Annotated in this window: 42 protein-coding genes, 2 tRNA genes and 1 pseudogene (1 of these 45 only partly in view); 13 read left to right on the top strand and 32 right to left on the bottom strand. The window is 71.3% G+C overall.

Annotated features, from left to right (window positions below):
* A protein-coding gene (locus tag EV562_RS30180; RefSeq protein ID WP_133890018.1) for a hypothetical protein crosses the window boundary here: on the bottom strand, positions 1-2,551 show its 5' portion. The gene continues 1,652 nt to the left of window position 1, outside the view; the window shows 2,551 of its 4,203 coding nt (coding positions 1-2,551); the start codon lies at positions 2,549-2,551; its stop codon lies off the left edge, out of view.
* 520 nt (positions 2,552-3,071) lie between these two features.
* On the opposite strand from EV562_RS30180, the gene EV562_RS30185 reads away from it, so the two are divergent.
* Entirely contained in the window at positions 3,072-3,284 is a 213-nt protein-coding gene (locus tag EV562_RS30185; RefSeq protein WP_133890019.1) for a ferredoxin, read from the top strand.
* A gap of 282 nt (positions 3,285-3,566) precedes the next feature.
* Here the strand turns inward: EV562_RS30185 and EV562_RS30190 are convergent, their stop codons facing one another.
* Complete coding sequence (locus tag EV562_RS30190) at positions 3,567-3,950, bottom strand: DUF6344 domain-containing protein (protein WP_133890020.1); 384 nt, start codon at positions 3,948-3,950, stop codon at positions 3,567-3,569.
* Positions 3,951-4,288: 338 nt separating this feature from the next.
* Here EV562_RS30190 and EV562_RS35780 point away from each other — a divergent pair, with 338 nt between their 5' ends.
* Together EV562_RS35780 and EV562_RS30200 are read left to right on the top strand one after the other, a co-directional pair.
* The gene (locus tag EV562_RS35780; protein ID WP_003999697.1) at positions 4,289-4,417 is read left to right on the top strand and encodes a DLW-39 family protein; all 129 of its coding nucleotides are present in this window, start codon (positions 4,289-4,291) and stop codon (positions 4,415-4,417) included.
* A gap of 217 nt (positions 4,418-4,634) precedes the next feature.
* The gene (locus EV562_RS30200; protein WP_243860260.1) at positions 4,635-5,984 is read left to right on the top strand and encodes a hypothetical protein; all 1,350 of its coding nucleotides are present in this window, start codon (positions 4,635-4,637) and stop codon (positions 5,982-5,984) included.
* 13 nt (positions 5,985-5,997) lie between these two features.
* Here EV562_RS30200 and EV562_RS30205 read toward each other — a convergent pair whose 3' ends face one another.
* Together EV562_RS30205 and EV562_RS30210 are read right to left on the bottom strand one after the other, a co-directional pair.
* Positions 5,998-7,581 carry a serine/threonine-protein kinase gene (locus tag EV562_RS30205; protein ID WP_133890023.1) on the bottom strand — a complete coding sequence of 528 codons (1,584 nt, stop codon included), beginning with the start codon at positions 7,579-7,581 and terminating at the stop codon, positions 5,998-6,000.
* 87 nt (positions 7,582-7,668) lie between these two features.
* Positions 7,669-8,217 carry a DNA-binding protein gene (locus EV562_RS30210; protein ID WP_133890024.1) on the bottom strand — a complete coding sequence of 183 codons (549 nt, stop codon included), beginning with the start codon at positions 8,215-8,217 and terminating at the stop codon, positions 7,669-7,671.
* A gap of 179 nt (positions 8,218-8,396) precedes the next feature.
* Here EV562_RS30210 and EV562_RS30215 point away from each other — a divergent pair.
* Together EV562_RS30215 and EV562_RS30220 are read left to right on the top strand one after the other, a co-directional pair.
* Positions 8,397-8,469: transfer RNA gene (locus EV562_RS30215), tRNA-Ala, on the top strand.
* A 405-nt stretch (positions 8,470-8,874) separates the two neighbouring features.
* The gene (locus EV562_RS30220; protein WP_133890025.1) at positions 8,875-9,651 is read left to right on the top strand and encodes an isoprenyl transferase; all 777 of its coding nucleotides are present in this window, start codon (positions 8,875-8,877) and stop codon (positions 9,649-9,651) included.
* Positions 9,652-9,753: 102 nt separating this feature from the next.
* Here the strand turns inward: EV562_RS30220 and EV562_RS30225 are convergent, their stop codons facing one another.
* Positions 9,754-10,455 carry a DUF5324 family protein gene (locus EV562_RS30225; RefSeq protein ID WP_133890026.1) on the bottom strand — a complete coding sequence of 234 codons (702 nt, stop codon included), beginning with the start codon at positions 10,453-10,455 and terminating at the stop codon, positions 9,754-9,756.
* A gap of 319 nt (positions 10,456-10,774) precedes the next feature.
* Between EV562_RS30225 and EV562_RS30230 the strand changes: the two genes are divergently transcribed.
* Both EV562_RS30230 and EV562_RS30235 read left to right on the top strand, forming a co-directional pair.
* On the top strand, positions 10,775-11,308 hold the full coding sequence (locus EV562_RS30230) for a peptidylprolyl isomerase (protein WP_133890027.1): 534 nt from the start codon (positions 10,775-10,777) through the stop codon (positions 11,306-11,308).
* Between the two features lie 103 nt (positions 11,309-11,411).
* Positions 11,412-12,299 (top strand): rhomboid family intramembrane serine protease, encoded by an 888-nt coding sequence (locus EV562_RS30235; RefSeq protein WP_133890028.1) that lies wholly within the window; start codon positions 11,412-11,414, stop codon positions 12,297-12,299.
* Positions 12,300-12,561: 262 nt separating this feature from the next.
* Here the strand turns inward: EV562_RS30235 and crgA are convergent, their stop codons facing one another.
* The gene (crgA, locus tag EV562_RS30240) at positions 12,562-12,816 is read right to left on the bottom strand and encodes a cell division protein CrgA (protein WP_133890029.1); all 255 of its coding nucleotides are present in this window, start codon (positions 12,814-12,816) and stop codon (positions 12,562-12,564) included.
* A gap of 154 nt (positions 12,817-12,970) precedes the next feature.
* Here crgA and EV562_RS30245 point away from each other — a divergent pair, with 154 nt between their 5' ends.
* The 5 genes from EV562_RS30245 (at position 12,971) to EV562_RS30265 (ending at position 16,491) form a co-directional block, all read left to right on the top strand.
* Complete coding sequence (locus tag EV562_RS30245) at positions 12,971-13,750, top strand: DUF881 domain-containing protein (RefSeq protein ID WP_166662068.1); 780 nt, start codon at positions 12,971-12,973, stop codon at positions 13,748-13,750.
* Between the two features lie 96 nt (positions 13,751-13,846).
* The gene (locus EV562_RS30250) at positions 13,847-14,008 is read left to right on the top strand and encodes a hypothetical protein (RefSeq protein WP_016326682.1); all 162 of its coding nucleotides are present in this window, start codon (positions 13,847-13,849) and stop codon (positions 14,006-14,008) included.
* Complete coding sequence (locus EV562_RS30255) at positions 14,005-14,643, top strand: aminodeoxychorismate/anthranilate synthase component II (protein ID WP_133890030.1); 639 nt, start codon at positions 14,005-14,007, stop codon at positions 14,641-14,643. The genes EV562_RS30250 and EV562_RS30255 overlap by 4 nt, the downstream gene beginning before the upstream one ends.
* Positions 14,640-15,707, top strand: a complete 1,068-nt coding sequence (locus EV562_RS30260) for a class E sortase (protein ID WP_133890031.1) — start codon at positions 14,640-14,642, stop codon at positions 15,705-15,707. Before EV562_RS30255 ends, EV562_RS30260 begins: the two co-directional genes overlap by 4 nt.
* Positions 15,708-15,720: 13 nt before the next feature.
* Complete coding sequence (locus EV562_RS30265) at positions 15,721-16,491, top strand: class E sortase (protein ID WP_133890032.1); 771 nt, start codon at positions 15,721-15,723, stop codon at positions 16,489-16,491.
* Between the two features lie 96 nt (positions 16,492-16,587).
* On the opposite strand, the gene EV562_RS30270 is transcribed toward EV562_RS30265, so the two are convergent.
* From EV562_RS30270 to fhaA, 9 genes and pseudogenes are all read right to left on the bottom strand, one after another.
* Positions 16,588-17,805, bottom strand: a complete 1,218-nt coding sequence (locus EV562_RS30270) for a restriction endonuclease (protein ID WP_347877081.1) — start codon at positions 17,803-17,805, stop codon at positions 16,588-16,590.
* 421 nt (positions 17,806-18,226) lie between these two features.
* Positions 18,227-18,870: pseudogene (locus EV562_RS30275) on the bottom strand (IS5/IS1182 family transposase); the annotation flags it as partial.
* Positions 18,871-19,399: 529 nt separating this feature from the next.
* Positions 19,400-19,855, bottom strand: a complete 456-nt coding sequence (locus tag EV562_RS30280) for a spore-associated protein A (RefSeq protein WP_243860261.1) — start codon at positions 19,853-19,855, stop codon at positions 19,400-19,402.
* A gap of 493 nt (positions 19,856-20,348) precedes the next feature.
* Complete coding sequence (gene pknB, locus EV562_RS30285; RefSeq protein WP_133890033.1) at positions 20,349-22,373, bottom strand: Stk1 family PASTA domain-containing Ser/Thr kinase; 2,025 nt, start codon at positions 22,371-22,373, stop codon at positions 20,349-20,351.
* 189 nt (positions 22,374-22,562) lie between these two features.
* On the bottom strand, positions 22,563-24,035 hold the full coding sequence (locus EV562_RS30295; protein WP_133890034.1) for a penicillin-binding protein 2: 1,473 nt from the start codon (positions 24,033-24,035) through the stop codon (positions 22,563-22,565).
* Positions 24,032-25,471: an FtsW/RodA/SpoVE family cell cycle protein gene (locus EV562_RS30300; protein ID WP_133890035.1), complete on the bottom strand. Its 1,440-nt coding sequence runs from the start codon at positions 25,469-25,471 to the stop codon at positions 24,032-24,034. Before EV562_RS30300 ends, EV562_RS30295 begins: the two co-directional genes overlap by 4 nt.
* A gap of 27 nt (positions 25,472-25,498) precedes the next feature.
* On the bottom strand, positions 25,499-27,034 hold the full coding sequence (locus EV562_RS30305) for a Stp1/IreP family PP2C-type Ser/Thr phosphatase (RefSeq protein ID WP_133890036.1): 1,536 nt from the start codon (positions 27,032-27,034) through the stop codon (positions 25,499-25,501).
* A 141-nt stretch (positions 27,035-27,175) separates the two neighbouring features.
* Positions 27,176-27,694 carry an antibiotic biosynthesis regulator FhaB gene (fhaB, locus tag EV562_RS30310; protein ID WP_003975090.1) on the bottom strand — a complete coding sequence of 173 codons (519 nt, stop codon included), beginning with the start codon at positions 27,692-27,694 and terminating at the stop codon, positions 27,176-27,178.
* Between the two features lie 10 nt (positions 27,695-27,704).
* Entirely contained in the window at positions 27,705-28,574 is an 870-nt protein-coding gene (fhaA, locus tag EV562_RS30315; RefSeq protein ID WP_133890037.1) for an antibiotic biosynthesis regulator FhaA, read from the bottom strand.
* Between the two features lie 530 nt (positions 28,575-29,104).
* Here fhaA and EV562_RS30320 point away from each other — a divergent pair.
* Positions 29,105-29,191 (top strand) — tRNA-Leu (locus EV562_RS30320).
* 146 nt (positions 29,192-29,337) lie between these two features.
* Here EV562_RS30320 and EV562_RS30325 read toward each other — a convergent pair.
* The 17 genes from EV562_RS30325 to EV562_RS30405 all read right to left on the bottom strand — a co-directional run.
* Positions 29,338-29,664, bottom strand: a complete 327-nt coding sequence (locus EV562_RS30325) for an acyl carrier protein (protein WP_133890038.1) — start codon at positions 29,662-29,664, stop codon at positions 29,338-29,340.
* Positions 29,665-29,694: 30 nt separating this feature from the next.
* Positions 29,695-30,267 (bottom strand): nuclear transport factor 2 family protein, encoded by a 573-nt coding sequence (locus tag EV562_RS30330; protein WP_133890039.1) that lies wholly within the window; start codon positions 30,265-30,267, stop codon positions 29,695-29,697.
* A complete protein-coding gene (locus tag EV562_RS30335) occupies positions 30,264-30,542 on the bottom strand; it encodes an acyl-CoA carboxylase epsilon subunit (RefSeq protein ID WP_166662069.1) in 279 nt (92 codons plus the stop codon). Before EV562_RS30335 ends, EV562_RS30330 begins: the two co-directional genes overlap by 4 nt.
* On the bottom strand, positions 30,539-32,218 hold the full coding sequence (locus EV562_RS30340) for an acyl-CoA carboxylase subunit beta (RefSeq protein ID WP_208298455.1): 1,680 nt from the start codon (positions 32,216-32,218) through the stop codon (positions 30,539-30,541). Before EV562_RS30340 ends, EV562_RS30335 begins: the two co-directional genes overlap by 4 nt.
* A gap of 7 nt (positions 32,219-32,225) precedes the next feature.
* Positions 32,226-33,035, bottom strand: a complete 810-nt coding sequence (locus EV562_RS30345; RefSeq protein WP_133890041.1) for a 4'-phosphopantetheinyl transferase superfamily protein — start codon at positions 33,033-33,035, stop codon at positions 32,226-32,228.
* The gene (locus EV562_RS30350) at positions 33,032-33,484 is read right to left on the bottom strand and encodes an acyl carrier protein (RefSeq protein WP_133890042.1); all 453 of its coding nucleotides are present in this window, start codon (positions 33,482-33,484) and stop codon (positions 33,032-33,034) included. Before EV562_RS30350 ends, EV562_RS30345 begins: the two co-directional genes overlap by 4 nt.
* 36 nt (positions 33,485-33,520) lie before the next feature.
* Positions 33,521-34,981: an MFS transporter gene (locus EV562_RS30355; protein WP_133890043.1), complete on the bottom strand. Its 1,461-nt coding sequence runs from the start codon at positions 34,979-34,981 to the stop codon at positions 33,521-33,523.
* Between the two features lie 4 nt (positions 34,982-34,985).
* Positions 34,986-37,358, bottom strand: a complete 2,373-nt coding sequence (locus EV562_RS30360) for an SDR family oxidoreductase (protein WP_279588518.1) — start codon at positions 37,356-37,358, stop codon at positions 34,986-34,988.
* Positions 37,359-37,361: 3 nt separating this feature from the next.
* Complete coding sequence (locus EV562_RS30365) at positions 37,362-38,306, bottom strand: aromatase/cyclase (protein WP_133890044.1); 945 nt, start codon at positions 38,304-38,306, stop codon at positions 37,362-37,364.
* Between the two features lie 39 nt (positions 38,307-38,345).
* A complete protein-coding gene (gene fabG / locus EV562_RS30370; RefSeq protein ID WP_133890045.1) occupies positions 38,346-39,131 on the bottom strand; it encodes a 3-oxoacyl-ACP reductase FabG in 786 nt (261 codons plus the stop codon).
* A gap of 113 nt (positions 39,132-39,244) precedes the next feature.
* Positions 39,245-39,517 carry an acyl carrier protein gene (locus EV562_RS30375; protein WP_133890046.1) on the bottom strand — a complete coding sequence of 91 codons (273 nt, stop codon included), beginning with the start codon at positions 39,515-39,517 and terminating at the stop codon, positions 39,245-39,247.
* Between the two features lie 300 nt (positions 39,518-39,817).
* A complete protein-coding gene (locus tag EV562_RS30380; RefSeq protein ID WP_133890047.1) occupies positions 39,818-41,035 on the bottom strand; it encodes a ketosynthase chain-length factor in 1,218 nt (405 codons plus the stop codon).
* Positions 41,032-42,303 (bottom strand): beta-ketoacyl-[acyl-carrier-protein] synthase family protein, encoded by a 1,272-nt coding sequence (locus EV562_RS30385; RefSeq protein WP_133890048.1) that lies wholly within the window; start codon positions 42,301-42,303, stop codon positions 41,032-41,034. The genes EV562_RS30380 and EV562_RS30385 overlap by 4 nt, the downstream gene beginning before the upstream one ends.
* Positions 42,300-42,629, bottom strand: a complete 330-nt coding sequence (locus tag EV562_RS30390) for a TcmI family type II polyketide cyclase (RefSeq protein WP_133890049.1) — start codon at positions 42,627-42,629, stop codon at positions 42,300-42,302. Before EV562_RS30390 ends, EV562_RS30385 begins: the two co-directional genes overlap by 4 nt.
* A gap of 42 nt (positions 42,630-42,671) precedes the next feature.
* Positions 42,672-44,138 (bottom strand): FAD-dependent monooxygenase, encoded by a 1,467-nt coding sequence (locus EV562_RS30395; RefSeq protein ID WP_133890050.1) that lies wholly within the window; start codon positions 44,136-44,138, stop codon positions 42,672-42,674.
* A gap of 57 nt (positions 44,139-44,195) precedes the next feature.
* A complete protein-coding gene (locus EV562_RS30400; RefSeq protein ID WP_133890051.1) occupies positions 44,196-45,278 on the bottom strand; it encodes a questin oxidase family protein in 1,083 nt (360 codons plus the stop codon).
* A 5-nt stretch (positions 45,279-45,283) separates the two neighbouring features.
* Positions 45,284-45,934 (bottom strand): biotin/lipoyl-containing protein (locus tag EV562_RS30405; protein ID WP_133890052.1); only part of this gene is annotated, 651 nt, incomplete at its 5' end.

Below are 45,934 nucleotides of genomic sequence, written 5' to 3' on the forward strand. Positions count from 1 at the left end.
GGCCGTCCGGGCTGAAGGCGAGCAGGTAGACGGTGCCGTCGTGGCCGGCCAGGGGAGCGCCGAGCGGGCGCGGACGGCTGGGGTCGCGTACGTCCCACAGCCGGATCGTGCCGTCGTCCGAGGCGCTGGCCAGGGTGCGGCCGTCCGGACTGAAGACCGCGGTGCTCACCCAGCTGGTGTGTCCGGTGAGCGGTTTGCCGAGCGGCTGGGGGCGGCCGGGCTCCGAGACGTCCCACAGCCGGACGGTCCGGTCGTAGCTGGCAGTCGCCAGGATGCGTCCGTCCGGGCTGAAGGAGGTGAGGTAGACGGCGCCGGTGTGCCCGAGCAGCGGGGTGGCCAGGGGCGCGTTCACGATCGAGATCAGGCGGTTCCTGACGTTCTCGTCGTCCGGGCGCAGGCGGTGGGCCGCCAGGTCCAGCTGGGCGGAGAGCGACGGGTCCGTGTCCTGGACCCGGTCCGCCTCGGCGACCACCTGCTCGAACACGGCGTCGTTGCGCTGCTGCCAGGCGAGCACCGCCGAGCCGACGGCCACGAGGGAGAGGACGACCAGCGCCGCCACCGCGGCCCGCCTGATCATGACGGTGCGCCTGCGCAGCCTGACCGCGGCGGCCAGGAACTCCACCGCACCGCGGGTCAGGAAGGTGTCGTCGGCCGACTTCGCCCAGCCGCTCGCCTGCTCCAGCCGGGAGCCCCGGTAGAGCAGCGCGGAGTCGCGGTCCGACTCCTCCCAGGCCAGGCCGTCCTCCTCCAGCCGCTGACGGAGCAGGTTCCCGGCGCGGTCCTCGTCGATCCAGTCGCGCAACCGGGGCCAGGCGTGCAGCAGGGCCTCGTGGGTGATCTCCACGGTGTCCGCGTCTAGGGTCACCAGCCGGGCCCGCACCAGCGCTTCGAGGGACTCCTCCGTCTTGCCGGGGTCGCCGGACTCCTCGGCCAGTCGGCGCCGGGTGCTGCGTCTGCGGGTGGCCTGGGTGTCCTCGCTCAGCCGGACCAGCCTGAGCAGCAGCAGTCTCGCGGCCGTGCGGGCCGCCGGGTCCAGCCGGGACCAGGCACGCTCGGCGGTCGCGGCCACCGCGCCCTGGATGCCGCCGGCCGCGCGGTACCCGGCCAGGGTCAGCCGGCCCGCCTTGCGTCGCTGCCAGGTGGCGAGCAGGGCGTGGGAGAGGAGGGGCAGTACGCCCGCGTCGTGGGCGCCCTGCGGGCCGTCGCTGCTCACCTCGCGGATGATCAGCTCGGCGAGTCCCGGTTCGAGTTCCATGCCGACGGCCCTGGCGGGGGCGATCACCGCCTCGCGCAGTTCGGCGGTGGTGAGGGGGCCGAGCACCATGTGCCGGTGCTGGAGCGCGTCGGCCAGCTCGGGATAGCGCAGGCAGCGGTCGTAGAAGTCGGCGCGGACGCCCAGGGCGACGAGCACCGGTGCCGGCTTCCCGGCGGCTCCGGGCACGCAGGCGGCCTGCAGCAGCCGGATGAACACCCGCCGGTCCGCGTCGTCGGGGCAGAGCGTGAAGAGCTCCTCGAACTGGTCCACGATGACGACGGGGCGGGCGGGGGGCGCGGTCGGCGGAGTCCCGTCCCGGCGGTGCCCGTCCTGCGCGTCCGGCCTGTCCGGCCTGTCCGGCCTGTCAGGCCTGTCCTGTGCGTCCGGCCTGTCCGGCGCGTCCGGCGCATCCCGCGAAGGCGTGTCCTGCCCCCCGGTGCCGTCGGCGGACGCCGCCCACGCCGCGAAGGCCGCCCTGACGGCGTCCTCGGCGCGCGGGACGTCCGTGGCCGGGGACCCGGGGGCGCCCGGCTCCGGGGCCGCCGTCTTCCGTGCCGCCGTGCGCCTCATGGCGTCGACGACGGGCGCGAGCGCCGGTATCAGCCGGGTCAGTTCCCCGAGCGGGTCGGCACCGGGGACGAGTTGCAGCACCCGCCTGAGCGATCCGTCCCCGGGGTCCGGCGCCTCGGCGCGCAGGGCGGGCACCAGGCCGGCGTTCAGCAGTGAGGACTTCCCCGCTCCCGAGGCGCCCACGAGCATGACCAGGCCGCCCGTGTCCCGGGCCGCGTGGAGCTGGGCGACGAGAGCGCGGGTGCTCCGCTCCCGCCCGAAGAACCAGCCGGCGTCCTGCCGGCGGTAGGCGGCCAGTCCCCGGTAGGGGCAGACCCCGCCGGGGGCGCCCGGGGTCTCGGCGGCCGGCTGTTCCTCGACCGCGGGCGGCGCGGGGCGTTCACCGGTCGGGTCCGCCAGCGCCCGCTCCCACAGGCGCTGCCACTGGGTCAGGTCGTACAGGCCGGCGGAGACGGGGACGGGCCGCGCGCGTCGCGCCTGCGGTATGAGGACGTGCAGGACGGCCGCGAGGGCGGGGAACTGGGCGGGCACGTTCTTGGCCCGGCGCCAGTCGCTGATCCGCTGGGCGGAGACGCGTACCGGCCGCCCTCGTTCGTCGACCCGCTGGAGCCGGACGACAGCCTCGGACACGCGCTTGAGGGGAGGATTTCCCGCCTCCGTGTACAGCAGTGCGAGGCGTTCTGCGAAGGCCGTGCGTGCCCCTGAGTCGAAACTCAAGGTGTCCACTCCTTACTTCCCCCACACCTGGACGTCCGGACCGGAAAACTCACTCTATACGTCTGACCTGCGGCTACATCGGTTCCGTAGGTCCGGAACCTCCCCTGCGCCGACCACGGATGGCAGGATCGCGTCGCAGTGGCGAAGCGTCCCCGCGGTACCCGGACAGGTCAGCGGCTCAGTACTCGGACAGCTACCCCGTGAGGCCCCGTGAGGCCGCATGTTCTCGGCCAGCTTTCCGCAGCCCGTCCCCTGCCGGTCCGCCGGAGCCCCGCCACCGCACGCGAGAACGGCGCCGGCATGGTGTGGCACCGGTCCCCACGAGGGGAGGGACCGGAGCCAAACCATGCCGACGCGTACGTGTGACGGGCCGCCCGTCGCGGTACGGGACGGCCTCGGTACGGGACGGCCCGGGCATCGGGCCGCGGGAGTCCGCGCCAACAGGTCTCCCGGCAGGGCGGGTTCAGCGTGCCGTTCGCTGGGAAGGCAGGTCGGGAAGGCCTCGCCACCGACCGCCGCTGGAGTAGGCATGAGGATCGTCCTCGACCCCGAGCAGTGCTACGGCTCCGGTGACTGCGTCCACCGGGCCCCGGCCGTCTTCACCAAGGTGGACGGCCTCGGCGCCGTCATACCCGGCCGGGAACACGACGTCGACGCCCCGAGGGTGCGCGAGGCCGCCGAGGGATGCCCGTCCGCCGCGATCACCCTCACCCGCACGGACCCGGAAGGGACACGGGGCTGAGCGGACGGGGACCGGGCCGAGGACCTGCCGGGGGTGAGGCGCGACGCCGGGGCGCCGGTTCACGGCGGCACTCACCGTCTTTCCGGACGGGTACGGCCGCAGGTCACAACTCCCCGCGTGGCCACAGGGGTCCGTACGTGGGGGCCGGCCGGGGGCGTCGCCGTGTCCCTCCGGGCACACACGGCGGCGGCCCGGCTGCTCTGTCGAGCGGCCGGGCCGTTTCTCGCGTGTGGTGCGTACGCAGATCGCCGTTGCGTCAGGGTCGGGGGTGGTGCGGGCCGCTCAGCGCTGGAGCGGGATGGTGTGCTGGGTCCGAGGTCCGGCTGCGGTGTCGTCGCACGGGAGGCCGGTGGTGGTGGCGGTGGCGGCTGCCGCCGCCGCGGAGGCGTCGGCGAGCGGGTGGTGGCGGCAACTGGGTGCCGCGCCGTGGGCCTCGGCGCGGATGCGCTGTTTCATCGTGGGGGGCAGGGAGCCGGTTCGGGTCCGGGCCCTGGGGGCCGCGGCCGCGGGTGCCGCCTGGGGGGAGGCGCTCTCGGTGTTGCTGTGCGTTCCGGTCTGCGGTACGGCGGCGGCGGCCGTCGTCGTGATGAATCCGAGCGCCGTGCACAGCGCGAGGAAGGCGGTGACGACGCTGGTCCACAGCGTCAGGACCTTGTTCCGGGCCATGGCCCCTCACTTTCGGGTTGGGCGATTTGCGTACTTTCCTCATGATGTGTATGCGGATCGCGAAGTGGTGGACCTGGGCCCGTGGCGCGTCGATGTTCAGATGAACACCACCCGAATAGCCGCAAGGGGGTGGAAAGGCTGCCCAGACGGGAGAGAGGCGGGCAAAAGTCACCGCACGTGAGGGTGTGATCACCCTCCGATCAGAATGGTCTCGTCCGCTTCTAGAGGGTTCCGGCGACGGGCAGTTGACCACCGACGCAGGTCACCGATCGGTATCGGCCGGTGTGTATAGTCGGGCGCCAGAGGTCCCCTACGTCAAGGAAAGACGAGGTCGCGCGGTGAAGAAGCTTCTCCTGGTCGCACTGGCCGCCATCGGCGGGCTCCTCGTGTACCGCCAGATCCAGGCGGATCGCGCCGAGCAGGATCTGTGGACGGAGGCGACTGACTCCGTGCCCACGGGTTCGTGAGTACGACCGACATCCGGTCCTGAGCAGACCCCGGCCGTCAAACGGTCGGGGTTTTGTGTTGCCCAGAGAGGGCAGGTCCGCTCGGGGCGGGTGGCGACGGACGAGGCGACTGAGCGACTGAGCCGGTGGACGCGAGGGGTGGCGGGTCATGGGACGGTGGTGTACGGCTCGACGGCGCGCCGGAACGAGGCGGGCGCGGCCGCGGGTGCTCGCCCGGATGACCCTGCTGGGCGCCGTACTGGTCACGACCGCCGCGCTCCCGGCCGCGCTGCTGCCCGGCCCCACGGCGATCGCCGCCGGTGCGGCCGGCCCGGCGCAGGCGGCCGGTGCGGTCGGCGCCGCCGGTGCCGCCGGTGCGGTGGGAGCGGCCGGCGCGGCCGACGGGTACGCCTTCGCCGACGACGCCGTGCGCATCGCCGGCGCGAGTGCCACCGCGGGTGCCGAAACGCTGACGGCGGGGTCCACGTACCGCAGCTCGCTGCCGAGGAACGGCACCCGTTACTACCGCCTCGAACTCGATGCCGCCTCCGACGCCTACGTCTCCGTGACCGCCGTGCCCCGGACCGACGGTGACGTCACCGCCGTGGACGGCGTCCGGGTCTCCGTGCGGGACGCCGAGGGCGGCTCCTGCTCCGTGCGCAGCGCCACCTTCGGCGCCGCGCACAGCCCCCGCCCGGTCACCGCCTGGGGCACCCGCGAGATCGACCCCGCCTCCCGCCGGTGCCAGGAGTCCGGCACCTATTACGTCGGGGTCGAGCGGACCAGGCCCCAGGACTCCCCGCCGGACGACTGGGACCTGGAACTCGGTGTCGCGAGCGAACCCCGCCCGCGCCGGACCGGCGTGACCGAACCACCCGGGTCCTGGGACTCCGCCTCGCCGCAACCCCCGGCCGGTGAGCCGGAGCGCCGGCCGGGCGGCAACGGGTTCGCCCACGCCGCCCTCGTCGGGCAGGGGGCCTGGCGCGACGACATACGGCCCGGGGAGACCCTCTATTACAAGGTGCCGGTCGACTGGGGCCGCCAGGTGTACGCCACCGCCGAACTCGCCGGTTCCGCGGGAGCCTCCGGCTACGCCACCGCCGCCCTGCGGCTGGCCCTGCACAACCCCGTGCGCGCCGAGGTCGACGACGCCGCCAAGAGCTACACCGGCCGCGCGACCACCGTCGGCCTCGCCCCCCTGCCGCCCGTGGCGTACGCCAACCGGTACGCGAGTGAGGCGCAGACCGGCGCGCTGCGGTTCGCCGGTGACTACTACGTGGTCGTCCACCTCGCCGCACAGGTGGCCGACGCCTTCGGCCGGGGCCCGTTCGGACTGACGCTGCGCCTGCGGGTCGGGGGAACGGCGGAGACCGGTCCCGACTACGCGGGGGAGTCCCGGCCGAAGGGGCTCTTCGATGTCTCCGCACAGGACCGGATCGCCGCACCCGGCGGTGGAGCCACGGGAGCCGACGCCGCCTCGGAGGACGACGTCGCCATGAAGGCGGTGGCCGTCGGCGGCATCGGAACCGGCAGCCTGCTCCTCCTCGGGCTGGCGGTGTGGACGGCGGCGGCCCGGCGCAGAACCTAGACCGCCTCCCGCGTCAGATACGGCTCAGCGCCCAGAAACCGACGGCGTAGCAGGCCAGCGCGAGCATCAGCAGCGGCAACACCACCTTCGCCGGGGGGCCGGGCCGACGCCGCCGTCGAGCCCCGCGGTGCTGAGCGTGCGGCGCCGACCGCGGGTTCCGTGCGGTGTACGGGGCGGTGGCGACGTCGGCGTACTGCGGCGCGTGCGGGGTCCGCCCCGGCGCCCGGAGCTCCGGTCCGGCTGTGAACGCGGGGAAAGGCGCGGACGGTTGGGCCGCCGCATCGCCCACCGAAGGCGAGGGCGAGCGCGTGGCCGGGGACGGTGTGACGGTCGGCTGCGGTGGCGGCAGGCGGAAACTCCCGGTGTCCGACGACGAGACGGGGGCGGAAGGCGTCCAGTCCCGGGCGGGAGGCATGCCGGTCGGCGTCGGCGGCGGCAGGGGGGACGGGGTGCCGTCCGGGGGCGCAGACGGCCCCGACGGGATCGGAGACGTGCCGGACGGGATCGGAGACGTGCCGGACGGGATCGGAGACGTGCCGGACGGGATCGGAGACGTGCCGGACGGGATCGGAGACGTGCCGGACGGAGACGTGGACGGCCGGGGAGGCGCGGGCGGTGCGGTGTGCGGGGACGGCCGGGGAGGCGTGTGCGGGGACGGGCCCGGGGCCGTCGGCTGCCGTGGGTCGGTGGCTGCGTCGTCCAGGCCGGACGCCCTCCTGAGCGGCCCCTCGGCGTCGAAACCCGCGGGCAGCGGGCCCACTTGGTCGAAGATCTCGATCAGCTCGTCGTCGGGTCCGGGCTCCGGCAGCAGTTCCACCGCCGCGGCCAGCGCCTTGCGCGCCCCCGTCGCGGTACGGAACCTCGCCACCGGATCCGGCTGCACCAGCGTCGCCACGACCTGCCACAACGGCTCGGGAATCCCCCGCGGTGCGGGCGGCGTGCCGTACTCGGCGAAATGCTGCACGAGCGCCTTGGCGTCCGGCTTCGCCCCCTCCAGCAGATACAGGGCGACCAGACCCACCGCGAACAGGTCCGCCGGGAAGTCCGGCTCCGCGCCCATCATCTGCTCCGGCGCGAGGTAACCCGGTGTCCCCACGACCAGGTTGGTCTCCGTCAGCCGGGGCTCACCCAACCGCATCGCGATGCCGAAGTCGGACAGCCTGAGACGCGGACGGCCCGTCCCCGTCGCTTCGAGGAGCAGGTTGGCGGGCTTGATGTCACGGTGCACCACACCCTCCCCGTGCACCGCGGCCAGGCCCGCGAGGAGCTGGTCGAGCAGCGTGCACACGAAGTCGGGCGGCAGGGGCCCGTAGTCCCCGACCAGATGGACCAGGGAACCGCCCGTGACCAGGTCCATGGTGAACAGGACCTGGTCGTCGTCGGCGGCCCAGCTCGCGGGCGCGAGCACATGGGGATGATCGATGCGCAGCGCCTGCTCGCGGACGAACCGCAGCAGCGAGTGCGCGTCCCGCTGCTGCAGCACCTTCGCGGCCACATAACGCCTGCGCCGGTGGTCCCAGGCGCGCCAGACGGCACCCACCCCGCCCCGGCCGATCGGATCGACCAGCTCGTACCGGCCCGCGAAGACCTCACCCATGGCTGTGCGCCGCTCCTCCCCTGGGACCTGTCGCGCCCTTCCCGCGGGTCCGGCCGCCGACCCCCTCGGCGACCGGACCTGCGGGAATCAGTTCTGGTGGGACTGGTAGTGCGCGACCGCGTCCGAGGTGCGGCCCGCGCCGTACACCCGCAGGAACTCCGCCAGCTCCGGATGCGAGGAGGAGAGGGCGTCCGCCGCGTCGATGATGTCCCCGGCGGCCGCCACCGAGCGCAGCAGCGACTGGATCTCACGGACCACCCGCTTGACCGTGGGCGCGCCCGAACTGGTCGTGGACGTCGTGGTGTTGTTGAGCACCGAGCCCCCCTGCGACTTGCGGATCTCGTCCATGCGCTCCGTCGCCTCGGCCGCGCTCGCACTGCCGTCGGCGACCTGCCCCGCCAGGTCCTGCAGCAGCTGCACCCGCTGCACCACCGCGGGGTTGCCGATCTTCGCCCGCTGGCCGCTCATCAGCTGCGACAGCATCGGCGCGGACAGCCCGAGGACCCCCGCCAGACGAGCCTGGTTGAGACCGAGATCGTCGATAAGCCTGCGGAAGAGCGCCCCCAGCGGCTCCCCGTACCAGTTCCGCTGCAGTTCCCGCGCTCTTGCGGTGGCTTCCTGCTGTGCGGCGTCCATTGCGTCTCCCCATCGCTTCCCCGAAACCGCAGTTCGCTCCAGCGAACCACGCCGAGCATCTTACGGAGCGTGGTCGTTCCCCGGGAGCCCCAATCATTTGTGAGATACGGGGGGCGACCCGGTACTCTTGTCTGCGGCGACCGACGGTCCGCGGGTTCAGGACCGGCGACGCCTCCCGAGGGGCCTTAGCTCAGTTGGTAGAGCGCTGTCTTTGCATGGCAGATGTCAGGGGTTCGACTCCCCTAGGCTCCACCGTGAAGAGCGCCTTCGACCCGCGGAAACGTGCGTCGGAGGCGCTCTGTGCGCTTCAAGGCCGACCAGGCGGACCGCACGGCCCCGCCATCCGGTCCCGGTGGGCGGAGACGTTCCTCACCGTCGTCGCCCTCACCCCGCTCCCGGCGCGGCGCGTTTCGGCCGGGCGATCATCAACAACCGGACGGAAAAGGCCAGTTGACCACGGGAAACGAGGTTTCGGCGGTCGCGGCGTCGCCGGGGCGGGTCCGTGGAAGAGCCCCTCTCGGCGCCCGGGCGGAGCTGTCTGCTCTTGATATCGTCACCCCACAGGGCATCAGCGCCACAGCCCCGCGGGGCGGTGCCACGTGGCTCATCGCCGTCGGAGCCGTCCGTTCGCTGCCGACGAGGTGGAAGGGGTAGACCATGCGGGCGAAGGTACGGGCCGCTCTCGACGCGCTCTATATGAAGCGACTGGTCAGAGAGCTGGAAGGACGCCCACGCCCCCAGCACATCGGCATCATGCTCGACGGCAACCGCCGGTGGGCCAAGATGTCGGGCATAGACGACCCCCGCGAGGGCTACCGGGCCGGCGGCGCCAAGGTGCTGGACTTCCTGCGCTGGTGCGATTCGGCACAGATCGAGCACGTCACCCTGTTCATGCTCTCCGACGACAACCTCCACCGGCCCGAGGAGCAGCTGAACCCCCTCATCGACATCATCGCCGAGGTCGTCGAGCAGTTGGCCGCACCGGGCAATCCCTGGCCCGTCGAGGCTGTCGGCGCCCTGGACCTGCTGCCCGCGGAATCCGCGAGCCGCCTCAAGACCGCCACCGCCTCCACCCAGGACCGCAAGGGCGGCACCAAGGTCGACGTCGCCGTGGGCTACGGCGGCAGGCGCGAGATCGTCGACGCCGTCCGGTCCGCCCTGACCGAGCACAGCTCACAGGGCGGGGACATCGACGAGTTCATCGAGACCTTCACCATGGAGCACATCTCCAAGCACCTGTACTCCAAGACGCGGTCCGAGTCCGACCTCATCATCCGCACCTCCGGCGAGCAGCGGCTCTCCGGATTCCTGCTCTGGCAGTCCGCCTACGCCGAGGTCCACTTCTGTGAGACCTACTGGCCGGACTTCCGTGAGATCGACTTCCTCCGCGCCCTGCGCTCCTACTCGCTGCGCGAACGCCGCTACGGCCGCTGAGCGCCGTTTCACGTGAAACGTCGCTGTGGGGCGGGAGACTCCAGGTCTCCCGCCCCACAGCGATCATCAGGCAGACAGTCGACGCCGTACGGGCGCTGAGGATCAGCGGGGCTCGTCGCCCTCCGCCGCCTCCTCCTGTGCCTGCTTCGCCTGCACCTCAGGATCGAGGACGGCCTCGCCGGTGCCGTCCACCGACGTCAGCGGGCTCGGCTCGGGGACCTCGGTCGCCTCCGGCGGCTCCACCAGCCACTCCGGGTTGGCCTGCTTGTCCCACCACTTCCATGCGGCGAAGGCGCCGCCGGCGAGGACACCCGCCACCGCGAGCACCTTGGCGACACGGCCGGCCCTGGCCCGTCGCTGGTGCTTGCGCGTCAGCTTCTGGATCTCCTTGGCCGTGACCTGACCGCGCAGCGCCGCCAGCGCGGCGAGACCCCGCGCGGTGGCCTCGTCCCGCACGGGGCCGGCCGCGGCCACCGCCTGCTCGATCTTCGGACGTGAGTAGTCGGCCGCCTGCCGAGCGGCCAGACGCGTACGGACGGCGGCCTCCTGGGCGGCCGCGTCCATCTTCGGCGGCACATGCGTACGGGCCTGCTCCAGCCGCGGCGCCACATGCGCGCCGTACTGGAGACGGGCCTGATCTGCGGCCTGCGACACCTTGGGCGCCAGCCGTACGCGCGCCTCCTGTGCATAGTGGGCGGCCCTGTCCTTGGCCGTGTCGGCGTAGGGCGCCACCACTTCCGCGGCGTGCAGCACGCTGTCCTTCGCCGAACCGGTCGCGGCGCGCACGCTGTCGATGCGGGTCACGGGTTCCTCCTCCTCGGTGGCGTACGGTAATTCGACTTTCCACCCTTTTACGGATCATGCCTGGGGACGCACCGCCAGGCATGTGAGAGAGGGCATCCGGGTCACGGGTGGTGCCGCCGAGCCCTCCGGGACAACTGGTGATGAAGTTGCGAACAAGAGCCGATCAACGTCAATAGGGGATGAATACCGGGCAACACGAGCCTGCCCACGACCATGCCACGGATCCGCGTCCCATGCTCGTGACCCAGCGGGATGAACGCCGAACGTGCCCCGACCGTGGGAGGATCGGTCCGCATCGCAGGACGAGGGAAGGCGCACCGTGGCCGAGCAGCTCTACGCCACTCTGAAGACCAGCCGAGGCGACATCGAGATCCGGCTGCTGCCGAACCACGCGCCCGCGACGGTCAGGAACTTCGTCGAGCTGGCCCGCGGTGAACGGGAGTGGACCCACCCGGTCACCGGTGAGAAGACCACGGCCAGGCTCTACGACGGCACCGTCTTCCACCGGGTGCTCAGCGGCTTCATGATCCAGGGCGGCGACCCGCTGGGGAACGGCACCGGAGACCCCGGCTACCAGTTCCCGGACGAGTTCCACCCCGACCTCGCCTTCGACCGGCCCTACCTGCTGGCCATGGCCAACGCCGGTCCCGGTACCAACGGCTCGCAGTTCTTCATCACCGTCTCCCCGACGACCTGGCTGAACCGCAAGCACACGATCTTCGGCGAAGTGACCGACACGGCCAGTCAGAAGGTCGTCGACACCATCGCCGCCACCAGGACCAACCCCCGCACCGAGCGCCCCGTCGACGACATCGTCGTCGAGACGGTCGTCGTCGAGACCCGCGGCGCCTGACGTCCCGCACACCGGGCAGGAACCAAACGTCCCGCCCATCCGTAGAGCAGGGCGGGACGGTGCATCCGCACACACCGCCCGCAGGGACGACCGAGGGGATGCCATGGACCACGCGGCCGGCCGACCGGATGCCCAGAGCCCGCCCGGTTGCTACCGCCATCCCGGCCGCGAGACCGGCATCCGCTGCACCCGCTGCGAGCGCCCCATCTGCACGGACTGCATGGTCAACGCGTCCGTCGGCTTCCACTGCCCCGACTGCGCCGCGGGCCGCACCGGCGGCAGCGGCCCGCCCCCGGCCGCCTCCAGGCCCCGCACCCTCGCGGGCGGCACGGTCGCCGCCGACCCCCACCTGCTCACCAAGGTCCTGATCGGGATCAACGTGGCGGTGTTCATCGCCGTCCAGGCGCTGGGGGACTCCTTCCTCGCCGACATGGTGCTCATCGGCCGCTGGCCCCCGGCCCCCTTCGTCCCTACGGAGGGCGTCGCGGAGGGCGAGTGGTACCGCCTGGTGACCTCGATGTTCACGCACGAGGAGATCTGGCACATCGGCTTCAACATGATCACCCTCTGGTTCCTCGGTGCCCCCTTGGAAGAAGCCCTCGGCAGAGCCCGCTACCTCACGCTCTACCTCGTCTCGGGTCTGGCCGGCAGCGTCTTCGCCTATCTGCTCGCCTCACCCACCACGGCCACCCTCGGAGCCTCCGGCGCGATCTTCGGTCTCTTCGGCGCCACCGCCGCCCTCGCGCGCCGGCGCAACGCCGACATGCGGCCGGTCGTCGTCCTGCTGGCGATCAGTCTGATCTTCACCTTCACCCAGGGGAACGTCTCCTGGCAGGCGCACCTCGGCGGCCTCGCCGCGGGCGTCGTGACCGGCTTCGCCATGCTCCACGCCCCGCGTGAGCGGCGCACGCTCGTGCAGTACGGCACCAGCGCGCTGGTCGTGCTGGTCGTCGTCGGGCTGGCCCTGTTGAGGACCGCGCAGCTCACCTGAGCAGCGGTTGTCCACAGTAGGTGGCCGATCTTGTGCACAGCGTGCGGGAACACATGTGCCCCCTGTCACTGACCAGTGTTTATGCAGGTCAGGCAGGGGGCGAACGTGTTTTCGGACCCGGGGGTCCAGCCGGTACTTCCGTCACACCGGCGTCAATGCCCGGTGGGTTATCCACAGATCGTCTTTCTTTTCCCCATGTGGATAACGCCTGTGGATAACTCCGTGGACAGCCCTGGGCAGAGCTGTGGGAACTACCGCCGGGCTACTTCCACTGGGTCGAGACGCCGAACCCAGCGGCGATGAAACCGAAGCCCACCACGATGTTCCAGTTGCCCAGGGAGTCGATGGGCAGTGAACCGTCGGTGACGTAGAAGACGACGATCCAGGCCAGGCCGATGACGAACATGGCCAGCATGACCGGTGCGACCCAGCCGCGGCTGGTCAGTTTGATATTCGTCGCCTGCTTCGAGGGCGGCGGCGTGTAATCGGCCTTCTTGCGGATACGTGACTTCGGCACGAGGGTCTCTCCTGTCGATGCGCTGCGTGGCCGCGCAGGGAACGGGGGTCGGTCTCGGTGGGGCGGCGTCCATGGGGGACAAGGGGACTCTGAGCGCTCCCCCGGGCGTCCGTTAGCGTAGTCCTTCCGTGGCGCCGAAGGAGATAAGGGTACGTTGAGCAATTCTGCCGACTCCCCCGGAACGGGACCCAGCCCTGCCCGCCGACGCCGTTTCCGGCCCGCGCGGATCCTCACGGCGGCCGTCTTCGCGCTCGCGGGACTTATTTTCTTCACCAGCTTCAATACCGCGAAGGGCACCAATATCCGTACGGACGCCTCTTTGCTCAAGTTGTCCGATCTCATCCACGAACGCAGCCGGGAGAACGGCGATCTGGAGGAGGCCAACGGGACCCTGCGCGAAGAGGTCGAATCGTTCGCCGAGCGCGACGACGGCCGGACGAAGTCGGAGGACGACAAGCTCGCGGCACTGGAGGAGAAGGCCGGTACGCAGAAGCTGAAGGGCAAGGCGATCACCGTCACCCTCGACGACGCCCCGCCGGACGCCACCGCGAAGCTCCCCGGGTACCCGGAGCCGCAGCCCGACTACCTGGTGATCCACCAGCAGGACCTGCAGGCGGTGGTGAACGCGCTGTGGCAGGGGGGCGCCGAGGGCATCAAGGTGATGGACCAGCGGCTGATCTCCACCAGCGCCGTACGCTGCGTCGGCAACACCCTGATCCTGCAGGGCCGCGTCTACTCGCCCCCGTACAAGATCCAGGCGGTCGGTGACCCGGAGCGGCTGAAGAACGCGCTGGCGAAGTCGCCGACGATCCAGAACTACATGGTGTACGTCAACGTGTACGGCCTCGGCTGGAAGGTCGAGGACGACGGGCGGGTGACGCTGCCGGGCTACTCCGGCACGGCGGACCTGCACTACGCCCAGCCTGTGGGCTAGCGCCGTTCCCGTTCCCGCGGCCCGATGCACCGGGCAGGCTCTAGTCTGGTGCGGTACGGCGTGAGTGTGGCGCCGTGGTGCGACGGAAGGGACGGCATGTACGGCTGGATCTGGCGGCATCTGCCGGGGAACGCGTGGGTGAAGGCGCTGCTCTCGCTCATGCTGGCGATGATCGTGGTCTACGTCCTCTTCCAGTACGTCTTCCCCTGGGCCGAACCGCTGCTGCCCTTCAACGATGTGACGGTGGACAACCAGTGAGCGCGCGCATCCTCGTCGTCGACAACTACGACAGCTTCGTCTTCAACCTGGTCCAGTACCTCTACCAACTCGGCGCCGAGTGCGAGGTGCTGCGCAACGACGAGGTGTCGACGGCCCACGCCCAGGACGGCTTCGACGGCGTGCTGCTCTCGCCGGGGCCGGGCACGCCGGAGCAGGCCGGGGTGTGCGTCGAGATGGTGCGGCACTGCGCGGCGACCGGGGTGCCGGTCTTCGGCGTCTGCCTGGGCATGCAGTCGATGCAGGTGGCGTACGGCGGCGTGGTGGACCGGGCTCCGGAGCTGCTGCACGGCAAGACCTCGCCCGTCGAGCACGCGAACCGGGGCGTCTTCGCGGGCCTGCCCTCGCCGTTCACGGCGACCCGGTACCACTCGCTGGCGGCGCAGCCGGCCACGGTGCCGGCGGAGCTGGAGGTGACGGCCCGTACGCCCGACGGGATCGTGATGGGCCTGCGCCACCGGGAACTGCCGGTGGAGGGCGTGCAGTTCCATCCGGAGTCGGTGCTGACCGAGCACGGGCACCGGATGCTGGCCAACTGGCTCGCGGAGTGCGGCGACCGGGACGCGGTGGCGAGGTCGGCGGGGCTCGCCCCGGTGGTGGGCAGGGCCACGGCGTGACCGCGCTGCGCCCCGAGCGCGACTCCGGCACGGCCGGTGACCAGGGATCCTCGTACGGGCGGCCGTACGGGGATTCCGGTGCGTTCGGGGACGGCCGGTACGAGGAGTCCGCGTCCGGGCGGGCCGGGGAGGAGTACCGGCCGCCGGTCGCCGACGACGAGACGGTGGCCCTGCGGATCCCGGAGCCGCCGGAGCGGCGGACGGCCGCCGGGGCGGGGTCGGCGGGGGACGGTCCCGTGGCCGGCGGTCGCGCGGCCCGCAGGAAGGCCGCCAAACGGCGTCACGGGCGTCGTGGGGCTCCCAGGGGGCAGTCGGCGGAGGCGGAGGCCGGGGAGCCCGAGAAGGCGCCCCTGTCGCGCGTGGAGGCGCGTCGGCAGGCGCGTGCGCGCAAGCCGGGCGCCGCGGTGATCGCCAGCCGGGCGATCGGTGAGATCTTCATCACGACCGGTGTGCTGATGCTGCTGTTCGTCACCTACCAGCTGTGGTGGACGAACGTACGGGCGCACGCCCAGGCCGACCGGGCCGCGAGCAACCTCCAGGACGACTGGGCGAACGGAAAGCGCAACCCGGGGACCTTCGAACCGGGCCAGGGCTTCGCACTGCTGCACATCCCCAAGCTCGACGTGGTGGTGCCGATCGCGGAGGGCATCAGCAGCAAGAAGGTGCTGGACCGGGGCATGGTCGGGCACTACGCGGAGGACGGCCTGAAGACGGCCATGCCGGACGCGAAGACCGGCAACTTCGGGCTGGCCGGGCACCGCAACACGCACGGCGAGCCGTTCCGGTACATCAACAAGCTGGAGCCGGGCGACCCGATCGTGGTGGAGACCCAGGACAAGTACTTCGTGTACAAGATGGCGTCGATCCTGCCGGTGACGTCGCCGGGCAACGTCACCGTGCTGGACCCGGTGCCGCGGCAGTCGGGCTTCAAGGGGCCCGGCCGCTACATCACCCTCACCACGTGCACGCCGGAGTTCACCAGCAAGTACCGCATGATCGTCTGGGGCAAAATGGTCGAGGAACGGCCGCGCAGCAAGGGCAAGCCGGATGCGCTCGTCAGTTAAGGGCGGATGACCAGTGGCAGCGACCACCGACACGGAGCAGCAGGAGCAGGCCGGCGAGGACGGCCCGTCGGAGCCCGGGACGGCACGCCGCCGGGGTCCCCGACGGGTGGCCGCGCAGGCGGTGAGCGTCTTCGGTGAACTGCTCATCACCGCGGGCCTGGTGATGGGCCTGTTCGTCGTCTACTCGCTGTGGTGGACGAACGTCGTAGCCGACCGCGCGGCGGACCGGCAGGCGGACAAGGTCCGGGACGACTGGGCCCAGGACCGGGTGGGCCCGGACGGCCCGGGGGCGCTGGACACCAAGGCGGGCATCGGCTTCCTGCACGTCCCGGCGATGGGCGAGGGCGACGTCCTGGTGGAGAAGGGCACGTCGATGAAGGTCCTCAACGACGGCGTGGCCGGCTACTACACCGACCCGGTGAAGGCGACGCTGCCCACCTCGGACAAGAAGGGAAACTTCGCGCTCGCCGCCCACCGCGACGGGCACGGCGCGAGGTTCCACGACATCGACAAGATCGAGAAGGGTGATCCGATCGTCTTCGAGACGAAGGACACCTGGTACGTGTACAAGACCTACGCCGTCCTCCCCGAGACGTCGAAGTTCAACGTCGACGTCCTCGACGGCATCCCCGAGGAGTCCGGCAAGAAGAAGGCCGGCCACTACATCACCCTGACGACCTGCACCCCGGTCTACACGAGCCGCTACCGGTACGTGGTCTGGGGCGAGCTGGTCCGCACGGAGAAGGTGGACGGGGACCGCACCCCGCCGGAGGAACTGCAGTGAGGGGACTGAGTTGCTCGATCGAGGCAACTCAGTCCCTGACATGACGGAGGCCCGAAGCCGCAACTTCCCTTTGCGGCTTCGGGCCTCTTCGCTCGCCTACTGCAAGTCGTTCAGTGGTGCACCGGCACTCCACGCTTCCAGGAGTCCGCGATGCACGGCGGTGATGCCACTCTCGACGGCGATGTTCTGGGCGTCACGTGTGAAGGGGCAGGTAGCCACGAACAGGGCGACTTCGGAGCTGTGCAGGACTTTGGCCGCCCCGATGAACTTCTGAATCTCGGGACTGGTGATGGTCAGGTGAGGTGCGAATCTCTTGCACTGGACGACGATCGTTCGTCCGTCAGCGGTGAGCGCAGTGATGTCGATGCCCCGGTCCCTGCTGCCACCGCGTACGAGGACGTGGGTGCACCCGTCGCGTCGGAGCAGCGTGGCGACATGCTCCTCGAACTCGCGGCCGTTCATGGCGTCCATGGAGGCCATGACACCGGCGAGCGGGCGGTCCTCCCGATGGCCTTCCAGCCGTTGCAGTCGAGCATTGTGCTGGCGGAGCCGCTTTTCGATGCGTTGGACGCCTGTCCGGAGAGCGATGAGCTCTCGTTGGTGATCACTTGATGTTTCGATCAGGGCGTTGAACATCGGCACGACTGTCTTGCCGAGGATGTGGGTGATGCGTTGGTCGATGCGGGCGTCGAGCGCGGAGGCGTCTGTCGGGGCCGGGTTCTCCACAGGCCGTGTGCGGGCCAGGTACTCCATGTTCAGAAGGTAGGTGCGTACCTGGCGGGCGACGTCGCTGTCGCGCAGGAGCATGGCGATGTTGAGTACGGCTCGCCTGGAATAGATGGTGAGGCTTCGGCGGGCCTGTGGATAACTGCCCAGCGAGAGTGACATGTTGTCACTCTCGAATTGCTGCAGGTCAGCGCCTCGGATCACGCACATCCCGCTGGCTTCCAGTTCCTCACGGTGGCGTTTGACCAGCTGCCGAACGGCTTCGGCGGTGACGTGGAAGTACGTCGCCGCCATCGCCGTCGTCACGTGCATGCCGTCCGGCAGCAGGGCCAGTGCCTTCACGCGGTCGAGTACGTCCGTGCGTTCGAGGACGCCGCTGCGGAGAGTCCGCGATTCCAGTAGAGCCGTCTCGTTGATCATCGCCCGGCCTTTCGTCCCTCTTGAGATGATGTGGTCAACCAGACTTAACGAGTTATGACATTTGAAGACACGTTCGATGCTGTTGCTCGCCCGGCTCGAGCGGCTCGCCTGTCTGGGCGGGCTGGCCGCGACGCTTACGCGCTGCTGTTCCTGCTCGGCGCTGTCCATACCGTCATGGCCGTCGTATTGGCGGTTCTGGGCGTGGGGGTGATCGACGGGGGGCGAGGCACGTTGGGGTTCGGGCCCTCCGTGCGGGCGCCATGGGCGCAGCCCCGTACCCGGCTGTCACTGGGCGTCGCCGCTCTGTCGATCGTGCCGTAGGCTTTGCGGCCGTCTAGCTGACCGGGATCCTCTCCGGAGGATTCGACGTCGAGGAGGCATGCGTCCACGGTCACGGTGTCCGCTACAACGACGCCTACCGGGACACGCACGCGGTCGAGTCAGCGATGGTTCCCGATGCGCAGCAAGTGCAACGCGAACTTCGACCAGGTCCCCTCCTGGGGCAACCCGACCACTGTGTTGTTCGCCCTGCTGGCAGCGGTCGGCGTCTTGTACCTCGCCGCGGCGTTGGTGATCGCATCGCACAGGTTGTGCGGTCGTCATAGAGCTCGAGCAGGACGAGGGCTACGGCGGCGATCTTCGCGATGCGGCTGGATTCGAGGCTGGTCCGGCGCAGGGTTTGAAGGTCGTCTTGATCTGGAAGTGGGCGCGTTCATAGGCGCCGGGGATGCCGCGGATGACCGTGTCGCACGTCTTCGGCGCTCCTCCGGCGGGCTTCTTGGAGGGGTGGCCGAAGCCGACGTCGACGTTCTGGTAACCGAGGTCGACCTGGATCGGCACGTCCAGGTCGGTCCTACTGGCGAGACCCAGATCGGCCAGCCGCTCGGGGGCGCGAACCTGTACGTTCCCACCATGGTCCTTGTGTGTTCCGGACTACCAGAAGTCGGTGCCTTTGTGGCCCGGCGCGGCGACAGTACTGTCGAGGTTCAGATGAGTCAGCCCGTCCGCCTTGGCACGCCCCAGGCGGTGGTCAGGTCCGGTGGGTGCACCAGTGGCCAGGGCTGCCACCTTCGCGGAGGTAGCGGTACGCGGTGGAGGCCTGACACGACGTGGTCGCGGACGAGTTGGGCCAGTCGGGTACGTCGGGGAAAGCGGCCCAACGCACGCCGTCCCTTTGCGGGCCCTGGCCACAATCCGGTGGTCGCGCAGGAGGCCAGTTAGGTGCTCGGCGATGGACCGCTATGTTCTACCTCGGCCGGATTTTCCGCCGGAAGGTTGTTCCTGCCAAGGGCCTCGCGCCTGCCCGCATTCGGCATCACGCAGCGTCAGTATCGCGACCACAAAGCGACGGGCGCTTATTGGGAAAGGCGCACTGGATACCGCTGACCTCCTTGGTTGAGGTCAGTTCTGTACCCCAGCAAGCTGCTGTAACCGGTGACGGTCCGTTCATCCCGCGGTGGTCGAACAATAGAGAGTAGATGACCTTGGGGCTTACCTCGAAATATGCCGCTATAATCGCGGTCGTCACGTGCAAACCGGCCCGGCACCAGTGGCGGCACCTTTACGCGCTCGAGCACTTCTATTTCGGCAAGGATGCTGAGATAGAGCAGTCTCGTTAATCATGGCTGACCCTATATTTGGGGCCATGTGGCCACTCAGGGAGTAATAGGGACATGGCAAATCTGCCAAATCAACGTACTGCGGCGCAGCCCCGGCCCTCGGTGGAGGGTCGGGGCTGCGGTGGCTTGTGGCTGGCTAGCGATCAACCGCAGTTCGACCTACCGTTCCAGCGTCCGGAGTAGTCAATGTTACCGCCCCACGCGACGCATTTACCAGCGGCGTTGACGTAGACGGGTCCAGCGTAGCTAGTGTAAAAGCCAACGTCTTGAACATTTGAGTTCGGGTAGGTGTCGGCAACGGCCACCTCCGCCGTCATGTAGAGGGCGGCACCCGATGAGTTTCTGACTGTGACCACGCAGTTCTTTCCGGTCGCTGAATTATAGGTGAGATAGACGGTTCCTTTCGTAAGTGCCATTGAGTTAACGACTCCATATCCAGACCCGCAGGCGCCGTTGTAAGTAGCCGCTGCAACGTTTGAGGCAGCGGTAGCACTCGGAGCGAGTGTGAAAGCTGTTGCCGAAATCAGGATAGCAGAGATGATTGAAATGCTCGCCCTTTTATTCATACTTGTGACCATTTCTTTTTGGGTTTCCTTCATGGTGCATTTAATCGTGCCATGCGCCAGGTGGTGAGGCAATAGGGAAATGGATGTTTGCGTCCCTGAATGACAAGTTGACTGTACATTCTGCTCATTCTTGCAAATTATTGATGTGTCCTCTCAAAGGCTGAAATATCGTGGGTATCTGCGCGAGTCGAGAGTTGGCGACGTTCAGTCCCCGACCGTCCTTGCCCACGTCGTGTTGTGGCCGCAGTCGTTGCCCGGCCTTCGACGTCGCTCCAGGCAGGGCTCCGGCACCCACTTGGTCAGCGGCTTGAGCAGCCCACCCAACCCGCTCAGATGCAGGCCCCCGCCGACGGACCCGGTCCACGAGCATCGTGACCACTTGCTCGTGTCGCCGGCACGGCTACGGCCAGTGGTGTGGCAGCTGGAGCGTTCAAATGATCATCGGATCCGAGATGGACGCCATGGGCGGAGCCCCGGTCCCCCAGTCGAGCTGGGGGACCGGGGCTCCGGTCGTGCGACGGGCGGTTCAGTCGCGGCCGGGGAGGCCTCCGATGATGCCGCCGTTGTTGCCGCCGTTGTTGTTGCCGCCGTTGCCGCCGTTGCCGCCCACCGTGGTGAGGGTGATCTGCGTGCCCGCGGGGTCGTCGACCTCGCTGCCTGGTTGCGGGTCCAGGGCCATGACCACCGCGTTATCGTCACCCGGGGCGCCCGGTGCGACCTGCACGTTGGTGAAGCCGCTCTGTTGCAGGATCTGACGGGCCTCCGCGAGCGTCTTGGTGCGGACCTCCGGCACCTTCTTCTTCTCCACGGCCTTGCCGACCACGATCGTGACCTTCGAGCCCGGGTCGACCTGCTGGTTCGCCGAGGGCGTGGAGGAGATGACCTTGTCCACCTGGTTCGGGTCGTTGGTGGGCTGGTCCGTGCAGGTGGCCTTGAGACCGTTGCTCTCCATCTGGGCCTTGGCCTCGTCACAGCTGCGCCCGACGACGTCCGGCACCGTGGCCTTCTCCTCGGCCTTGGCGACCTCCAGGGTCACCGTGGAGCCCTTCTCCAGCTCCTTGCCCGGGTCGGGGTTCTGGCTGAGGACCGTGCCCTCGTCCTGGGAGGACTCGGTCTGCTTGGTCTCGACCTGGAAGCCCTTGTCCTCGAGCTGCTTGGTGGCGTCGTCGACGTTCTTGCCGATCACGTTGTCGACGGCGACCTTCGGGGCGCCCGTCGACACCACCAGGTTGACGGTGGAGTCCTTGTCGACCGAGGTGCCCTGCGCGGGGTCCTGGTCGCAGACGCTGCCCTTCTTCTGATCCTCGCAGGGCTTGCGCTCGACCGTGCCCAGCACGAGGTCGGAGTTGGTGAGCTGCTTCTGGGCGTCGGCCTGGGTCTGACCCACCAGGTTCGGCACGTCGACCTTGCCGTTGCCCGGTCCCCCGTCCCCGCTGAAGGCGTACTTGCCGATCAGGATGGCACCCACCAGGACGAGGATGCCGGCCAGGACCAGGAGGATCGTGGCGGTGTTCTTCTTGCGGGGCTGCTGGCGGCGCCGGTCGGGGCGGTCGTCGTAGCCGTAGCCGCCGTCGTCCGGGTTCATGGGCGGCAGCATGGTCGTGGCGCCGCCGCCCGCGTCGGAGCGCAGGGCGGTGGTCTGCTGGTCGTCCGGGTAGGCGCCGTAACCGCCGGCGGCCATGGCACCCATCGCGGCGGTGGCGCCGACGGGCTGGCCGTCGAGGCAGGCCTCGATGTCGGCGCGCATCTCGTCGGCCGACTGGTAGCGGTAGTCCGGGTCCTTGACCAGGGCCTTCAGCACGATCGCGTCCATCTCGGGCGTGATCTCGGGGTCGAAGACGCTCGGCGCCTGCGGTTCCTCACGCACGTGCTGGTAGGCGACGGCCACCGGGGAGTCGCCGACGAACGGCGGACGCACCGTGAGCAGCTCGTAGAGCAGGCAGCCCGTGGAGTACAGGTCGGACCGGGCGTCGACCTGCTCACCCTTGGCCTGCTCAGGGGAGAGGTACTGGGCGGTGCCGATCACCGCTGCGGTCTGGGTCATCGTCATGCCGGAGTCGCCCATGGCGCGGGCGATGCCGAAGTCCATGACCTTGACCTGGCCGTTGCGGGTGAGCATGACGTTGGCCGGCTTGATGTCGCGGTGGACGATGCCGGCCCGGTGCGAGTACTCCAGGGCCTGGAGGATGCCGATCGTCATCTCCAGCGTCCGCTCCGGCAGCAGCTTGCGGCCGGAGTGAAGAAGCTCACGGAGTGTGGAGCCGTCGACGTACTCCATGACGATGTACGGGATCGACACGTTGTCGATGTAGTCCTCGCCCGTGTCGTAGACCGCCACGATCGCGGGGTGGTTGAGCGAGGCGGCCGACTGGGCCTCCCGGCGGAAGCGGGCCTGGAAGGACGGGTCGCGCGCGAGGTCCGCGCGCAGCGTCTTCACCGCCACCTGGCGTCCGAGCCGGGTGTCATGAGCGTGATAGACCTCCGCCATGCCACCACGGCCGAGCACCGGGCCCAGCTCGTACCGGCCGCCGAGGCGACGCGGCTCTTCCATGGTTACTACCAGCCCTCTCCGTCGGTCCCGACCGGCATGCTTGTACGGTCGGAGGCTGCCGTCCGGCCTACCGTACCCGGCTTGCTCCGGGCCCCTTGGCCGAGCCGGACAGCCGATACAGGACCGGTATCGCAACGTGCGCCGATGTGAAGGGGACGTGACCGGAGTCACGTCCCGTTCAGGACGCGGTCACTTCTTGCTGTCGATGACGGCCTCCATGACGTTCTTCGCGATCGGTGCCGCGAGGCCGCCGCCGGAGATGTCGTCGCGCACGGCGTTGTCGTCCTCGATCACCACGGCCACGGCGACCGGCGAGCTGCCGTCCTCGCCCTTGGCGTACGAGATGAACCAGGCGTAGGGGTTCTTGCTGTTGTTCTCGCCGTGCTGTGCGGTACCCGTCTTGCCGCCCACCGTGACGCCGTCGATCTGGGCGTTGGTTCCCGTGCCGTCCTCGACGACGGTCTCCATCATGGACTGGAGGATCTGGGCGTTGTCCGCGGACAGCGGCTTGCTCATCTCCTCGGGGTCCGTCTTCTCGATGGTGTCGAGGTTGGGCGCCTGCAGCTCGTCGACCATGTACGGCTTCATCAGCGTGCCGTTGTTGGCGATGGCGGAGGTGACCATGGCCATCTGCAGCGGAGTCGCCGCGGTGTTGAACTGGCCGATGGAGGAGAGCGCGACCTGCGAGTCGTTCATGTCGTCGGAGAAGACCGAGGCGCTGGAGCGCACCGGGACGAACTGCTCCTCGGTGAAGCCGAACTTCTTCGCGGTGTCCAGCATGTCGTCGTTGCCGAGGTCGTAGCCGACCTTGCCGAAGACCGTGTTGCAGGAGACGCGCAGGGCCTCGCGGAGGGTGGCGTTCTCGCAGGGGATGTCGCCCTCGTTCTTCAGCTCGGTGCTGGTGCCGGGCATGGTCCAGGGCAGCGGGGAGTCGGTCTTCTCGTCGGCTGACTTGTACAGGCCGTGCTCCAGGGCCGCCGCCGCGGTGAGCACCTTGAAGGTGGAGCCGGGCGGGTAGACCTCGCGCAGGGCGCGGTTGAGCATCGGGTCGGCCGGGTTGTTCTTCTTCTGGAGCTTGTTCCAGGCCTCGCCGGCCGCCTCGTTGCTGCCCGCGATGGAGGTGGGGTCGTACGACGGGTACGAGGCCATCGAGAGGATCTTGCCGGTGGACGGCTCCAGCGCGACGACGGCGCCCTTGGCGCCCTGCTTCTTCAGACCGTCGTAGGCGGCCTTCTGGGCGGCGGCGTTCAGCGTGGTGACGACGTTCCCGCCCTCGCGCTTCTTGCCCGTGAGCATGTCCAGGGTGTTGCGGAAGAAGAGCCGGTCGTCGTTGCCGGTGAGGATGCCGTCGTCGATGGACTCGAGCTGGGTGGCGCCGAAGGCCTGGGAGACGTAACCGGTGACGGGCGCCCACATGGCGCCGTCCTTGTAGGTGCGCTTGTACTTGAAGTCGCCCTCGGTGGTGGCGTGTCCGGTGATGGCCTTGCCGTCGACGATGATGTCGCCGCGGGGGCTGGCGTACCGCTCGATGGCGACGCGGCGGTTGTGCTCGTCCTCCTTCAGCTCGTCGGCCTGGACGTACTGGAGCCAGTTGTCCCGGACGAGCAGGGTGAGGACCAGCAGACCGCAGAAGATCGCGATCCGGCGCAGTGGCTTGTTCACGGTCGGACCACCTGGGTCATCTCGGCGTCGGGGCTGGCGGGCGCGGCGGGTGCCGGTCTGCGCGCGGTGTCGCTGATGCGCAGCAGGATGCCGATCAACGCCCAGTTGGCGATGACGGAGGAGCCGCCGTAGGCCAGGAAGGGCATGGTCATACCGGTGAGCGGGATGAGGCCCATGACACCGCCGGCGACGACGAAGACCTGGAGGGCGAAGGCGCCGGAGAGGCCGATGGCGAGGAGCTTGCCGAAGGGGTCGCGGGCGGCGAGGGCGGTGCGCACACCGCGTTCCACGATCAGTGCGTAGAGCAGGAGTAGCGCCATCAGACCGGCGAGGCCCAGTTCCTCGCCGAAGGTGGCGAGGATGAAGTCGGAGTTGGCGGCGAAGCCGATGAGATCGGAGTTGCCCTGGCCCCAGCCGCTGCCCATGGTGCCACCGGAGCCGAATGCCCACAGGGCCTGCATGGACTGCTCGGTGTGGCCGAAGATGCCCTGCCGGCTGAGCTCGTACTCGTGCATCGGGTCGAGCCAGGCCTGGACGCGCTGCTGTACGTGGGATTCGAAGGAGGCGACGCCGACGGCGCCGGCCGCCGACATCAGCAGACCGAAGACGATCCAGCTGGTCCGCTCGGTGGCGACGTACAGCATGATCACGAACATGCCGAAGAAGAGCAGCGAGGTGCCGAGGTCGGTCTCGAAGACGAGGATCAGGATCGAGATGATCCAGACGACGATGATCGGACCGAGGTCACGTCCGCGGGGCAGGTAGAGGCCCATGACGCGGCGGCTGGCGAGGGCCAGGGCGTCGCGTTTGACCATGAGGTAGCCCGCGAAGAACACCGCAAGGACGATCTTGGCGAACTCGCCGGGCTGGAGCGTTCCGAGACCGGGGATCTTGATCCAGATCTTGGCGCCGAAGGTGTCGTGTCCGAGGCCCGGAACCAGTGGCAGCAGCAACAGGACCAGCGCGCCGGCCATGGAGATGTAGGTGTAGCGCTGCAGAACGCGGTGGTCCCTGAGGAAGACGAGCACGGCGACGAACAGGGCGACACCGAGTGCGGAGTACATGAGCTGGCGCGGCGCCGCCTCGACGAACAACTTGCTCGCCTGCAGGCGCTTCGACTGGTCCAGGCGCCAGATGGCGACGAGTCCCAGGCCGTTGAGCAGCGTGGCCAGCGGCAGCAGCAGCGGGTCCGCGTAGGGCGCGAACTTGCGTACGACGAGGTGGCCGACGCCGGCCAGCAGGCCGAGGCCGAGGCCGTAGCTCAGCAGGCCGGCGGGGACCTCGTCGTTGATCGCCAGACCCACGTTGGCGTAGGCGAAGACCGGGATGAGCACGGCGAACACGAGCAGAGCCAGCTCGGTGTTGCGCCGGCTCGGGGCGCCGATGGCGCCGATCGTGGACGTGTGCTGCGTCGACGGGTTGGTAGTACTGCTCATCGTGTGACGGGGCCTCTCACGGCTTGCCTACTGCTGCTTACCGCACAGCGAGACGACCTTCTGCTCTTCCTCCGAGAGGGTCGGGCCTGAGCCTGGAGTGGGTGCGGTCGGGGACTCGGACGATTCGGGGGTCTTGGGCGATCCCGAGGGGGTCGGGCTCGGCGAGGCCTTGGACGTGAAGGAGGCGCGGCTGGTTCCCGTGGTGCCTCCGGCCTCGCCCTCGCCCGTCTTCGCGTTCTTCTCGGTCGCCGCGGAACGCTTCTCGGCCTGCTTCTTGCAGGCGGAGGCCTGGACCGCCAGTTCCTCGATCTTGGCCCGGGCGTCGTTGAGGTCGCCCTCGGGGATGGTGGCCTCGACCAGCTCCTGCTGGTAGGGCGGCAGGTACTTGAGTTCGATCTCGGGGTGGTCCTTCTGGACCTTCGAGAGCGAGACCCAGGCGAGGTCCTGGCTGATACCCCGGTAGAGCGCGAGATGGTCGTCGTTGGTGCCGACGTAGTACTGGGTCTGCGTCCAGCGCCAGCCGCCGTAGGTGCCGCCGCCGATGACGGCGAGGGCGAGGGCGGTGTACAGGGACCGCTTGAGCCACTTGCGGCTCTTGCGGGGTTTGACGAAGTCGTCCGGGCCGTAGTCGTCGAAGCCGCCGGTCGGGATGAAGCCGGTGACGTCGCCGCTGCCGGGCGGGCCGAACTCGCCGCCCCCGCCGCGTGGCCGCCCGAGGCCGGCGGCGCGGCCGGCCGGGGTCTGCATGATGCCGTTGTCGCCCGTCTGCGCCTGGTTCTCGGCGACGGCGCCGACGACCACGGGGGTGTCGGAGAGCTGGGCGGCGAGGGTGTCGCCGGTGTCCAGGTCGAGGACGTCGGCGACGATGACGGTGATGTTGTCCGGGCCGCCGCCGCGCAGGGCGAGCTGGATCAGCTCCTGGACGGTCTCCTGCGGGCCCTGGTAGCTGGCGAGGGTGTCCTCCATCGTCTGGTGGGAGACGACGCCGGAGAGCCCGTCGGAGCAGATCAGGTAGCGGTCGCCGGCCCGCACCTCGCGGATGGACAGGTCGGGTTCGACGTGGTCGCCGCTGCCGAGGGCGCGCATCAGCAGGGAGCGCTGCGGGTGGGTGCCCGCCTCCTCCTCGGTGATGCGGCCCTCGTCGACGAGGCGCTGCACCCAGGTGTGGTCCTGTGTGATCTGGGTGAGGACGCCGTCGCGCAGGAGGTAGGCGCGGGAGTCGCCGACGTGGACCATGCCCAGGCGCTGGCCGGTCCACAGCAGGGCGGTGAGCGTGGTGCCCATGCCCTCCAGGGCGGGGTCCTCCTCGACCATCTGCCGCAGCTGGTCGTTGGCGCGCTGCACGGCGGCGCCGAGCGAGGTGAGGACGTCGGAGCCGGGCACGTCGTCGTCGAGGGCGACGATGGTGGAGATCACCTCGGAGGAGGCGACCTCGCCCGCGGCCTGGCCGCCCATGCCGTCGGCGATGGCGAGCAGGCGGGGGCCGGCGTAACCGGAGTCCTCGTTGCCCTCCCGGATCATCCCCTTGTGGGAACCGGCGGCGAAGCGCAGTGACAGACTCATGCGCACCTCGCCCGTCGGCTCCGACTGCAGCCGGTCGTGTCGAGCCACACTGCCCACCCTCCGGTCGGGAGCGCGCCGGGGCCCGGGGTGCCGGCCGCCGCTGCGTGCTCGCTCCGCTCGCGCTCATTCATTGGTGTAGCACTACTTCCGCAGCTCGATGACGGTCTTGCCGATGCGGATCGGCGCCCCCGGGCCGATGGGGGTGGGGGTCGTCAGCCGGGCCCGGTCCAGGTAGGTGCCGTTGGTGGAGCCCAGGTCCTCGACGATCCACTGCCCGTTCTGGTCCGGATAGATCCTGGCATGGCGGCTGGAGGCGTAGTCGTCGTCCAGCACGATCGTCGAGTCGTGTGCCCGGCCGAGCGTGATGGTCTGGCCCTGGAGGGCGACGGTGGTGCCGGTGAGGGTGCCCTCCGTCACGACCAGTTTGGTGGGCGCGCCCCGGCGGCCGCGGCCGCCGCCGGACTGCTGGCGCTGAGGTGGAGGCGCCTGGCCCTGGCGCGTGGCGGTCTGCTGCGGTCGGGCGGCGTCGCGCCGCGCGCCGCGCTGGGTGACCCGCGTACCGAAGAGGTCGCTGCGGATGACCTGCACGGCCACGATCACGAACAGCCACAGTACGGCGAGAAAACCCAGCCGCATGACCGTGAGGGTCAGCTCTGACATTGCCCCCGGATCACCCTTCGGCTTGCCTGTAGATAACGGTGGTGCTGCCCACGACGATCCGCGAGCCGTCGCGGAGCGTAGCGCGGGTGGTGTGCTGCCCGTCCACCACGATGCCGTTGGTGGAGCCGAGATCCTGGATCGTCGAGGGCGTTCCGGTCCGGATCTCGCAGTGCCGGCGGGAGACGCCGGGGTCGTCGATCCGCACGTCGGCCTCGGTACTGCGGCCCAGCACGAGCGTCGCGCGGGAGATCTGGTGGCGGGTGCCGTTGATCTCGATCCAGTGGCGGGTGCGTCCGCCGGGAGCGGGCGCGGCCGGGGGCTGCTGGCCGCCGGCCGGCTGCGGGTAGCCGTAGCCGCCGGGACGGCCGCCGGGCGGCGGCGCGGCGGGCATGGGCGGGGCGCCCGGGGCCGCGGCCGGCGGGTAGCCGTAGCCGCCGCCGGGGCCGGCGGGTCGTGCGGGGGGTGCCGGGGGCGCGGCGGGGGCCGGGCCGCCCTGGTGGCTGCTGGAGGAGGCGAGGGTGCGGCTGCGCACCCGGTACAGACCGGTGTCGAGGTCGTCGGCCTTCTCCAGGTGGACCTTGATCGGTCCCATGAAGGTGTAGCGCTGCTGCTTGGCGTAGTCGCGGACCATGCCGGCCAGCTCGTCGCCGAGCTGTCCGGAGTAGGGGCTGAGGCGCTCGAAGTCGGGCGTGCTCAGTTCCACGATGAAGTCGTTGGGCACGACGGTGCGGTCGCGGTTCCAGATGGTCGCGTTGTTGTCGCATTCACGCTGGAGCGCTCCCGCGATCTCCACGGGCTGCACCTCGGACTTGAACACCTTCGCGAAGGTGCCGTTGACCAGGCCTTCGAGCCGCTGCTCGAACTTCTTCAGGACTCCCATGGGGCACCTCCTCCGTCGCTGCCGTCCTGTCCGCTTCCACTGTCCTGCGTAGTGCTGTGCTGCGTACTGCCGCCTCGCGCAGTGCCGCTCCGCGTCGTGCGGTGCGTGCGCGCACTGTCCACCTGGTACTGCTTACTGATCGTATCCACGCGCCGGTCGATCGGCTGGTTCCCCCTGTCGGCCCGGTCGACGGGTGTCGACGCCTCTCGGAGTTCCCGCAGGGGCTCCTCTTCGAACTCCCGCGGACCTTCGGGATTGCTCCCTCGGGTACTCATGCCCAGGATCGTAGAGGCGGCCGCAGACCAGTGTCCCGCACCTGGCCGCGGTCCCCTACCGGCTCCCGGGGGGACGGGCCGGACCGGTACGAGGTTGATACGTGAACGGCCAAGGGCCGGGACGAGTGCCCGAAGGAGGGCGGGCGCCCCGGTCCGCCGGGGGAAAGGGATGTGAATCGACCCCTTCCAGCGTGCTAATGTTCTCGTGTCGGAAGGCGCCGGACCGCAAGGAAAAGCCCGGAAGACACACCCAATGCGCGGGTGGCGGAATAGGCAGACGCGCTGGATTCAGGTTCCAGTGCCCGCAAGGGCGTGGGGGTTCAACTCCCCCCTCGCGCACCAGGAGCACCTCATGTGCTCTGGATACGCAAAAGACGGGGCGGCATCGTATGACGATGCCGCCCCGTTCTGCTGTGCTCCGGGACGGCACAGGTGTCCCGCTCCCGCGATCTGAGACTTTACTCACAGGGCCGTTCGGCGGCCGGTGATCAGGCGGTGGTCTCCTCGGAGGCCTCCCGCTCCGTCGTGGTGCTGAGGACGGCGGCGAGTTCCCCGACGGTCTGCTCCCGCAGCAGCTGGTGCGAGGGGACGGGGACCCCAAGCGCCGACTCCAGGGTGCGCTGGAGGGCCAGCGCGGTCAGCGAGTCGATGCCCTGGGCGTACAGCGGCCGGGTCAGGGAGACCCGGTGGGCCGGCGGGACGTGGAGGTGGGGTGCCAGGCTGCGGCACAGGTACGTCTCGAAGGCCCGCAGGCGGGCCGCGCCGCGGAGGCCCCGCAGGGCGTCGGTGTCGAGGGTGACTGGGTTGCCCGGCACGGTGGTGTCCTTTCGTCGGGTGCGGGTCGGTCAGGTGCGGGGGCGTGGCTGGGAGGTGCGCAGGGCGCGGGCTTCGGGACCGGGCCGGGGGCCGGCCCCGTCCGACCACGTCAGGTGGAACCGCCAGCGGTGGATCCGCCAGCCGTCCGGGGTGCGGACCGCCTCGGCCTCGCTGTGGCCGCCGATGTCGAAGCGGCCGCCGGGGTCGGGGCCGTCGTCGTGGTGCACGTGCGAGGCGACGAGGTGGACGCGGATCCGGGCCGTGTCGCCGTCCGTGGTGATGCCGTAGTTGGACGCCAGGTGATGGGTCCGGGCGAACCGGGACTTGCGGTCGAAGTGGAAGGCGGCGGCCCCCTCCCGTCCTTCCAGCGTGCCGACGGGGAACTGGAGCAGGCAGTCCTCGGTGAAGACCCCCGCCGGCCAGCCGTCGTCGAAACCGTGCTCGTCCTGGGTGTCCAGCAGGGTGACGTACCGGTCGACCAGTTCGGCGATCTCCGTCCGGTCGCTCAGTGCCCGGACCTGGGCGCGCAGGGCGTCGAGTTCGGTCCGGGAGAGGGTGACCGTGTCCGTGTCGGCGGCGGGGCCGAAGGGCGGGCGGGTCATGGGATGGGGTGCTCCTTTCCGGTGGGCGGACGGCCGCGCGGGCCGTCGGCGGTGTGCCAGCCGCGGGGGTCGCGGTGTGCGGAGACGCGTTCCGGCCGGCGCCAGCCCGCGGTCGGCCGGGGGCGGGGCGGCCCGGACGGGGCGGTGGTGAGGGCGGCGGCGCGGGCGAGCAGGACGGTGGTGAGGGCGGCGATCTCGGCGGGGGTGGGGCTGCCCCGCAGGACGCGCACGACCGCGGCCGGGCCGGTGGCGTCCGCGCCGTCCGTCCCGCTCACTGCGGGGGGTTGCCGTGCTTGCGGCACGGCAGGTCGGCCTGCTTGCTGCGCAGCATCGCCAGGGCCCCGGCGAGGGCGCGGCGGGTCTCCCGCGGGTCGATGACGTCGTCGATGAGGCCGCGTTCGGCCGCGTAGTACGGGTGCATCAGCTCCGCCTGGTACTCCTTGATCTTCTGAGCGCGGGTGCCCTCGGGGTCGTCCGACGCGGCGATCTCCCGGCGGAAGATGACGCCTGCGGCGCCCTCGGCGCCCATCACCGCGATCTCGTTGGACGGCCAGGCCAGCGCCAGGTCGGAGCCGATCGAGCGGGAGTCCATCACGATGTACGCGCCGCCGTACGCCTTGCGCAGCACCAGGGAGACACGCGGCACGGTGGCGTTGCAGTACGCGTACAGCAGCTTGGCCCCGCGCCGGATGATGCCGTTGTGCTCCTGGTCGACGCCCGGCAGGAAGCCCGGGACGTCGATCAGCGTCACCAGCGGGATGTTGAAGGCGTCGCAGAACTGCACGAACCGGGCGGCCTTCTCGCTCGCGTCGATGTCCAGGACGCCGGCGTACGACGTGGGCTGGTTGGCGACGATGCCCACGACCTCGCCGTCGAGCCGGGACAGGGCGCACACCATGTTGGTCGCCCAGCCGGAGTGCACCTCGAAGTAGTCGCCGTCGTCCACGATCTCCTCGATGACGGCGCGGATGTCGTAGACCCGGCCCGGGTCGTCGGGGACGATCTCCAGCAGCCGGTCGGTGCGCCGGTCGGCCGGGTCGGAGCCGGGCGCGCTCGGGGGCAGTTCGCGGTTGTTGGCAGGCAGCAGGGACAGCAGGTGGCGCACGTCCTCCAGGCAGCTGCGCACGTCGTCGTAGGCGAAGTGGGCGACGCCGGAGGCGGTGGCGTGGACGTCGGCGCCGCCGAGGGCGTTCTGGGTGATCTCCTCGCCCGTCACCGCCTTCACCACGTCCGGGCCGGTGATGAACATCTGCGCGATGTCGCGGACCATGAAGACGAAGTCGGTCAGGGCGGGCGAGTAGGCGGCGCCGCCCGCGCACGGGCCGAGCATCACGCTGATCTGCGGGATGACGCCGGACGCCTTGGTGTTGCGCTGGAAGATGCCGCCGTAGCCGGCGAGCGCGCAGACGCCCTCCTGGATGCGGGCGCCCGCTCCGTCGTTGAGCGACACCAGGGGCGCGCCGGCCGCTATGGCCATGTCCATGATCTTGTGGATCTTCAGGGCGTGCGCTTCGCCGAGGGCGCCGCCGAAGACCCGGAAGTCGTGCGCGTACACGAAGACCGTGCGTCCGTGGACGGTGCCCCAGCCGGTGATCACGCCGTCGGTGTAGGGACGTTTCTTCTCCAGTCCGAAGCCGGTCGCCCGGTGCCGGCGCAACATCTCGACCTCGGTGAACGACCCCTCGTCGAGCAGGAGTTCGATGCGTTCGTGGGCGGTGAGCTTCCCCTTGGCGTGCTGCCGCTCGGTGGCCGTCGGGTCGCCGTGCCGGGCGGCCTGCTTGATCAGCCCGAGTTCCTCGATGCGCTCCTCGGCGCTCCACTGACCCCGGTGCTCGCGCCGGTGCAGCGGCTGCCGCTCCGCCGTCTGCCGGCTCGTCTGCTGGTTCGTCTGCTGGTTCGTCTGCTGGTTCGTCTGCTGGTTCGTCTGCTCGGTTCTCTGGTCGGTCGACATCGTCGTGTCACGCTCCCCAGTCGGATACGCGGGTGGTCACACCGCCGGCGGCCAGGTCCACCGACCCGTCGACGTGTGTCGCGGTGGGCGGCAGCCAGCGCACGGCGACCCGTTCGGGCGGCGTGCCGCGCACGGCGACGGCGGCGTTGTGCCGGGGGCCGGACGCCAGGTCGAGCAGCGCCCAGCCGGTCGGCCGGCGGTCCCGGTCGGCGCCCAGGTAGTCCCGGGCGGGGTCGCGGGACAGGCCGGTGCCCAGCGCCTTGAGATAGGCCTCCTTGCGGGTCCAGATCCGGCCGAAGGCCAGGCGCCGCTCCTCGGTGCCCAGCTCCGCCAGCTCGGACTGCTCGCCGGGGTGCAGCGCCGCGGCGCACACCTCGACGGTCTCCGTCCGGGGCAGCCGCTCCACGTCCACCCCGAGCACGGCCCGGGAGACGGCGACCACGGCCATGCCGTGGCTGTGCGCCAGGGAGAAGTGCAGCGGCGGGTCGGGGTGGCGGACGGCCGGCCTGCCGTGCGGCCCGGCGCACCCGGGACAGGGCTCGCGCACGAACGGGACGTCCGCCGCCGGCAGCCCCAGGTAGGCGCCGAGCAGGCGGCGCAGCGCGATGTGCGCGGCCGCGTACGTGACCCCGTCGGCCGGGCGCACGAAGGAGGCCGTGCGCCGGCGCTCCGGCTCGCTCAGCTCGTCCAGGGCGAGCGTCCCGGCCGCCGTGTCCAGCCGGGGGCGGCGCACCAGCCACACGTCGAGGTGCCCGGGCGCGGGCAGCCGCGGCGCGCCGGCCGCCGCGTCCGGCCGGTGCGCGAGCTGTCCGATCACGTCGTGCCCAGCACGTCGTGCGAGACGAGGTGGTCGTCGCGCCCGTTGTGCTTGTGGAGGCTGTCCCCGGGGCCGAGCTGCCCGGCCAGGCAGTCGATCAGCTCGGCGGCGCTGTGGGCCCTCAGCAGCCGGTTGAGGTTGACGTCGACCCGCAGCACGGACTCCATCCGGCGTTGCAGTTCGAGGCCGTTGATGGACCCGATGCCCAGGCTGTTCATCGGGCGTCCCACGGTGTCGATCGTGTCCGGCGGCACCCGCAGCACCCGGGCCAGTTCGTCCCGTACGTAGCGGTCGACGAGGCGGGTGCGCTCGGCCGGGTCGCACGCCGCCAGGTGCGCCAGGTCGGGCGGCTCCGGCTCGGCGACGTGATCCCGTTCGAACTCGTAGTCGAGGTCCTCGAGGTCGTCGAGGTCGTCGTCGAAGACCCAGTTCTTCGTCGTCAGATCCATGATCGTGCCCCCGTCGTGGAGTGGAAGGAGTGAAGGTCAGGTGCGGGGTGCGGACGAACGGCCCGCGGCGCCGGGACGGACGAGGCCGGTGAGCGCGGTGAGCAGGCCGAGTCCGCCGAGCGCGGCCACCAGGACCAGGGCCGGCCGGCAGGCGGCGAGCCGCGCCGCGGGTCCGCCGTCCCCGCCCGCACCGGCGAGCAGCGCCGCGACCAGCGCGACCGCGAGGACCGCGGCGAGCTGCACCGCGGTCTGGTAGAGCCCGCTGCCCGCAGCGCGGTCGGCGGGCGCCAGCTCGGAGGTGGCCTGCACGTTGAGCGCGGCGAAGGACAGCACGAAGCCCAGCCCCACCAGCAGCAGCGTCGGCAGCAGCCGCCCGGTGTAGTCCAGGGGCCAGCCGGACCGCAGTTGCAGCAGGAGTCCGGCGAACGCGCTGGCGGCACCGGCCGCGATGAGGCGCGGCGCACCGAACCGGGTGATCAGCCACCCCGAGGCGAGCGCGGTGATCGCGGGCGGCACGGCGGCCGGCAGCAGCGCCGCGGCCGCCACCGGCGGTGACCAGCCGGCGAGGGTCTGTGTCTGGTACGTCAGCACGAACAGCAGCCCGAGATAGGAGCCGTTGAGGCAGACCGCGCCGAGGGCCGAGCGGATCAGGGCCCCGCCGCGCAGCAGGTGGACGGGCAACAGCGGAGCCGGTGCGGCGCGTTCCAGCGACCGGAACCACGTCAGCAGCAGGGCCGCCGCGGTCATCGACCCGAGGAACCTGACGTCGCTCCAGCCGTGTGCGGGCAGTGCGGTGACGCCGTGCACGAGGGCGAGCAGCGCGCCCGTGAGGGCCACCGCGCCCCGCACGCCGTAGCGCCGGGGTGCGGCCGGGTGCCCGCCCGGCGGGCCGTCGCCGCCGGGGACCAGGCGCAGCGCGGCGGCGAAGAGCAGCAGGACCACGGGGGCCGGGAAGGCGAAGGCCAGCCGCCAGCTGTACGTGCTCAGCCAGCCGGACAGCAGCAGGCCCGCGGTGAACCCGCCGGCACCGAAGAGGGTGTAGACGGACACCGCGCGGCCGCGGGGGCGGCCCTCGGGGAACGCGGTGGAGATGATGGCCAGCCCGGTGGGGGCCGTCAGCGCGGCGCAGAACCCCTTGACCAGCCGGGTCGCGACGAGCAGCGCGGGCTCCTGGGCGAAGGCGCTGAGCAGGGAGGCGGCGGCGAACCCGAGGAGCGCCACCAGGTAGACCCGGCGGCGGCCCAGCAGGGCCACCAGCCGGGTGCCGAAGAGCATGAGGGCGCCGAAGCCGGCGGCGAAGCCGGTCATCGCCCACTGCGCGCTCGTCAGGGGCAGCCCGAGGTCCGTGCCGATGGAGGGCAGCGCCACGACCGCCACGGAGACCTCGAGCGCGTCGATGAGCATGTTGCCGGCGAGGACCAGCAGCAGCCCCCACAGCCGGGGGCTCCAGCGTCCTTCCCCGGCGTCGGCCACCGGCCCTGGAACGGTCCTGGTCACGGCGTCAGCCCAGGAGGGTGCCGCCGCTGGCGTCGACGAAGGAGCCGGTGATCCAGCGGGCGTCGTCGGACACCAGGAAGGCGACGACGTCGGCGACGTCCTGCGGTTCGCCGACCCGGTTGAAGGCGGACAGCGCGGCCATCGCCTCGACCGCCTCGGGCACGTCGAACACCGGGTTGCCGTTGCGGGTGATGCCCGGGGCGACGCTGTTCACCGTGATGCGGCGCGGGCCGAGCGCCTTCGCGTAGTGCAGCGCGAGCTGCTCCACGGCGCCCTTGCTCATCGCGTAGGCGATCTCGTCGGGGTTGGCGAACCGGGTCAGCCCCGAGGAGACGTTCACGATCCGGCCGCCGTCGGGCATGTTGGCGAGCGCCCGCTGGATGAGGAAGAACGGCGCCTTGGCGTTCACGGCGACGATCCGGTCGAACTGCTCCGGCGTGGTGTCCTCGGGCTTGACCCCGCCCATCACCCCGGCGTTGTTGACCAGGATGTCGAGTTCGGTGGAGCCGGTGCGCTCCTTCAGGCCCTCCTCCAGGGCGAGGAACAGCTCGTGCACGTCGCCGGGGGCGCCGAGTTCGGCCCGTACGGCGAAGGCCCGTCCGCCGTCCCGCTCGATGCCGTCGACGACCTCGGCGGCCGCGTCCCCGCTGGTGCCGTAGTGCACGACGACGAGCGCGCCGTCGCGGGCCAGCCGCTCGGCGGTGGCCCGTCCCATGCCCCGGCTGGCACCCGTGACGAGCGCCGTGCGTCCGGTCAGATTGCCCATGTTCTCTCTCCTGCCGTGAGGTCGTGCGGCTTGGTGTCGTGCGCCGTGGTGGCGCGTGGGGCGGTGCCGCCGTCCGCCGGTGTGCCCGGCGCGGTCGGGGGCCGTCCCGGCCTCCTCGTCGGGGGCGAACCACCGGGCGAGCGCCGTCGTGAGGCCGTCCGGTGCGTCGCCCGCCCAGGCGATGTGGCCGTCGGGGCGTACGAGGACCGCGGTGGCGTCCCGCAGGGGGCCGTCCCCGGCCGGCGCAGCGGTCGCGGTGTCGACGGCGCCGGCCCACGGACGCGCGGCGCGCACCAGGGACTCGCCCGTTTCCGCGGCGCCTTCCGCCACCAGGAGGAGCCCGCGGGCCCGGCGCAGGGCAGCCGGTGCGGCGCCTTGGGCACCGGGCGGCAGGCCGGGCAGCCGCGCGCCCACCGGGCCGGGCTCCTCGTCGGCGCCGTAGCGGATGTCGAGACCGCTGATCAGTCCGGCCAGGTGGGTCCGGACCGGCTCGTACGGGATCAGTTCACCGATCACCGAGCGCAGGGCCTCCACCTCGGGGCCGCCGAGCAGCAGCCGGGCCTGCGCGCGGATGGTGGACAGCACGCGCCGCCCGACCGCGTGCCGCTCCTCGTGGTACGTGTCCAGGAGGCCTTCGGGGGCCCGGCCCGAGACGGTGGCGGCGAGTTTCCAGCCCAGGTTGACCGCGTCCTGGAGGCCCAGGTTGAGTGCCTGGCCGCCGATCGGCATCTGCTGGTGCGCGGCGTCGCCGGCCAGCAGGATCCGCCCCCGGCGGTAGTGCTCGGCCTGCCGGGACGCGTCCCCGAAGGAGTTCACCCACAGCGGGGTGCCGCCGGAGACGTCCTCGCCGGTGACGTCCCGCCAGGCCGTCACGACGTCCGCGAAGTCCGGCTCGCCCGCCCCGCGCGGCGGGGTGCCGAAGCGGTGGACCATCACGCGGGTGGCGCCGTCGCCGCGGCGGGCCGCGATCGCCAGCCCGTTCGGCAGCCGCTGGAAACGCCGGTCGGGGATCTCGACGCCGTCGACGTCGGCGCGCAGGAGCTCCCGTTCGGCGTCGGCGCCGGGGAAGCCGATGCCGGCCAGCCGGCGCACGGCCGACCGCTCGCCGTCGCAGCCGACGGCGTAGCGGGCGGTGAACGCGGTGCGCCGTCCCGCGTGCTCGGCCACCACCCGCACCCGGTCCGCGTCCTGCTCGACCGAGACGACGTGGTGTCCGCGCAGCACGCGCGCCCCGAGGCGGTCCGCCCAGGAGCCGAGGACCGCCTCGGTGCGCACCTGCGGGACCTTCCACTGGCCCGGGTGGGAGCTGGGCAGGGTCAGGTCCAGGGGGAGACCGCCGAAGTGGCCCCGGGGCTCGCAGGGCGGAAGGGGGTCCGCGAAGCCGCCGGGGGCGTCCAGCAGACCGCGCTGCCGGAGGATCTCCATCGTCCGGGCGTGCAGTGTGGAGGCCCGGGACTCGGTGGTCGGGGTGTCCAGCCGTTCCAGCACGGTCACCTCGACGCCGCCGAGCCGCAGTTCCCCGGCGAGCATCAGCCCGACGGGGCCGGCGCCGACCACGACGACCTGCGTATCGGCTGTGTCGGCCGTGCCGGCCGTGTCGGCACCGGACACGGGTCAGCGCCTCGCCTCGGCGTAGTCGCGGGCATGGCCCAGCGTGGCCCGGCTGTTGGTGCTCAGCGCCGTGCGCACGTACTCGCGGGCCTCGGCGACCCCCGCCCCGGGTCCCAGGATCCGCTCGATGTTCTCGGGGCGCAGCACGACGGTGTGCTGCGAGGACGCGAGGGCACCGGTGTCCGTGTCGCGGAAGGTCCAGTAGCCGGTGTGCAGGCTCATCAGGGCCGGCAGCGTGGTCTGCTTGTAGGCGATCTTGCGGCCCTCCAGGCACACCCGGTAGGACCGGGTGGTGTGGGTGGAGCCGTCCTTGGCCCGGGTGTCCATCTCCAGGGTCTGCAGGCCGGGGGTGTCCTCGGTCAGGCGCACGGTCGCCACGTGCGGCAGCCGTTCGGCCCACCGGCCGGCCTCGTTGACGAAGTCGTAGGCGTCCTTGGCGGAGCCGTCGACGGCGACGGTGTCCTCGAAGGAGAAGGTGAGTTCCTCGGAGGCGGTGGCGAGTTCGACGTTGGTCTTCAGCGCCGCGAGTTCCGTGCGGGAGTTGCGGTCGACGGCCTCCTCGATCCAGGCCAGGCCGGCCGGGTCGTCGTCGACGGCCGTGTAGTCGTGGAGCAGCCGGACGCGCGCGGTGCTGCCGTCGACCGGTTCGACGATCCAGGTGCCGCCCATACTGGCGACCGGGGGCGTGGAGACCTGCTGCCGGAAGGTGATCCGCAGGTTCCCGGGGTCCAGGACCCGGCGCGAGGTCCAGTTCTTGGCCTCGCCGTTGGCGGTGGCCCAGATCCTGATCAGTTCCTCGTCGCCGGAGCGCTCCAGGTGGTCGACGTAGATGGTCGGCGGGAAGACGCGCGGCCAGTTCGTCACGTCGGCGATCAGCCGGTAGACGTCGCCGGCCGGAGCCGAGACCGTGATCTCGTGCTCGACTTCCCGTGGCTCGGATGCGGACATGGAGGGTCTCCTCGTCGGGGTGATCGGTGGCGGCGGGGTTCAGAAGTTGCCGAGGCCGCCGCACACGTTCAGGGCCTGTGCGGTGATGGACGCGGCGGTGTCGGAGGCGAGGTAGCCGACGAGGCCGGCGACCTCCTCGGGGGTGGAGTAGCGCCCGAGCGGGATCTTCGCGGTGAACTTGTCGAGGATGGCGTCCTCGGTGGTGTCGTAGGCGGCGGCGTACCCGGCGCGCACGCGCTGCGCCATCGGCGTCTCCACGTAGCCGGGGCAGACGGCGTTGACGGTGATGCCGGTGGGGGCGAGTTCGTTGCCGAGGGCCTTGGTGAAACCGACCACTCCGTGCTTGGAGGCGGAGTACGGGGCACCGAGCACGACGCCCTGCTTGCCGGCGGTGGAGGCGATGTTGATGATCCGGCCGCGGTCCTTGCCGCGCATGCCGCCGGTGGTCAGGACGGCGCGGGTCAGCCGGAAGACGCTGTTCAGGTTGGTCTCGACGACGTCGTACCAGAGTTCGTCGTCGATGTCGGCGGTGACGCCGCCGCCGGACCGGCCCGCGTTGTTGACCAGGACGTCCACGGTTCCGTAGCGGTCCACGGCGGACTGGACGAAGGTCTCGATCGACAGCGCGGAGCGGACGTCGAGGACGGAGCCGTCGACCTCCAGGCCCTCGGCGCGCAGTTCCTTCACGGTGCTGCTGACGTTCTCGGGATCGCGGGAGCCGATGAAGACCCGGTGCCCCTGCTCGGCCAGCAGCCGCGCGGCGGCGCGGCCGATTCCGCTGGTGGCCCCGGAGACGAGGGCGACCCGCTGATGCTTGTCGGACATGACTGGTACTCCCTTGTGGGTACTGGGTGGGCGGCTGCGTCCGGGGGGCCGCCGCGGCCGGGCGAGGGGGGGAACCCGGCCGCGACGGGCAGTGGGGGTCCGGGGCAGGCGGGTCAGGCGGCGGCGGTCACGCCGGCGAGCTGGGTGTTGACCAGACTCAGCAGGGCCCGGGGCGTCTTCGCCTCGGTCACCACGGAGTCGTCGAGCGAGATGCCGTACTCCCGCTCTATGCGGCCGCAGGTCTCGAGAATGGCCAGGGACTCGTAGCTCAGCTCCTCGAAGTCGGTGTCGAGGATGTCGCCGTCGAGATCCACGCTCTCGTCGGCGCCGGCGGCCTCGAGCAGGACGCGCCGGAGGTCGTCGAGGGTGAAGGACTGCGTGGGCATGGGTGGGTCCTCTCTGTCGGTGCTCCGCGCCCCCGGGCGGGCCCCGGGGGCGCGGACGGACGTGGGCGGGCGGCTCTGACGCCCGCCCGCCCGGTCCGGCGTGGGGGACGCGGATGGTGGACCGGGCGGGCGGGCGCGTTCTGGGGGAGCACGGGAGACCGGCCCCGCCGGGGCCGGGCGTGCGCCGGGGCCGGGCGGATGCCGGCCGGTGCGAGGGAAGGCCGGGGCGCCCGTCCGGGGCGGCGGCCGGTCGTGCTCGTGGGGGGGCGTGACGTCCCGGGAAGCCGGTGGGGCGGGGCGTCAGGGGGTGCGGACCACCAGGGCCGAGTTGAAGCCGCACTCGCCCCGGGCGAGGACCAGGGCGGTGCGCAGGTCGGCGGGACGCGGCTCGGTGACCAGGTCGAGGTCGTAGGAGGTGTCCGGGTCGACGTTGGTGGTGGCGGGTACGAGGCCGTCCCGGGCGGCGAGCAGGGCGGTCGCCACGTCCAGCGGGGCGGCGCCCGAGTAGAGGCGGCCGGTCATCGTCTTGGGCGCGGTGACCGGGACGCCGTGCGGTCCGAACACGGCGTTGAGCGCGTCCGCCTCCGCCCGGTCCAGCTCCGGCACGGCGGCCGCGTCCGCGAAGACGACGTCGACGTCGCCCGCGTCCACGCCCGCGTCACCGAGGGCGAGTTCGATCGCCTTGCGCAGGCCCGGGGGCCGGCCGCTGCCGGGAGCGGGGTCGAACGTGGCTCCGTAGCCCGCGATCTCGCCGTACACCCGGACGCCCCGCTGCGCCGCCGACCGTTCCGACTCCAGGACGAGCAGTGCGCCGCCCTCGGCCGGCACGTGTCCGCTCGCCGCGGCGTCGAAGGGCAGATAGGCGCGCTCGGGCTCCTGCTCGGTGGTCAGCCGGCCGCCGGCCAGCTGGGCCACCCAGCCCCAGGGGCAGATCGAGGCGTCGATCGACCCGGACATGATCAGCCGGGTGCCCTTGCGGATCTGCCGCCGCGCGTGCGCCAGCGCGTCAAGCCCGCCCGCCTGGTCGGAGACGAGGACGCCGCTCGGGCCCTTCATGCCGTTGCGGATGGAGATCTGACCGCTGTTGACGGCGTAGAACCAGGCGAAGGACTGGTAGGCGGACACGTACTGACTGCCCCGGCCCCACAGGTTGCGCAGCTCTCCCTGGCCGAACTCGAAGCCGCCGGAGGAGCTGGCGGTGACCACGCCCATGTCGTAGGCGGGCAGGTCGGCCGGTCCGGTGCCGGCGTCGGCCAGCGCCCAGTCGGCCGCCACGAGGGCGAGCCGGGTCATCCGGTCGGTCTGCGCCAGCAGCCGGTTGGGCAGATGGTCGGCCGCGTTGAAGCCGGGCACCTCCCCGGCCAGCCGCGCCGGGTACGACGACGGGTCGAAGCGGGTGATGCGGGCGATGCCGCTCTTCCCGGCCCGGGTGGCGGCCCAGTAGTCGGCCGTGCCCAGGCCGTTGGGCGCGGCGATGCCGAGCCCCGTCACCACGGTCCGTGCGGTGGCCGTGCTCATGCGGCGCTCCTCTCCGGTCGGGCGAGCACCATCGCGCTCTGGAAGCCGCCGAACCCGCTGCCGACGGTCAGCACCGCGTCGGTGCGGTGCTCGCGCGCCGTCAGCGGCACGTAGTCGAGGTCGCACTCGGGGTCGGGGGTGTGCAGGTTGGCCGTCGGCGGCACCACGCCGTGCTCCATGGCGAGGACCGAGGCGGCGATCTCGATCGAGCCGATCGCGCCGAGCGAGTGTCCGACCATGGACTTGATGGAGGAGACCGGGGTCCGGTAGGCGTGCTCGCCCAGGCTCTTCTTGAAGGCGGCGGTCTCGTGGCGGTCGTTCTGCTTGGTGCCCGAACCGTGCGCGTTGACGTAGTCCACGGCCTCCGGGTTGAGCCGGGCCTCGTCCAGCGCGACCGTGATGGCCTCGGCCATCTCGGCGCCGTCCGGGCGCAGCCCCGTCATGTGGAAGGCGTTGCAGCGCGAGGCGTAGCCGGCGATCTCGGCGTAGATGTGCGCGCCGCGCCGCCGGGCGGCCTCCAGCTCCTCCAGCACGAACACCGCCGAGCCCTCGCCGAGCACGAAACCGTTGCGCGTGCCGTCGAAGGGCCGCGAGGCGTGTTCCGGGTCGTCGTTGCGGGGGGTGGTGGCCTTGATGGCGTCGAAGCAGGCCAGGGTGATGGGTGAGATGGGCGCGTCGGTGGCGCCCGCCACCATGGCGCACGCCGAACCCTCGCGGATCAGCTCCACCGCGTGGCCGACGGAGTCCAGCCCGGAGGTGCAGCCGGTGGAGACGACCGTGGCCGGGCCCTCGGCGCCCGCCGCCCACGCCACCTCGGCGGCCAGGGAGCTGGGGACGAGGTAGTTGTACAGGTGCGGCACCGCGTACCGGTGGTCCACCAGGTCCAGCCGGCCGCCGTCGCTGACGACGCGGTACTCCTGGTCGAGGCCCATGGTCGCGCCGACCGCGCTGCCGATGGTGACCCCGACCCGGTGCGGGTCGGCGCCGGACAGGTCGAGTCCGCTGTCGGCGAGCGCCTCGCGGGCGGTGACCACCGCCAGTTGGGCCGCCCGGTCCATCCGGCGGATCTCCTGGGGGCTCAGTCCGTGGTCCTCGGGATCGAAGTCGATCTCGGCGGCGACCCTGGACCGGAAGGCGGAGGGGTCGAAGAAGGTGATCCCGCGGGTGGCGGTGCGGCCCTCGCTGAGCAGGCTCCAGAAGTTCTTGCGGCCCACCCCTCCGGGCGCGGTGACGCCGACGCCCGTGATGACCACTCGTCTGGCGCTCACGCCCGGCCCTCCCAGTCGTAGAAGCGGGTGGCGACCGCGTCGGCGGGGGAACGCCAGGTCGCGGGATCGTACGCCTCGATGAACGGCTTGAGGTCCGCGCTGATCCGGACGAACCTGTCGTCGGTCTTGGCCTGCTCGATCAGCTCGCCGCCGTTGTCGCCGTCGAAGTCCTGCAGGTGGAAGTAGAGGCCGCGGTAGGCGAAGAGCTGGCGGCGCCGGGTGCCCATCAGGTGGGGCATCTCGGTGCCGTCGAACTCGCCGAAGAGCCGGGCGACCTCGGTGCTGCTGCCCGGGTCCATCCGGGCGACGATCAACGTGCTGTGCATGGTCTCTCCTCTGGGCGGGTGGGGCGGGTGCGGGCGGACGGGTCAGCGGGCCGGTCCGAACCAGCGCTCCAGGGCCATGGGCAGGTCGGCGTGGCTGCCGGGGGCCGCCCAGGCCACGTAGCCGTCGGGGCGGACCAGTACGGAGGTGGTGCGGGCCAGGGCGCTGTCCCCGGGCAGTACGGGGGTGGCGGTGACGACGTCGATCCGGTCCAGCCAGGGCCGGGCCCGCTCGCGCAGCCGGCCGTTGTCGGCGAGGTCCAGCAGCACACCGCGCCCGGCGCGCAGCGCCTCGGTGCTGCGGGACAGCAGCTTGTGGCCGCTCAGCTCCACGTCCGGCAGGCGCCGGCCGAGCAGCGGGTGGGAGCCGCCGTCGAGGTCGTACCTGATCTCCAGTCCCGAGACCATCGCCGCGAAGTGCCGGGCGACCTCGGGATACCGGATCAGTTCGGTCAGCACGTCGCGCAGCGGCTGCACCTCGGGTCCGGACAGGAACAGCAGTCCCTGGGCCCGGGTGTTCATCAGCAGCCGCTCCCCCACCGGGTGGCGTTCGGCGTGGTAGCTGTCGAGCAGCGACTCGGGGGCCCGGCCGCGCACCACGGCGCCGAGCTTCCAGCCGAGGTTCACCGAGTCCTGGATGCTGGTGTTCATGCCCTGGCCGCCGGCCGGGAGGTGGATGTGGGCGGAGTCGCCGGCCAGGAAGACCCGGCCGCGCCGGTACTCGGAGACCTGCCGGGTGCCGTCGCCGAAGGCGGACAGCCACACCGGCTCGGCGTGCGAGATGTCGTCGCCGGTCAGCCGCTGCCAGGCCGCGGAGACCTCGTCCCAGGCCGGGGGCTGCTCGCGCCGCTTCGGCGGGGTGCCGCGCTCGCACACGATCAGCCGGGTGATCCCGCCGGGCAGCGGGCCGACCATGACCATGCCGCCTTCGAGGGTCTCGCCGATCATCCGGGGCTGCAGGTCCACGCCCTTGACGTCGGCGAGGTACATCTCGAGGGTCGAGGGCGTGCCCGGGAAGTCGAAGCCGGCCTTCTTGCGGATCACCGAGCGGCCGCCGTCGCAGCCGACCAGGTACTCGCACCGCAGCCGCTCCACCCCGTCGGGGCCGTTCACCTCGACCTCGACGCAGTCCTCCTTCTCCGTGACGGACCGCACCTCGTGGCGGCGCCGCAGGTCGGCGCCGAGCCGGGTGCACCACTCCTCCAGGACGGTCTCGGTGGCCGACTGCGGAACACTCTTGGCCGCCTGGTGGGCGCCGTCCAGCACGCCGAAGTCCACCGGCAGGCCCCCGAAGTGGCCCACGTTGCTGACCTCGATGTCCCCGAAGCGGGACAGCAGGCCCCGCTGGTCGAAGACCTCCATGGTGCGTGCGGTGAAGCCGAGGCCCCGTGACTCTCCGGTGCGTGCGGCGAGCTTCTCCAGTACGACGACGTCGACGCCCGCGAGCCGCAGCTCGCCCGCGAGCATCATGCCGGCCGGCCCGGCGCCCACGACGATGACTTGTGCGTCCATGACACTCCTCGGGAACTCCCCGCCGGCGGGCGGGGCAGGGAACGGGTGTGGGGCGGATCAGCGGGACAGGCGCCCGATGGCCCGGTTCGCCAGGTGCGCCGCCGCCGCGTGCCGGGGGTCCGGCGCGAACGCCTCGTGGCGCACCGCGACCTCGGCGAGCTTGATGGTGTGCTCGTCGCCGATCTCCACGGCCCGGGCGAAGACCTCCGACAGGGCGGGCGGGGCGGCCGGCGCCGGGGTGGCGGGGCCGGGCGCCGTGCGGAACCAGTCGAGCATCGTGCGGCTGACGGCCCGCGCGGTCAGGTACGAGGGGCGGCGCTGGGCGGGTGGCAGGTGGCCGACGACCAGGCGCACCGCGGCGGGCCCGGTGACCGCGTGGATCAGGGGGACCGGGTGGTGCTGGGCGGCGGTGGCGTAGATCCCGGCGTACTCGGCGACGAGCGCGTCCAGGTCACGGGCGACCTCGTCGCGTCCGTCGCCTCCGTCGTGCCCGGCGTCCGGGGCGCGTCCGAGGTCCCGTCCGGCGGGGTCGCCGCCCGGGCCCGCGGCATCGCCGGGGCCGGTCACGTCGCCGGGGAGCGACGGCGCGCCGGGGCCCGCCGCCTCGCGGTCCGCCGCGTCGTCGGGGTCGGCGACGATGCCGTGGGTCGAGTGGCGGGCGGCCCAGTAGCCGAGGCCCTGCGCCAACTCGCCCAGCTGGAGCCGGTTGTCGCCGGGGGCGGCGGCTACGGCCCGGACCGCGTGCGCGGTACGGATCACTCCGTGGGTGAGCACCGCGGACATGCCCGGCAGCAGCCGGGGCCACCAGCGAGCCAGCACCCCGGTCCACGGGCCCAGCGCCAGCTCCCGCTCGAAGAGCGCCGTCCAGTCGGCCACCCGGGAGAAGTCGCCGAGCGCGGCCCGCCAGTCACCGGGGTCGTCGGGGTCGATGGGCCAGCGGCGCTCGGGAACGTCGTGGTAGGAGCGGCTGCGCAGGTTCCGTTCGACCCAGGCCGGCACCTCGTCGGCGTATCCCATGTGCGCGAGGGCTTCGGCGGCCATCGGAGCGTGGTTCACGAAGCTTCTGCCGTGCTCGAAACCGACCGGACGCAGACGTTCCAGCGCCTCGCTCACGGCTTCGGAGTAGCTGAGTGCTGCCATGGCCGTCAGTCCTTGATCTCGCAGATGGCGGCGCCGGAGGTGAGGGAGGCGCCGACCTCGGCGCTGAGGCTCTTGATGGTGCCGGACTTGTGGGCGTTGAGGGGCTGTTCCATCTTCATGGCTTCGAGGACGACGATCAGGTCGCCTTCCTGGACTTCCTGGCCCTCTTCGACGGCGATCTTGACGATGGTGCCCTGCATGGGGGAGGCGAGGGTGTCGCCGGAGGCGGCGGGCCCGGACTTCTTGGCCGCGCGGCGTTTGGGGCGGGCGCCGGCCGCGAGGCCGGTGCGGGCCAGGGACATGCCGAGGGAGGAGGGCAGGGAGACTTCCAGGCGTTTGCCGCCGACCTCGACGACGACCGTCTCGCGTCCGGAGTCCTCGTCGGTGTCGGTGTCGGCGGGCGCGGTGAAGGGCTTGATGTCGTTGACGAACTCGGTCTCGATCCAGCGGGTGTGGACCGTGAAGGGGTCGGTGGAGCCGGTGAGTTCGGGTGCGAAGGCCGGATCGCGGACGACGGCGCGGTGGAAGGGGATGGCGGTGGCCATGCCCTCGACGGTGAACTCGTCCAGGGCGCGGGCGGCGCGCTGGAGGGCTTCCTCGCGGGTGCGGCCGGTGATGACGAGTTTGGCCAGCAGGGAGTCCCAGGCGGGGCCGAT

Origin of the sequence: Streptomyces sp. BK208, from assembly GCF_004364245.1 — a bacterium.
GTDB lineage: Bacteria > Actinomycetota > Actinomycetes > Streptomycetales > Streptomycetaceae > Streptomyces.

Bases quoted from the DNA above. Each gene is read 5' to 3' on its own strand.
- EV562_RS30185 (WP_133890019.1), top strand. From the start codon at position 3,072: ATGAGGATCGTCCTCGACCCCGAGCAGTGCTACGGCTCCGGTGACTGC.
- EV562_RS30190 (WP_133890020.1), bottom strand. From the start codon at position 3,950: ATGGCCCGGAACAAGGTCCTGACGCTGTGGACCAGCGTCGTCACCGCC.
- EV562_RS30200 (WP_243860260.1), top strand. From the start codon at position 4,635: ATGACCCTGCTGGGCGCCGTACTGGTCACGACCGCCGCGCTCCCGGCC.
- EV562_RS30205 (WP_133890023.1), bottom strand. From the start codon at position 7,581: ATGGGTGAGGTCTTCGCGGGCCGGTACGAGCTGGTCGATCCGATCGGC.
- EV562_RS30210 (WP_133890024.1), bottom strand. From the start codon at position 8,217: ATGGACGCCGCACAGCAGGAAGCCACCGCAAGAGCGCGGGAACTGCAG.
- EV562_RS30220 (WP_133890025.1), top strand. From the start codon at position 8,875: ATGCGGGCGAAGGTACGGGCCGCTCTCGACGCGCTCTATATGAAGCGA.
- EV562_RS30235 (WP_133890028.1), top strand. From the start codon at position 11,412: ATGGACCACGCGGCCGGCCGACCGGATGCCCAGAGCCCGCCCGGTTGC.
- EV562_RS30250 (WP_016326682.1), top strand. From the start codon at position 13,847: ATGTACGGCTGGATCTGGCGGCATCTGCCGGGGAACGCGTGGGTGAAG.
- EV562_RS30270 (WP_347877081.1), bottom strand. From the start codon at position 17,805: ATGGACAGCGCCGAGCAGGAACAGCAGCGCGTAAGCGTCGCGGCCAGC.
- EV562_RS30280 (WP_243860261.1), bottom strand. From the start codon at position 19,855: ATGAAGGAAACCCAAAAAGAAATGGTCACAAGTATGAATAAAAGGGCG.
- pknB (WP_133890033.1), bottom strand. From the start codon at position 22,373: ATGGAAGAGCCGCGTCGCCTCGGCGGCCGGTACGAGCTGGGCCCGGTG.
- EV562_RS30300 (WP_133890035.1), bottom strand. From the start codon at position 25,471: ATGAGCAGTACTACCAACCCGTCGACGCAGCACACGTCCACGATCGGC.
- EV562_RS30305 (WP_133890036.1), bottom strand. From the start codon at position 27,034: ATGAGTCTGTCACTGCGCTTCGCCGCCGGTTCCCACAAGGGGATGATC.
- fhaB (WP_003975090.1), bottom strand. From the start codon at position 27,694: ATGTCAGAGCTGACCCTCACGGTCATGCGGCTGGGTTTTCTCGCCGTA.
- fhaA (WP_133890037.1), bottom strand. From the start codon at position 28,574: ATGGGAGTCCTGAAGAAGTTCGAGCAGCGGCTCGAAGGCCTGGTCAAC.
- EV562_RS30330 (WP_133890039.1), bottom strand. From the start codon at position 30,267: ATGACCCGCCCGCCCTTCGGCCCCGCCGCCGACACGGACACGGTCACC.
- EV562_RS30340 (WP_208298455.1), bottom strand. From the start codon at position 32,218: ATGTCGACCGACCAGAGAACCGAGCAGACGAACCAGCAGACGAACCAG.
- EV562_RS30350 (WP_133890042.1), bottom strand. From the start codon at position 33,484: ATGGATCTGACGACGAAGAACTGGGTCTTCGACGACGACCTCGACGAC.
- EV562_RS30365 (WP_133890044.1), bottom strand. From the start codon at position 38,306: ATGTCCGCATCCGAGCCACGGGAAGTCGAGCACGAGATCACGGTCTCG.
- fabG (WP_133890045.1), bottom strand. From the start codon at position 39,131: ATGTCCGACAAGCATCAGCGGGTCGCCCTCGTCTCCGGGGCCACCAGC.
- EV562_RS30375 (WP_133890046.1), bottom strand. From the start codon at position 39,517: ATGCCCACGCAGTCCTTCACCCTCGACGACCTCCGGCGCGTCCTGCTC.
- EV562_RS30380 (WP_133890047.1), bottom strand. From the start codon at position 41,035: ATGAGCACGGCCACCGCACGGACCGTGGTGACGGGGCTCGGCATCGCC.
- EV562_RS30390 (WP_133890049.1), bottom strand. From the start codon at position 42,629: ATGCACAGCACGTTGATCGTCGCCCGGATGGACCCGGGCAGCAGCACC.
- EV562_RS30395 (WP_133890050.1), bottom strand. From the start codon at position 44,138: ATGGACGCACAAGTCATCGTCGTGGGCGCCGGGCCGGCCGGCATGATG.
- EV562_RS30400 (WP_133890051.1), bottom strand. From the start codon at position 45,278: ATGGCAGCACTCAGCTACTCCGAAGCCGTGAGCGAGGCGCTGGAACGT.